This is a genomic window from Erwinia endophytica, from assembly GCF_009295515.1.
Lineage (GTDB): Bacteria > Pseudomonadota > Gammaproteobacteria > Enterobacterales > Enterobacteriaceae > Erwinia > Erwinia endophytica.
The window spans coordinates 1-41,065 of sequence record NZ_RQVV01000038.1 but is presented as its reverse complement, the minus strand read 5'-3'; the positions used below and the strand labels follow the sequence as shown (position 1 = coordinate 41,065).

At 54.1% G+C, this 41,065-nt stretch carries 32 protein-coding genes and 1 pseudogene; 17 read left to right on the top strand and 16 right to left on the bottom strand.

The window, feature by feature from the left end:
* Window positions 1–926: 926 nt before the first annotated feature.
* The 3 genes from EH228_RS12395 to EH228_RS12385 all read right to left on the bottom strand — a co-directional run bounded on the left by EH228_RS12395 (window position 927) and on the right by EH228_RS12385 (window position 3,584).
* The gene (locus EH228_RS12395; protein WP_152321965.1) at window positions 927–1,382 is read right to left on the bottom strand and encodes a winged helix-turn-helix domain-containing protein; all 456 of its coding nucleotides are present in this window, start codon (window positions 1,380–1,382) and stop codon (window positions 927–929) included.
* Window positions 1,383–1,771: 389 nt separating this feature from the next.
* Complete coding sequence (locus EH228_RS12390; protein WP_152321964.1) at window positions 1,772–2,794, bottom strand: LacI family DNA-binding transcriptional regulator; 1,023 nt, start codon at window positions 2,792–2,794, stop codon at window positions 1,772–1,774.
* 226 nt (window positions 2,795–3,020) lie between these two features.
* Entirely contained in the window at window positions 3,021–3,584 is a 564-nt protein-coding gene (locus EH228_RS12385) for a DNA-3-methyladenine glycosylase I (RefSeq protein ID WP_152321963.1), read from the bottom strand.
* A 487-nt stretch (window positions 3,585–4,071) separates the two neighbouring features.
* Here EH228_RS12385 and EH228_RS12380 point away from each other — a divergent pair, with 487 nt between their 5' ends.
* Window positions 4,072–5,298: an MFS transporter gene (locus EH228_RS12380; RefSeq protein ID WP_152321962.1), complete on the top strand. Its 1,227-nt coding sequence runs from the start codon at window positions 4,072–4,074 to the stop codon at window positions 5,296–5,298.
* 81 nt (window positions 5,299–5,379) lie between these two features.
* Here the strand turns inward: EH228_RS12380 and EH228_RS12375 are convergent, their stop codons facing one another.
* Genes EH228_RS12375 through EH228_RS12365 form a run of 3 tightly spaced genes read right to left on the bottom strand, consistent with a single transcriptional unit; the run spans window position 5,380 to window position 11,170 of the window.
* A complete protein-coding gene (locus EH228_RS12375; RefSeq protein ID WP_152321961.1) occupies window positions 5,380–6,864 on the bottom strand; it encodes an efflux transporter outer membrane subunit in 1,485 nt (494 codons plus the stop codon).
* Window positions 6,857–10,000 carry an efflux RND transporter permease subunit gene (locus EH228_RS12370; RefSeq protein ID WP_152321960.1) on the bottom strand — a complete coding sequence of 1,048 codons (3,144 nt, stop codon included), beginning with the start codon at window positions 9,998–10,000 and terminating at the stop codon, window positions 6,857–6,859. Before EH228_RS12370 ends, EH228_RS12375 begins: the two co-directional genes overlap by 8 nt.
* 9 nt (window positions 10,001–10,009) lie before the next feature.
* Window positions 10,010–11,170, bottom strand: coding sequence for an efflux RND transporter periplasmic adaptor subunit (locus EH228_RS12365; protein WP_152321959.1), 1,161 nt, complete (start codon window positions 11,168–11,170; stop codon window positions 10,010–10,012).
* A gap of 367 nt (window positions 11,171–11,537) precedes the next feature.
* Here EH228_RS12365 and EH228_RS12360 point away from each other — a divergent pair, with 367 nt between their 5' ends.
* Window positions 11,538–12,134, top strand: a complete 597-nt coding sequence (locus tag EH228_RS12360) for a TetR/AcrR family transcriptional regulator (protein ID WP_152321958.1) — start codon at window positions 11,538–11,540, stop codon at window positions 12,132–12,134.
* A gap of 175 nt (window positions 12,135–12,309) precedes the next feature.
* Here the strand turns inward: EH228_RS12360 and EH228_RS12355 are convergent, their stop codons facing one another.
* Window positions 12,310–12,921, bottom strand: a complete 612-nt coding sequence (locus EH228_RS12355) for a glutathione S-transferase (protein WP_152321957.1) — start codon at window positions 12,919–12,921, stop codon at window positions 12,310–12,312.
* A 49-nt stretch (window positions 12,922–12,970) separates the two neighbouring features.
* Entirely contained in the window at window positions 12,971–13,894 is a 924-nt protein-coding gene (gene fdhE, locus EH228_RS12350) for a formate dehydrogenase accessory protein FdhE (RefSeq protein WP_152321956.1), read from the bottom strand.
* Between the two features lie 427 nt (window positions 13,895–14,321).
* Between fdhE and fdhD the strand changes: the two genes are divergently transcribed.
* Window positions 14,322–15,137, top strand: coding sequence for a formate dehydrogenase accessory sulfurtransferase FdhD (gene fdhD, locus EH228_RS12345; RefSeq protein WP_420841462.1), 816 nt, complete (start codon window positions 14,322–14,324; stop codon window positions 15,135–15,137).
* A gap of 186 nt (window positions 15,138–15,323) precedes the next feature.
* Here the strand turns inward: fdhD and EH228_RS12340 are convergent, their stop codons facing one another.
* The gene (locus EH228_RS12340) at window positions 15,324–16,094 is read right to left on the bottom strand and encodes a DeoR/GlpR family DNA-binding transcription regulator (RefSeq protein WP_152321954.1); all 771 of its coding nucleotides are present in this window, start codon (window positions 16,092–16,094) and stop codon (window positions 15,324–15,326) included.
* 181 nt (window positions 16,095–16,275) lie between these two features.
* Between EH228_RS12340 and EH228_RS12335 the strand changes: the two genes are divergently transcribed.
* Entirely contained in the window at window positions 16,276–17,616 is a 1,341-nt protein-coding gene (locus EH228_RS12335; RefSeq protein ID WP_152321953.1) for an aspartate aminotransferase family protein, read from the top strand.
* Between the two features lie 70 nt (window positions 17,617–17,686).
* Here the strand turns inward: EH228_RS12335 and EH228_RS12330 are convergent, their stop codons facing one another.
* Complete coding sequence (locus EH228_RS12330) at window positions 17,687–18,118, bottom strand: hypothetical protein (RefSeq protein WP_152321952.1); 432 nt, start codon at window positions 18,116–18,118, stop codon at window positions 17,687–17,689.
* 374 nt (window positions 18,119–18,492) lie between these two features.
* On the opposite strand from EH228_RS12330, the gene sodA reads away from it, so the two are divergent.
* The 12 genes from sodA (at window position 18,493) to EH228_RS12270 (ending at window position 33,278) form a co-directional block, all read left to right on the top strand.
* Window positions 18,493–19,110, top strand: a complete 618-nt coding sequence (gene sodA / locus EH228_RS12325; protein WP_152321951.1) for a superoxide dismutase [Mn] — start codon at window positions 18,493–18,495, stop codon at window positions 19,108–19,110.
* A gap of 340 nt (window positions 19,111–19,450) precedes the next feature.
* On the top strand, window positions 19,451–20,956 hold the full coding sequence (locus EH228_RS12320) for a sugar ABC transporter ATP-binding protein (RefSeq protein ID WP_152321950.1): 1,506 nt from the start codon (window positions 19,451–19,453) through the stop codon (window positions 20,954–20,956).
* Entirely contained in the window at window positions 20,953–21,948 is a 996-nt protein-coding gene (locus EH228_RS12315; RefSeq protein ID WP_152321949.1) for an ABC transporter permease, read from the top strand. The genes EH228_RS12320 and EH228_RS12315 overlap by 4 nt, the downstream gene beginning before the upstream one ends.
* Window positions 21,949–21,982: 34 nt before the next feature.
* On the top strand, window positions 21,983–23,050 hold the full coding sequence (locus EH228_RS12310) for a sugar ABC transporter substrate-binding protein (RefSeq protein ID WP_152321948.1): 1,068 nt from the start codon (window positions 21,983–21,985) through the stop codon (window positions 23,048–23,050).
* Window positions 23,051–23,449: 399 nt separating this feature from the next.
* Complete coding sequence (locus EH228_RS12305; RefSeq protein ID WP_152321947.1) at window positions 23,450–24,394, top strand: ABC transporter permease; 945 nt, start codon at window positions 23,450–23,452, stop codon at window positions 24,392–24,394.
* A 2-nt stretch (window positions 24,395–24,396) separates the two neighbouring features.
* Complete coding sequence (locus EH228_RS12300) at window positions 24,397–25,314, top strand: ABC transporter permease (RefSeq protein WP_204902660.1); 918 nt, start codon at window positions 24,397–24,399, stop codon at window positions 25,312–25,314.
* 1 nt (window position 25,315) lies between these two features.
* Entirely contained in the window at window positions 25,316–26,284 is a 969-nt protein-coding gene (locus tag EH228_RS12295; RefSeq protein ID WP_152321946.1) for an ABC transporter ATP-binding protein, read from the top strand.
* Entirely contained in the window at window positions 26,277–27,227 is a 951-nt protein-coding gene (locus EH228_RS12290) for an ABC transporter ATP-binding protein (protein ID WP_152321945.1), read from the top strand. Before EH228_RS12295 ends, EH228_RS12290 begins: the two co-directional genes overlap by 8 nt.
* 42 nt (window positions 27,228–27,269) lie before the next feature.
* The gene (locus EH228_RS12285; RefSeq protein WP_204902659.1) at window positions 27,270–28,838 is read left to right on the top strand and encodes an ABC transporter substrate-binding protein; all 1,569 of its coding nucleotides are present in this window, start codon (window positions 27,270–27,272) and stop codon (window positions 28,836–28,838) included.
* Between the two features lie 86 nt (window positions 28,839–28,924).
* Complete coding sequence (locus tag EH228_RS12280) at window positions 28,925–30,178, top strand: MFS transporter (RefSeq protein WP_193323338.1); 1,254 nt, start codon at window positions 28,925–28,927, stop codon at window positions 30,176–30,178.
* A gap of 27 nt (window positions 30,179–30,205) precedes the next feature.
* The gene (locus EH228_RS12275) at window positions 30,206–32,197 is read left to right on the top strand and encodes a CocE/NonD family hydrolase (protein ID WP_152321942.1); all 1,992 of its coding nucleotides are present in this window, start codon (window positions 30,206–30,208) and stop codon (window positions 32,195–32,197) included.
* 112 nt (window positions 32,198–32,309) lie between these two features.
* Complete coding sequence (locus EH228_RS12270; protein WP_152321941.1) at window positions 32,310–33,278, top strand: GlxA family transcriptional regulator; 969 nt, start codon at window positions 32,310–32,312, stop codon at window positions 33,276–33,278.
* Here the strand turns inward: EH228_RS12270 and EH228_RS12265 are convergent.
* The 6 genes from EH228_RS12265 to EH228_RS12240 all read right to left on the bottom strand — a co-directional run bounded on the left by EH228_RS12265 (window position 33,272) and on the right by EH228_RS12240 (window position 40,430).
* The gene (locus tag EH228_RS12265) at window positions 33,272–34,057 is read right to left on the bottom strand and encodes a nitrilase-related carbon-nitrogen hydrolase (protein ID WP_152321940.1); all 786 of its coding nucleotides are present in this window, start codon (window positions 34,055–34,057) and stop codon (window positions 33,272–33,274) included. The two genes, EH228_RS12270 and EH228_RS12265, sit on opposite strands and share 7 nt — an antisense overlap.
* On the bottom strand, window positions 34,057–36,042 hold the full coding sequence (locus tag EH228_RS12260; RefSeq protein WP_152321939.1) for a CocE/NonD family hydrolase: 1,986 nt from the start codon (window positions 36,040–36,042) through the stop codon (window positions 34,057–34,059). The genes EH228_RS12265 and EH228_RS12260 overlap by 1 nt, the downstream gene beginning before the upstream one ends.
* A 141-nt stretch (window positions 36,043–36,183) precedes the next feature.
* Window positions 36,184–36,546, bottom strand: coding sequence for a YibL family ribosome-associated protein (locus EH228_RS12255; protein ID WP_152321938.1), 363 nt, complete (start codon window positions 36,544–36,546; stop codon window positions 36,184–36,186).
* 72 nt (window positions 36,547–36,618) lie between these two features.
* Window positions 36,619–37,155, bottom strand: coding sequence for a mannitol operon repressor MtlR (mtlR, locus tag EH228_RS12250; protein ID WP_152321937.1), 537 nt, complete (start codon window positions 37,153–37,155; stop codon window positions 36,619–36,621).
* Window positions 37,156–37,249: 94 nt separating this feature from the next.
* Window positions 37,250–38,398: a mannitol-1-phosphate 5-dehydrogenase gene (mtlD, locus tag EH228_RS12245; RefSeq protein WP_152321936.1), complete on the bottom strand. Its 1,149-nt coding sequence runs from the start codon at window positions 38,396–38,398 to the stop codon at window positions 37,250–37,252.
* Between the two features lie 100 nt (window positions 38,399–38,498).
* On the bottom strand, window positions 38,499–40,430 hold the full coding sequence (locus EH228_RS12240) for a PTS mannitol transporter subunit IICBA (RefSeq protein WP_152321935.1): 1,932 nt from the start codon (window positions 40,428–40,430) through the stop codon (window positions 38,499–38,501).
* Between the two features lie 438 nt (window positions 40,431–40,868).
* Here EH228_RS12240 and EH228_RS20540 point away from each other — a divergent pair.
* Window positions 40,869–41,012, top strand: a pseudogene (locus EH228_RS20540) (AraC family transcriptional regulator); the annotation flags it as partial.
* Between the last annotated feature and the right edge of the window lie 53 nt (window positions 41,013–41,065).

Here is a 41,065-nt window from a genome sequence, read left to right as displayed (position 1 = left end):
CTGGATGATGTTTGGTTTTGTTAAAGAAATTTAACAAAGTATGCTCCAGCCCTGATTGTTCCGGTGAGTATCCGATACTTATGATGCACTCTCCATAAGTCTTTTTATTGTAACTGTTTTTTTATACTGAATAATAACTAGCTCTTATGACAATAAAATATGGGCATGTTAGACATAGAGATTAATGCCCCGTCGCTATTATGCTTTATTGTTATCCCTATGCTATTATTGGGGACGATAAAAAAAGGTGGAAGCATTTTATTTATTTCTGTGTCGAGGTTATTCTGTTCCGGAAGTTTATTAATAATGTTGTATGATTTTAAGATGTAACTTTCCCCTATTTTATTATAGTGAAAGTAAACGAATTTTCTCACGTTTTCATTTTGGTTGATACTACCAGTGATATAAATTCTTCCAGTGCCATCTTTCATTTGCAATGTCGACGTTCCGGAAAAAATCCCTGCAAGACTATTAATCGTTATTTCTCCACTACAACTCTTCAACTCCGTGCTGTCTTTATCTGGGATTAATCTATAATGGATCATTGATAAGATTAAAAATAATGTTAAGGAAAAAATATTAGTTTTCATGATTTGTATAAATATATCCTTTGCATTGTGCATCAGAATTTATGCGGGCATCTTTATCACAAGAAAATATGGATATTTCCTGGCTGGACTTACGTGCGGTAAAGAATGGCGAACGGCCATCTTCACAGAGATGAGTATGTTCTGTAATGAGTCTTATACTATTATTTATCTTTTTTTGTTCTTTTGGTTGATAAATGCTGCACGCCAAATTCCTGGTTTCCGCTATTTTTTCATAATTTCCGAAGAGAATGTCTTCAGAGGAAAATTCGAATATCATTGCAATATTGGCTATAATTATTGCAAGACAACATGCTTTATATTTGCAAAAATGTTTTTTTATTTTTTAAAAAAAACGGATATTTTCCTTTTTATAACGATTTTAGTGTTGTTTTTCGTATCGGTTTCGCTGTCTGCCTGACTATCCGTTTTGATGTTTGTTTCTTGATATTGTTCAGCACTCTCTTTGGTTAAACCATCAGAGGTTGGAATGACTTTTTTTTCCTCTACCAAAAGACTGGATGCCAGCAGTAACCCTTTCCGGTTAATGGTTCTTATAATTTCACCTTCAAGTCCGACTTCAATTAGATTCTTTCTCAGAGTCAACACCATCTGGTACAACGCGTTGGCGGCAACCATTTTATGGCGCGCTTCCCAACAAATCTCGATGAGATCGTTCTGCGATATTACGTTACCGTGGTACTTGACCAGGGCGAGCAGGCAGCGATTGGCCGGGGTGCCCAATTGACATTTAACGCCCTTGTTATCATTAATCAATAAACCTTTTTCAGGCATGAATATGACCTGATTATCGAAAATGTAGGTATGATTAAAATTATTTCTATCTAACAAATTTTTAACCTTGAACGTTCTATTGGATTGAATAAATTTAATTTCTTATCAATTTTTTTATCAATGCACATTTTTAAATTATGGTTTTTTCTTGCCACGTATATTGGTGTTGAATTTATCTTTTTTCTGTCAGATCAGAAAGTTAATTTTTTATCTGATTATTTCGTTCAATTGAATCGTATTATGAACGGCAATGTTAAATAGATAATAGCAGTTTTATCTTAAACGGCAGGATAACAGCTTGTCTCGTTTAATTCGAGTAACGGGGCGTAAGAACTCGTCTGAAAGTTGTTTATCTCACGGGAGGCAGGGGGTTGTTCTCTTTTTCGGTTTTATTCCTTTCTTGTGGAACCTCGCACAATGAGTTCACCGGAATAGACTTGTTCTTTCGCCGGCGTGTTATCCCCATCAATACGACGAATAACCTGCTCCAGCGCGGAATAACCAATTTGCCAGGTCGGCTGTTTTAGCGTGGTGATACCGACACCGGCCAGTTCAGCCCATTCCAGTTCATCAAAACCCAGCAGACCCATCTGTTCGCCCCAGATCAGTCCCAGTCGCTTCATTGAGCGGGCAACCTGAAGGGTTAACGCCCCATTGACCACTAACAGGGCACAGCGTTCCGTCCGATGACGCTGATAAAAATCGGTCAGAATTTTATCGAGTGTGGCAGGATCGTTTAACGTTACTTCAGCCTGTTCAGCATGGTAAGCAGGGTGGCGTTTCATCACGGTATTGAATGCGTTCAGACGCTCATTCCTGGTATTGACCAACCCCAGCGGCTCGGTGACAAACAGTAGCGACCTGTAGCCCTGATCGAGCAGATGCCCGGTAGCCAACTGGGCGGCTTCGCTGTTGTTCAATCCAACAACATCGCAGTTAAAGTCCGGAATTTTACGGTCAATCAGCACCATTGGCAGCAAGGTTTGTTGCAGATGATTGAGCACTTCTTCGTGCATGCCGACGGCATTAACCACAATCCCTTCCACCTGGTAGCTACTTAGCAGATTCAGATAATACTGTTCCTGATCCACCTTGTTATTGGTGTTACAGATTAACAGAGTGAAGCCCCGTGCACGGCACGCCGCTTCAATGCCGCACATCACATCCACCGAGTAAGGATTCGTAATATCTGCAATGATCAACCCGATTAACTTTGTCCGTCCACGTTTCAGACTCCGCGCCATCTGGCTTGGGCGATAATTGAGCGCCTCAATGGCTGTTTTGATCCGCAGTCGGAGATCGGTGGAAAGGACGTGTTGTTCGCCATTGAGGTAGCGGGAGACGCTGGTTTTGCCGGTTTTGGCGGTTTTGGCAACGTCGCTAATAGTGGCGCGTGCGGCCTTGCGATTCATGGTATTCCTTGAACAAGTGATTTTTGCTGTGAGGCCGCAATAATTGCTGCCTTTAATATCCTAAGATAGCCTGAAATGTTGTGGGATGGATCGAGCCATCATGATGTACATCAGCGAGATCATAGCGGCATCGTTATATTTAACGGACTCAAAGAGGCCCGTTAATTACGATTATGCCAGCTGATTGGGGGGAAAGATGTTATCTGATTAATCATTATAAAAAACCTTATTTCAGATTATCTGGATGGCAAAAACAGTTGGTGGTGTGGTCGTTAATCAAGCCGCAGGCCTGCATAAACGAGTAGCAGGTGGTTGTGCCAACGAATTTGAAGCCGCGCTTTTTCAGTGCTTTTGCCAGTGCATCAGAAGCCGGGCTGAAGGTCGGGGCCGCCCGATAATCGGTATAGCGATGGATGAGCGGCTTATGTTCAACAAATTGCCAGATAAATGTCGCAAACGCTTCGTCTGCGGCTTCCATCGCCAGCAGGGCTCGGGCATTAGCGATGATGGCGGAAATTTTCCCCCGGTGGCGGATAATGCCGCGGTCTTGCATCAGCCGGTCGATATCTGCGTCATCCATCTGCGCCACAACGTTGGGATCGAAGTGATGAAAGGCCTGGCGATAATTCTCGCGTTTTTTCAATATGGTCAGCCATGACAAACCGGCCACTTGCCCTTCCAGACAGAGCATTTCAAACAGTTCGCGAGTGTCCGTCAACGGCACTCCCCATTCCTGGTCATGATAGGCGATATAAAGAGGATCCGGTGAAACCCAGGCACAACGTTGCACAGTAAAATTTCCTTAATTCATTCGGGTTAACAGGTTCTGTTGGGGACATGTTATCCCTGTGTTGCCCCTTACGTATTATGTCGACTGGCGCAATCTCGATACCGCATTCTCTGTGCACGATGCAACGGCTCACATTCCAGAATCAGGCGTATTCGTCGTTTGATATTTCGGTGGTTCTGCGCCACAAGGTTATGCAGGTCCACTCTACCTGATGGTGATGATTTAATCTTCTGGTTTGTCGGCGTGCCCACTCTGATATGTGTCACCGTGCCCATTAATTTGTTTGGGATTTCAGATTGGTATACCCTTTTTGCATAAATACAGGCTGGCGACCGCTTAATGTCTCAGATGCTCCAGATACATGATCCACTCAGGAAGAGTATCCCCTTGCTCAATGTTGGCTCCGGCAGTCGCTGGCGTTGGTCTTTGACCGACGATCGCCGGGGCCTGCGAGTTCACGGCTTAACACTGATCGGAATGCTATAACATGGACGGTGCTCAGGATCGTGAGTGGCTCCCCGACGCGGGTCCCTGGAAACGCAATCTGGCTGTCTGCGTCTTCGGTTCTTTCACGACGATCGTGGCAATGACACTATTGCTGCCTTTTCTGCCCCTCTATATCGGGCAACTTGGCGTGACGGAGCATGCGGCGATTGTTCAGTGGTCAGGTATCGCTTACGGGGCGACGTTCTTCACCGCCGCGTTGACGGCCCCTCTTTGGGGGCGGCTCGCGGATCGTTATGGCCGCAAGCTCATGCTGATCCGGGCCAGCCTTGGTATGGCCATCGCCATGTCGCTGATCGGCATGGCGCATAATGTCTGGCAACTGGTCGCGCTCAGGCTGCTGGCCGGTTTGCTTGGGGGTTATGCTTCCGGTTCCACCATACTGGTTGCGGCGCAAACGCCAAAGTCCCGCTCAGGCTGGGCGCTCGGCATTCTTTCCGCAGGCATCATGGCGGGTAATCTTGCCGGCCCGCTGATTGGCGGATTATTGCCGCCGCTGATCGGTATCCGTGCGACGTTTCTGCTGGCTGGAAGTACCATCTTCATCACCTTTTTAGGAACCCTTTTCCTGATCCGTGAGGAGGCGCGACCCCCGAAGGCGCGGACCCACAAGCAACGGGGCGGTTGGTCTCAGATCCCGGATAAGCGCCCGATCATTGCCATGCTGGCGACGGGATTACTGCTGATGGTGGCCAACATGTCAGTTGAGCCCATCATCACGGTTTATGTCGCTCAGTTCGTTGCGTTATCGCGGGTGACGTTCGTGTCGGGCCTGGTGATGGCGGCGGCGGCTTTGGGGAGCATCCTGTCATCTACTTATCTTGGGAGACTGGCTGATGGTGTTGGCCACTGGCGAATGATCATCGCCTGTCTCGCTGCGGCAGCATTGCTGCTGGCTCCACAGGCTTTTGTGGTGAGCGGTTGGCAGCTTATCATTCTACGTTTGCTGATGGGCCTTGCGCTTGGCGGTTTGTTGCCCTGTATCGCGAGTGTTATTCGCCACAATGTGCCGGATAAAATCGCCGGCGGCATTCTGGGCTACTCGGTGTCGGCACAATATGCCGGGCAGGTACTCGGTCCGCTCGGTGGCGGTTTCGTGGGGGGACATATTGGCATGCGTGCTGTCTTCCTCGCAACAGCCGTTCTGATGGCCGTAGGAGCGATCGGGAATTTTATCATCGAGAAACGACATCGTGATCGTAGACGTTAACCTGTTGTGCGACGGAAATATTATCAGATAACATGATATAAAACAGCATGTTATCTGATTTTTCGCTTAATGTGAAGAGGGTTAACTGACCGGTGATGTTACAGGTCGGGTGTCGCTATGTCTGGCGGTCGTGGCGTCGCGCCCATTAGTGCTCCAGTCTCCTCCCAGCGCTTTGTATAGCGTTATCAGGTTGTTTTGTCTGGCAAGTTGGGTCTCTATCAAGGTTTTCTGCGCACTGTACAGCGTACGCTGAGCATCCAGTACTTCCAGATATCCGGAGATACCATTGTCATAACGCGCTTTAGCCATGTCGTAAGAGGCCTGAGCGGCACTGACTCGTCGTTGCTGGGCGCTCAGGCGACCATCAAGAGATTCTCTCTGGTCCAGCGCGTCGGCGACCTCACGAAATGCCGACTGAATGGAATGTTCGTACTCAGCAACCGCGATATCTCGATCAACTTTAGCCACTTCCAGGGATGCGGTCAGGCGGCCGCCGCTAAAGATAGGCAGGTTGATCTGCGGAGCGAAACTCCAGGCACGATTGCCACCGTCAAACAAGCTGGATAATGAGTCACTGGCCCGGCCTATCCCTGCGGTGAGTGTAATGCTGGGAAAAAAGGCGGCGCGTGCGGCACCAATGTTGGCGTTGGCCGCCATCAGCGTGTGTTCTGCTGAAACGATGTCAGGCCGACGTTGCAGCAAATCTGATGGTAATCCCGCCGGGATGTCCTGCCGTGCGAGCATATGGTCCAGCGGTTTTACAAACTGTATATCGCCAGGCAGAGGTGCCCCGACCAGCAGTTCAAGTGCATTACGATCTATTGCTACCGCGTTTTCCATCGACAGCACCTGATCTCGTGCCGATTCCAGTTCCACCTCGGACTGTCGTAGTTCCAGCTCTGAGGTATCGCCTGTTTCGAACCGTTGGCGCTGCAAGTCATACGTTGACTGGCGGCTTGCAAATGTGTTTCGTGCTAACGCCAATTGCTCTTTATCGGCGTTCATATTCATATAAGTGGTTGCAACTTCAGTTATCAGGCTAATGCGAGCACTGCGTTGTGCCGCCTCTGTGGCCAAATATTGTTGCAGCGCCTGATCTTTAAGACTTCGCACTCGGCCAAACAAGTCAAGTTCGTAAGCACTGACTCCAACGTTCAATTGATAGGCATGACCCACGTAAGAGCGACCGGTTGTTGAGATTGACGCCGGCGTTCGTCCAGAACTGCCGTCCCCATTGATGCCTATGTCAGGCATCAACGCTGAACGCTGAATATTATATTGCGCTCTGGCTCTGGCGATGTTCAGGGTGGATGTACGCAGGTCGCGGTTATTATCCAGCGCGAGTTGAATAATCCTTTGCATCTGTGGGTCGGCAAACAATGTGCGCCAGGGGATTTCGGCACTGCTGTGCGAGGCCGTTCCTTGTTGGCCTGCGGGCCATTGTTTGGCAACAGGCGCTGTGGGTCGATGATAATCTGGCGCCAGGGTGCTTACGCACCCTGTCAGTAGAACAGGCCCGGTTAATATGGGGAAAAGCCATCTCCATACAGGATATAACTTACTCATGAGAATCAACCTCCTGCTGTGATTCAGACGGGTCCTGAGATTTTTTATTCCGCTTCTGGAAAAGTGACGACACCAGGACGTAGAACAGCGGGATGAAAAAGATAGCCAGAAATGTTGCGGTGACCATACCGCCAACCACACCCGTACCAATGGCGTGTTTACTCCCTGAGCTTGCCCCACTGGAAATGGCGAGCGGCAATACCCCCATGGTGAAGGCCAGTGAGGTCATGATTATCGGGCGCAGGCGCAGGCGTGCCGCCTCTATGGCTGCCTGTACCAGTGTACGACCGCCTTTCTCGTGCAAATCCTTGGCGAACTCGACGATCAGAATAGCGTTCTTGGCTGACAGGCCGACCGTGGTCAACAGGCCGATTTGGAAGAACACGTCGTTCTCCATCCCGCGCATCAGTGTGGCGATGACGGTACCGATAACGCCCAATGGGATGACCAGTAACACCGACAGGGGGATAGACCAGCTCTCATACAGTGCAGCCAGACACAGGAATACCGCGATGATTGACAGCGCATACAGCGCAGGCGCCTGTGAACCAGATAGCTGCTCCTCATAGGACAGGCCGGTCCAGGCCACACTGACGCCGGTAGGCAGTTTTGCGGCAATTTCCCCGACGGCTTTCATCGCGTCGCCAGAACTGTAGCCAGGCGCGGGCTCACCCAGGATTTCTACCGCCGGGACGCCATTATAGCGTTCCAGTTTCGGCGAGCCTTTGATCCACTTGCCGCTGGCAAAGGAGGCGAAAGACACCATTTCACCATTGCTATTGCGCACATACCATTTGTTGAAATCCTCTTCGGTGATACGGGCCTGGGGAATCCCCTGGACATACACGCGCTTGATACGGCTTCGATCAAGGAAGTTATTGACATAAGAGGAGCCCCAGACGGCCGACATTGTCGTGTTGACTTCGTCGAGACTGACGCTCAATGCTCGCGCTTTTTCATCATCAATCAGGACCTGATACTGTGGTTCGTCGTCTTTACCGTTCGGACGAACCATCGTCAGCGCCGGGTTTTTAGCTGCTTCTTCAAGGAACTGCGCACGAGCCTGCATCAGATGCTCATGGCCTAATCCGCTGTAATCTTGCAGGAACAGGTCAAACCCCGTGGCGTTACCCAGTTCCATAATTGCTGGCGGCGCGAAAGCCAGTACGGTGCCTTGCTTGATCTGACTGAAACGTTTCATTGCCCGCGCCTGTAGTTCGAACACGCTGCTCTTGCGCTCTTCCCAGGGTTTGAGCTGGACGAATGCCAACCCTGAGTTCTGGCCGCGACCCGCGAAGCTGAACCCGCTTACAGTAAACACCGACTCGACGGATTCCTGTTCTTCTTTTGCGAAATACTGCTGGACCTGAGTCAGCGCGGCATCAGTTTCATTCAAGGTGGCATTCGACGGCAATTCGACCTGCACAAACAGCGTGCCCTGATCTTCATCCGGCAGGAACGATGTAGGAATCTTCGGGAAAAGGTACGCCAGTGCGCCGACGATCAGTAAAAACATCAACATATAGCGTCCACGGCCCGCCACAAATCGTGATACGCCGTTTTCATAGCGCTGGGCATTGCGTTCAAAAGTGCGGTTGAACCAACCGAAGAAGCCCTTTTTCTCCTGGTGATCGTGAACCGGCTTAAGGATTGTCGCGCACAATGCGGGTGTGAAGATCAGCGCCACCAGTACCGATAATGTCATCGCGGTCACGATAGTCAGGGAAAACTGGCGGTAGATAACCCCGGTGGAACCGGCGAAAAACGCCATCGGTATGAAAACCGCTGACAGTACCAGGCCAATACCCACCAGCGCGCCGGAGATTTGGTCCATCGACTTGCGTGTGGCCTCCAGTGGCGACAGCTTCTCTTCGACAAGAAGACGTTCGACGTTTTCCACCACCACAATGGCGTCGTCCACCAGCAGACCGATGGCCAGCACCAGACCGAACATGGTCAGGATATTGATCGAAAATCCACATGCCGACATGACGCCAAAGGTACCCAACAGCACCACCGGCACCGCCAGCGTGGGAATGAGCGTAGCGCGCAGATTCTGTAGGAACAGGTACATGATGAGGAATACCAGGATGATGGCTTCGATCAGCGTGTGGGCGACGCCTTTAATCGATTCGCTGACGACAGGTGCCGTATCATACGGGTAGATAATTTTAACGCCAGGCGGCAGGGTTGGCGCTAACTGGGCCAGTACGTTACGCACCGCTCCGACCGCATCCAGAGTATTGCCACCACTGGCCAGACGCAGTGCGATACCAGAGCTGGGACGCCCGGCTGACAAGGTGTTGAAGGTATAACTCTCCGAGCCAAGGGCAACTTCGCCCACATCGCGTAGACGGACCTGGGAACCGTCAGGATTGACCTTGAGCAGGATATCTTCGAATTGCGCCGGGGTCGTCATTAACGTTTTACCGACCACGGTAGCGTTGAGACCCACCGTTGGGCCGGAGGGACGACCGCCGAGTTGACCCGATGACACCTGAACGTTCTGTGCTTCGATGGCCGCCATTACGTCACTGGGCATCAGCTTATAGTTATTGAGTTTGAGTGGATCGAGCCAGACGCGCATCGCGTTTTGCGCCCCCAGGACAAAGAAGTCACCCACCCCTTTGGTACGGCTAAGCGGATCCTGCAATTGTGAGACGATCAGGTCACCTAACGCATAGTTGTCTAGTCGGCCGTCCTCAGAGACCAGGGCTGCAATCAACATAAAGTTGACCTGGTACTTAATGACGCGCAGACCGAGCTGTTGAACCGCTTGCGGTAACATAGGGGTAGCCAGTTGCAGTTTGTTCTGTACCTGTACCTGGGCGATGTTCGGATCCACGTCTTGTTCGAACGTGACCACGATGGTTATGCTACCGTCTGAATTACTTTCGGATCGTATGTAGCGCAGCCCATCCAGGCCATTGAGCTGCTGCTCGATAACCTGAGTAACCGTATCCTGAACGGTTTGCGCGGATGCACCAGGATAACTGGCCGTGATGCCAATGGCGGGCGGAGCAACATTGGGGTATTGATTGACCGGTAACCGGGTGATTGATAACACGCCAGCCAGCATGATAACGATGGCGATGACCCAGGCAAATATGGGGCGATCGATAAAGAATCTGGACATAGGCTCCCCTTATTTACCGCTATCTGGCGTGGATGATTTAGCGGAATGGTCCACGATAGAAGCTGTTTCAGCGGCAGGAACGGGTTTTACTTGCATACCGGGCTGCACTTTCTGGATGCCATCGACAATCACCCGGTCGCCTACTTGCAGGCCATCACGGATCAGCCATTGACCATCCACGCTGCGATCAGTCGTCAGGGAGCGTTGTTTTACGGTATTTTTTTCATCCAGAACCAGCGCGACGGCATTTCCCTGGGTATCACGGGTGACACCGCGTTGTGGGATCAGCAGCGCCTGATCACGGACCCCTTCCTGCAATTCAGCACGCACGAACATCCCTGGGAGCAGGACCCCATCCGGATTAGGGACGATCGCCCGTAGAGTTACCGCTCCCGTACTTTCTTCGACGCTGACCTCCGAGAACTGCAGTGTGCCTGAGTGCGGGTAAGCTCTTCCGTTATCCAGTTTTACGCGGATTTCCGCCTGGTCTTTACCCACGTTCTTAAGCCGACCGCTGGCTAAATCTTCCCTGAGTTCAAGCAACTTTGTCGCTGGCTGAGTGATATCAACGTAGATCGGGTCAAGTTGCTGGATAGTTGCCAGCGCCTCGGTCTGGCTGGCGGTGACCAACGCCCCTTGCGTCACTGCTGAACGCCCGATGCGGCCAGATATCGGGGCGATTATGCGGGTGTAATTCAGGTTGATACGCGCACTTTCCGTCGCGGCTTTGGCCTGAAGGTACTGGGAACGTGCATCGTCATACTGTTGCTGACTGATGGCGTGTGTTTGTAACAAGCGCTGATAGCGTTCAAACAGCAGTCGGGCTGACTCCATACCAGGCTCGGCGCGCGAGAGCTCGGCTTGGAAGGGCGCCGGATCTATTTGATAGAGTACTTCGCCAGCCTTGACGTCCGATCCTTCCCTGAACTTGCGTTGCAGCAGAATGCCGCTGACTTGGGGACGCACCTCAGCTATTAGAAATGCATTCGTGCGACCGGGAAGTTCCGTAGAAAGGCGTACAGACTGCGGTTCAACCGTGACGATACCTACCTCAGGCAGCGGGGTGTCTGAGGTGGCAGAAGAGGTCTTATCGCACGCAGATAGGGCAAAGCAACTACCGATGATTAGCGCTGCACAGATCCCTGGGGGCAATTGTTTCCTTGCCATCATTTTATGACTCCTGTTCATTAAATGCTCTCTGAAGTAATTTTTTAGGTTGGTCAGCCGACCTGGTTTGCCGTGAAAAAAAATAGCCTCAGCCGTTTTACAAAATAGTAACCTTAAAATAGATTGAATGACCAGCCTATAATTATCTAAAAATTTTGTGATCTGGCGCACATGAGTATCCTGGCAGGGTTGCCTCTTTGATACAGTCGTATCAGCGTGTCACCGATCCTTGACAGGATTAGCTCACTGTTGAACGATTAAGGTGTTTAGAACACATTGCTCCTGTTGAGGTTTAATGTTTCCTGAATGGCCGTTTTCTGAGATGTTCAGTATGCCTGGATGTGTGTTCGGGACTTTTTGAGGATAAGATATGGCAGTGACTAAAAAACCAGGCGATACCGCAATCGGCCGGCGCCGTAAGGAGCAAGTGCTTGAAGCAGCGGCGGATTGTTTTCGCCGCGAAGGCTTTCATCGCAGCAGCATGGCGCAGATTTCTGCCGCAGCCAGTATGAGCTCCGGCCATATTTATCATTATTTCGGCAGCAAGGAAGGAATAATTGAGGCGATTGTCTCGCGTGAGCGTAGCGAGCTTGGACTGTTGCTTGAAAGGACCAGGGAATCCATGCAGCAAATGGATGCTGTCTCGGCAGTCGTTGATACCACCTCAGACATCATTCCTCATTACCTGGATAAGGGGAATGCGGCCCTGAAGATGGAAATTCTTGCGGAAATGGCGCGGAACCCGTCAATAGCCTCTCTGGTCGAGCGTTATGATCAGGAGGTTTTCCAGGAATTTTATGCGTTGCTTGGTAGCGACTCGCCAGAGGCGAAATCGCGTTGCGAAATTGCGTCGGCATTGTTGGAGGGACTTTCAGTGCGTGCGTTGCGTAATCCGCATTTGCACGACATTCTTGACTACGAAATGGTGCGCAATGTCATCCGCTATGTTCTCACATCGCCAAAGTGAGCCTGTTTGCGTTAAGATTCTCGCTGTGTGCTGATACACTCTTCACCGGTTAACTCATTAATAATGGCTTTAAGAATCACCGTTTATGCACATCTCGAACACGGTGATATTGTTTTTGCATGAAAATCAGCGCGGGCAATCGATCAACAGGTGCCCGCAACTCGCTGTATGACGGTCAGCTTGCTGGGGGTACCGTGCGGGCAAAACTGTCACGTTCAAACATCTTTTCTGTCAGTTTCACCAGCGCCGGGCGTTGCACATTCCAGTTCGGCAGAATGTGGCGAAAAGTGATAAAGCCGATCAGGCAGGCAGTGGCGATGTCTGCCACATTGATCCGCCCGCTGTTCAGCACCGTGCCTTGTGCGGCTTCTTTTTCCAACGCGTCCAGACCGCGCTGAATTTTCTCACGCTGACGCGACAACTGGCTTTCCATCTGTCGTTCCAGTGGGCGCATCTGCTCAAGCCGCAGGAGCACCGCCGCATCACCAATACCGTCTGCCAGCGCCTCCAGTTGCTGAACTTTCAGTGCCGCCAGTTTTTCACGCGGGATCAGTGTCGGAGCAATATCCAACTGCTCAAGATAAGCGGCGATGATATGAGAGTCATACCAGATCTCATCCGGCCCGGTCACTAGCGCAGGTCCTTTACCCAATGGATTGTACTGTGGGACATGGCTTTCATCTGCCCACGGTGATTCATTGATAAACTCAAAGGTAATGCTTTTTTCCAGCAGAATAACGGAAATTTTACGCACGAAAGGACTGGTATAACTGCCGATGAGTTTCATTGCGTGATTCTCCAGTGGTCGGCGTTAAGTGAACGGGGTCCGTAAATCATTACCCCGGAAAAAGAAAAGGATTCAAACTGCTGCGTGAAAATCCTTCCTGTTCCATGCGGGCGTCCAGCACCAGCGAGGCAAGGTCATCGGCCACGGGTTCTACTGCCGGGTCTTTTTCCTGATACAGCATTTTCATATAGGTACCGCAGTCGCCACAACTTTCCGCTTTGACGGGCATTCTCTCACTGTCCAGCGACCAGTAGTGCAGATCGTGGCGTTGTTCGCAATTGCTGCATTTGGCGTGCGCCACGTACCACTCGCTTTCGCACAGGTTGCAGTGCAGATAGCGCAACCCATCAGGTTGTGAGCCCATATGGATGATGCTGGAAACCGGCACACTCGCGCAGACTGGGCAAAACTGGCGTTGTTCACCGTATTCGGCATGCGCTTTACCCGGGATCAGTGCAGCCATCTGGGCCCAGTAAAGCGACAATGCAGCCCAAATAAAGGGGGATTTATCGCTGCTGACCTGAGCAAAATTATTAGAAAACAGGGCAGAGGCCATGGTTTCCAGCTCCTGAGTCGAGGCTTTTTCAAGATTTTCCAGTACCGCCAGTGCCTGGCCGGTCATCTCAGGCTTCAGTTCAGCGATCAGCGAATGTAACAGGCGTCGCCAGTGTCTGTCTCGGGGCAGAGTATGAATATCCAGCGGCGGTGTACCGCTGGCTGCTGTTTCCACCAATCGTGGATGCAAATCCATCATCAGGGGATGGTCATACAGCACAATCTCCTGGGCGGTGGCGATAACCGCCGCGAAGCGCAGATAATCACCCAGCGGATTTTTCTCCGCCAGTTGACGTAAGCGTGCAGCGCGGCGGGAATACAAATTTTTCAGTGTAGGGAAAAGTAACGGTGGAATCATATCCGCCGTTTGGGGGGCGTCTTTCTCCCACTGTTCTTGCAGGATTATGCGAATACTCATCAGGGATGCTTTTCCTGTTATTTCGGATACCGTTCGCGAATGGCTCAATACCGCGCCAGACGAATATCAGGATGTCGAGGGCTCCGGCGAAGTAAAGACCGCTGAGAATAACGTTGCTTTGCCAGCAGCGATAATCAACGGGGGACGCTGTCCAGAATACGCGTTTCTACCCGAAATTATAGTGCTCGCTGTGACTCACTTCCTCGTTTTGCGTCATTTTAATGCCTGTTTTTTGTTCAAAATAGCGCGTCCTTGTCGTCATATTGCAATTCCAGCCCGCTTGTTTGTGCTGCTCGTGGAGACATTTTTTGCGGTATCGCGTCGACAGGTTCAGAATCGCAGAAGAAATTTTGCATCCGTGTGGGCGAAACAGACCGCCGTGTTGATCGGCCATTGTTGTTGGATGAGGAGCTTACAGGTGGGGAAAATGAGTGACGGTGACCAAAATGTGAGTGAGATAGCCGGACTTAGCCGGGGGCAGGTCTGGCCGCGAGAGGCCTTACAGACGGCAACAGAAGACTGGCTGGCTGATGAGGTGCCGGTGGCCCTGGTGTATAACGGGATCTCTCATGTGGTTATGATGGCGACGCCGAAAGATCTGCAGGCGTTCGCGCTGGGTTTTTCACTGTCGGAGGGCATCATCTCTTCACCTGGTGATATCTACGGTATGGATATTCATGCCGCCTGCGGCGGTATTGAAGTCCAGGTGGAGCTGTCCAGCCGGCGTTTTATGGCGCTGAAAGCGCAGCGCCGTGCAATGGCTGGCCGTACCGGCTGTGGCGTATGCGGGGTGGAACAGTTGGCGGAAATTGGCAAACCCATTCAGCCGTTGCCGTTTAGCCAGACTTTTGAGCTGAACCTGCTGGATACAGCGTTAGCGCAGCTGAAAAACTATCAACCCGTCGGGCAGATGACGGGCTGTACTCATGCCGCCGCCTGGATAATGCCAGACGGCAATCTGGCCGGTGGCTGTGAGGATGTTGGTCGCCATGTGGCGCTGGATAAGCTGTTGGGTAAACGTAGCCAGCAGAATCACTGGCGGCAGGGCGCAGTGCTGGTTTCCAGCCGGGCCAGCTATGAGATGGTACAGAAATCGGCGATGTGTGGCGTGGAAATCCTGTTTGCCGTTTCCGCCGCAACAAAACTGGCCGTTGAAGTGGCTCAACGTAGCAACCTGACGTTGGTGGGCTTCAGTAAACCGGGCCGTGCCACCATTTATACCCATCCGCAGCGGTTACGCTGAATATTAACGTCATAACGTAAACTTCAACGGGTTGAATTAAAATCACAACGTGATCATGTGAATATTTATTGTGAAGATACCCCTTGAGCTTTCAGTGTCGGAAGAGAGAGCCTTTAGCTTTGCGCGCCACGATGGGACATCATCAAAGCCGCCTTCTGTGAAGACGGATGTTATGGGCTCGGGTATTTAAGCGAGCACCACTTTCGGCAGTGTTTTCTGTAAGGCGGCGAACGCAGGCAGTGAAACAGCCCCGTGGTCGGTCACTAACATCGCGACGTCATTGATAGCGGCATAATTCATCCGGCTGGTGAGCCCTAATTTGCTGTGGTCAGCCAGCAGGATCAGTTGATCGGCCTGGTGCGCCATGGCGCGGGCAATCGCCGCTTCGTGTGGCTGAAAACTGCTGGCCCCGTTCTTACTGTCGAGTCCCACCGGTGACATCATCGCCACATCGGCACGGTAGCGATATATTTCGCCGACGGTCAGTTCACCGCGGGTTTCCTGCGCACCCGCCAGCATATTGCCGCCCAGCAAAATAATCGTGTTATTCAGTGATTCATGTTCTTCTGTCGCGGAGAGTTTCAGCGCGGCTTGCAAACTGTTGGTGATGATCGTCAAACCGGACATGGTACGCAGTTCTTCGGCCAGCATGGTGGTAGTGCTACCCGCATCCAGGAACAACGTTTGTCCTGGTGTTAATCGCTGCGCCGCGGCGCGGGCAATCGCTCGTTTTTCCCGCGCCCGTACTGCACTGCGTACGGTCAGAGGGGGTTCGGCGTCCAGTGCGATCAGTCCACCGTGTACCCGCCGGGCGACACCTTGTGCTTCCAGTTCAATAATATCCCTTCTGGCTGTTTCCCTGGAAATCCCCAGTTCTTTGATAATTCGCTCGGTGCTGACGTGGTTGAGCGTGGTCAGCAGGGCACGGATACGATGGAGTCGCGTTTCCTGAAGCATGTTTTTATTTCCTTAACCAGACGGGATAAACATAGCCTAACTGACATTAGCGGTGTGTGCATGTGTATTTTATTGTATTTGTGTATTTTGTTGCATTTTCACAAAAATTTGCCATGATAAAGGCAGACCAGGCCACCCGGCCTTATGCTCACAGCCACCTTTTATCGTAACGGGAGTTATCATGGCTACACGTTCGACCATCATGGATACCAACAGCTTTCGCGCCGAGCACGCCGCCGGTCTGGACGCTGACATCCGTAAACTGACCGATAAACGCAGTAAAGTACTGGGTGAGTCTTACCGTCTGTTTTATCGCAAGCCAGTGCATCTGGTGCGGGGAGAAGGGCAATATCTGTGGGATGCGGCCGGGAATAAGTATCTGGACGTGTACAATAATGTGGCGAGTATTGGTCATTGCCATCCGGCGGTAATTGCGGCGGTTTATCAGCAGATGCAGCAGCTCAATACCCATACCCGCTATCTGCATGAACGTATTCTTGATTATTCGGAAGAGCTCCTGGCAACCATGCCTGCCGAAATTAACCGGGCGATGTATATGTGTACCGGTTCTGAAGCCAATGATCTGGCGATTCGCGTGGCGCGAGCCTTCAGCGGCGGTAGCGGGATTATCGTCAGTCAGGAAGCCTATCACGGCACCAGTGACCTGACTTCCGGTGTCTCCCCAGCGTTAGGCTCCGGTCAACCGTTGGCCGCGACCACTCGTCTGGTTTCTCCACCGGATCACTACCGTGTCAACGCGCCTGATCTGGGTGACTGGTTTGCCAATGAAATCCAGAAGCAAATCGACGATATGGCCGCGCATGGCATTAAATTCGCGGGTTTCCTCGCCGACTCGATTTTCTCTTCAGATGGGGTGTTGCCAGGGCCAAAAGGCTTCCTGAAAAAAGCAGTCGAGGTGGTGCATAAAAACGGCGGAATCTTTATTGCTGATGAAGTGCAGCCTGGTTTTGCCCGCACCGGTGAGGCGTTCTGGGGCTTCGCCCGTCATGGCGTGGTCCCGGATATTGTCACCACGGGTAAACCAATGGGCAATGGTATTCCGGTGTCCGCCCTGCTGGCGAAAAGCGATGTGCTGGCGGCTTTCAGTGATGATATTCCTTACTTCAACACCTTTGGCGGCAACCCGGTCGCTATGGCGGCGGCGCAAGCGGTGCTGAAGGTGATCAAAGAAGAAGGGCTGCAGGAACACAGCCGGGTGGTGGGTGAAAAGCTGCTGGCCGCGCTGTCCACGCTGAAAGAGAAGTATGAATGTGTCGGTGATGTGCGCGGTGCTGGTTTGTTTATCGGTTTTGAGTTGGTGACCGACAAGGCCAGCAAGACGCCGGATAAGCAACTGGCGCTGGATGTGACCGAAAAGCTGCGTGAAAACTACGTGCTGACCTCGGTTGCGGGTCCATACGGCAACGTATTGAAGCTGCGTCCACCGTTGGCATTCCAGGAAAGCGATATCGACTGGCTGGTGGGCGCGCTGGATAAATCGCTCGCCGCGTTAGGAAAATAATCGTCAGACCGGACGTATCAGCGGGCAGCACCGGCAGGGCTGAAATTCGTTTCAGCCCTTTTTCGTTAATTTACCCGGTCAGAGCACTCACCACACCAGTAATCAGTACAATCAGCAGGACGACGCCAAACGCCATGATGGCAAACTGTAGCGCAACAGTACCGATGCCCAGTAAAACCGCAGTGATGGCCGCATGTTTATTTTCTTTACGCAGCAGTCCGCCCAGCGCCCCCAGGAGGATGGAGCTGGCGGCAAATACGGCAACCACAGCAGAAATAATGCGGTCGATATCCCATGCGCGAGGAAGGGGGGTTGTGATGATTTCTTTCCCTTGCAATGCGCTAATCGCGGCGTGTTTTATCGCGACGGTTTTCTCCGCGACAAGGCTTTCCAGTGAAGGATGAGGGGTAAATGGGCCTGTCATGAAATGGGTTAACGCCAGTATTAAGGCAATTGCCCCAAGCACAATCCCTGTCCAGCTACACCAGTCCTTCTTAATCATCTTGCATCCTTCTTTCTCTGAATACCGTGGTGGAATGTGTACGAACCTTATTATGAGGGGGTGATTTTCCAGGAGTAAAGCCTCTCATCAGACCGCTGTCTAATGCAGTTGGTTGAAACTCAATATAAAAAAGTGCATTGTTGGCGGGGCTGCCGGGCAGAGCATGTCTGGCCAGACAGGGATTTAGATCATTTTGTCGCCCAGAAAATGAAAACGTTATAACGCAAGGATGATGCCCGCTGCTCGTCATGTCCTTACTAACATCGGGGCATTGATAACCCTTTTCCAGATCATTTATTTAACTATAATGATATTACTGTTTACGCGGGGCTAATCAGCCGCCGTCAACGATACAAATAATGGAGATGATGAACATGAGTTATTCACTGCCATCCCTGCCTTACGCTTACGACGCATTGGAACCCTATTTCGACAAGCAGACGATGGAAATCCATCACACCAAACACCACCAGACTTATGTTAACAACGCCAATGCTGCACTGGAAGGCACCGAGTTTGCCAGCCTGCCGGTGGAAGAACTGATCACTAAACTGGATCAGGTCCCTGCGGATAAGAAAACCGTGCTGCGTAACAACGCGGGTGGCCACGCAAACCACAGCTTTTTCTGGAAAGGCCTGAAAACCGGTACGACGCTGAGTGGCGACCTGAAAGCGGCGATTGAGAAAGACTTTGGCAGCGTTGACGCCTTCAAAGCAGAATTTGAAAAAGCGGCAGCGACGCGTTTCGGTTCTGGCTGGGCATGGCTGGTTAAAAAAGGCGACAAACTGGCGGTGGTTTCTACGGCTAACCAGGATAGTCCGCTGATGGGTGAAGCGATCGCGGGTGTTTCCGGGACGCCAATCATCGGCCTGGACGTATGGGAACATGCTTACTATCTGAAATATCAGAACAAACGTCCTGACTACATCAAAGCGTTCTGGGAAGTGGTCAACTGGGACGAAGCGGCGGTGCGTTTCTCTGCAGCAAAATAATTTACCGTCTTAAATTGTGACGATAAACCGACGGAGTTTGGCTTCGTCGGTTTTTTTGTGCCTGAAATTTTTGTTCTTTGCCGCTGGTGTTGCCAAATAGTGCCAATTTACCGAGGGGTTGCCTGGCATTTATGCCGAGTGGAATACTAAAAGATGAGCTGGTTTAACATCTTTGCTCTGCTTAATGGATTGATTATGGTTTTATATTCTTAAGTGTCTGGGCGTCTGGATGGCTAATATCATTTTGTGTTAGCTTATGCGCTTTCGTTAGTTGTCCGCGATGAAAAATCCATAAAAAATGCGGCAACACAGTTATTTATCACGTAAGAGAAATACGCTCATGACTGCGGTTAATCGTCTTGAAATGCGTCAAATATCCATCGCTTTTGGCGGTTTCTCAGCGCTAACCCGGGTGGACTTCTGCCTGGAAGGCCATTCCATCCATGCCCTGACCGGGGCCAACGGTGCAGGGAAATCGACACTGATGGCGGTATTGTCCGGCGCATATGATAGCTACAGTGGTGACATTCTGCTGGACGGGCAACCGGTGTCGATTCGTTCCCCTCGCGACGCCAAACAGTTGGGCATTCATCTGGTGCAACAGGAGGTGGATGTCGCGCTGGTGCCCACCCTGAGCGTGGCGGAAAACATCATGCTCGACCACCTGGCGGAAGGGGGCCAGCTTTATCACTGGGGCGACATTCGTCAACAAGCTAACGCGTTACTGGCGCAGTTGGATGTCTCGCTGGATGTACGCCGTCGTATCGATCAGTGCTCGTTGGCTGAAAAGCAGCAGATCTTGCTGGCCCGTGCTTTATCTCACCACTGCCGTTTTTTAATCCTTGATGAACCTACCGCGCCGCTGGATCAGCATGAAAGCGAGCGGCTGTTTGCTGTGGTTCGCCGCCTGCAACAGAACGGCATTGGTGTGGTTTTTATCTCCCACCGTATCCACGAGCTGCGCGCCATCTGTGATCAACTGACCGTACTGCGTGATGGCCGCCTGATTGAATCAGGTCCACTGGCTGAATTAAGCGGCGAGCAGATCGTCGAGAAGATGCTCGGTCATCAACTGGCGGATATTTATCCTGCGCGACGTCCGCCGTGCCGTGATGAAACATTGCTGAAAGTGGACGGTCTGCATGATGACACGCTGCTGCGCAACATTTCGCTGACGCTACGTAAAGGCGAAATTCTTGGCATCGCGGGTCTGGCTGGTGCCGGTAAAACCGAGTTGTGTAAGGCGTTGTTTGGTGCCAGTAACAGCCGGGTCACTAAAGGCGAGTTGCATGGCAGGCCGTGGAAGCCGACATCACCCCACGCGGCGGTAGCAAATCGCATGGCGTTGATCCCGGAAGAACGCCGGAAAGAGGGCATCTTTATCGATGAGTCGGTGGTGATGAACCTCAGTGTAACCGCGGATAACAGCTTTTCACGCTGGAGCCTGTTTGGGCATCGCCAGGCATGGCGCTGGGCCGAAGATGTTATCCAGAAATTGGGCGTGCGTACCACTGGCCCTCAGCAGATTTTACGCCGCCTCTCTGGGGGGAATCAGCAGAAAGTGGCGATAGGCAAATGGCTGCGTAACGACGCGGAGGTGCTGATTTTTGATGAGCCGACCAAAGGGGTTGATATCAAAGCCAAAACTGACCTGTTTGAACTGATTGACGGCCTGGCCCGCCAGGGAAAAGGGGTGATTTACGCCTCGGGTGAATTTGCTGAGCTGGTCGGCTTGTGTGATCGCATTTGTGTGCTCTGGGACGGGCGTATTGTGGCGGAAATGGATGCGCGAAACGTTGATGAAGAAACACTTTTACTTTATTCCACCGGAGGAACGCCTGCGTGAGCAGCAAAGAACTTTCCCTGAAGGCGACGCCACTGCGTCACCAATTGTTTGAATTTCTCTATAAATGGGGGATGTTGCTGACCGTGGTGGCGTTGATCGTCGCTTTTGGCCTGGCTTCTGACAGTTTTCTTGAACCCACCAACATCATCAACATTTTGCGGTCGATCGCCATCGTCACGGTGATCGCTATCGGTGTGTCGATTTCCCTGACGATTGGCGGATTTGATCTGTCGGTCGGCTCTACTGCTTCCCTGGCAAACTCACTGGTTATTTCGCTGTTTGTTTGGTACGGCTACGGATCAACATCAGCCATTGCCATCACTTTACTGCTTTGTACGCTGGTGGGTCTGTTTAACGCGTTTCTTATCGTTATTCTGCGTATTCCCGACATGTTAGCCACCCTGGCCAGCCTGTTTATCGTGCAGGGCGTGGCGATGACCTGGAGCTTTGGCGGTTCCATTACCGAAAACATGGTGATGCCGAGCGGAGACATGGCGGAAGGCACCATCCCGGCTAACTTCTCGCTGCTGGGGCAGGTACCGACCATCGTGATTATCATGTTGGTGGTCACAGTGGTGGCCCAACTGGGTCTGTCACTGACCAAATATGGTCGCCGGATGTACGCCATTGGCGGCAACCCGGAAGCGGCCCGTTTGTCCGGCATTCGCACTAACCGCTATCGGGTGCTGGCCTACGTACTGGCTTCGCTCCTGGCGGGGCTTGGCGGCATTTTGCTGGCCTCCCGCATCGGATCGTCGCAGGTCAATGCCGGCGGCGGTTATTTGATGGATGCAGTCGCGGCGGCCTGGATCGGTTTTTCTCTGGCGGGGTCGGGCAAGCCCAACGCGTTGGGAACGCTGGTGGGCGCCATTATTCTTGGCGTATTGCAGAACGGATTAGTGATGCTTTCCGTTCCCTACTATGCGATGGACATTATCAAAGGCCTGGTGCTGGCTGTGGCACTGGCTATCACTTACATCCAGCGCCGCTGAGCGCTTAACACCGTCTGACAGGGTAGTAATAACAATGAAAAAACTGACCACTTCGCTACTGGCTATCAGTCTGCTGACCGCCATACCTGCTTTCGCGGATACCGCTGCTATCCCGGCGGCGATGGCTAACCACTCTGGCCCGATACGTATCGCTATTATTCGTAACCTGGGGTCTGACGACAACACCACGCAGTTTGTGGCTGGCGCCATTCAGCAAGGCCGTAAACTCGGCTTCAAGGTCAGCGCCTTTTTGAGTAATGGTGACGACGCGCGCTTCCAGGATTTCGTTAATCAGGCGATCAGTCAGAAGTATGACGGCATCATCCTTTCGCATGGTAAAGACCCGTATTCCACGGCGCTGGTTAAGCGTATTGCTGATGCCGGCATCAAAGTATCGGTGTTTGATACCCCGGTAAACCAGCCGGTTGACGGGGTGACGGTGACCGCGCAGGACGACGCCTCGCTGGCTCAGCTTTCTCTCGATCAGTTGATCAAAGACAGCCATGGCAAGGCGAATATCGTCAAATTGTGGGTGGCGGGTTTCCCGGCGATGGATCGTCGTCAGGTCGTGTATGAAAAAGTGCTGAAAGCGAATCCTGGCATTCATCAACTGGAATCCATCGGCGCGGTCTCTTCTGATGTGCAGGGCGATACCGCAAACAAGGTTGGCGCTATCCTCGCCAAATATCCGAAAGGTCAGATTGATGCGATCTGGGCGTCCTGGGATGCGTTTGCTCAGGGTGCCTATAAAGCGTTGCAGGAAAATGGCCGCACGGAAATCAAACTGTACAGCATCGATGCCTCTAACCAGGATCTGCAACTGATGCAGCAGAAAAACAGCCCGTGGCAACAAACCGTCGCGGTGGACAGCAAACTGATTGGGGCAATCAATATGCGGCTGGTGGCCAATAAAATCGCGGGCGAAGCCACGCCAGCGACTTATCAGTTTAAAGCATCGGCCATTTCTCAGTCGCAATTGGCTGGGCAGCCAATGGCGGTCAATATCGCTAACCTCAATAAAATTATTCCTGGTTGGGGTGAATCAAACGACTTCATCGCTCCGTGGTTTGCCACGCTGGAAGCGAAATACGCCAAAAAATAATCACCACCGTCATGAAAAGGCCTGCCAATGCGCAGCGCCTTTACCGTGCGAAGTTGCTGAGGGTCGGGCCGGCCTGTTCAGCAACGTTATGCCTGCAGCGGGATTAATCTCCGCTGCGGTTCTCCGCATCGACACGGCCATTTCCCGGTACGCTTTTCCCTCCGCTTTACATACTGTCTTCTTATATGTCGTTTTCGTTATAAAGCCTGTCGCAAATCTGACCTTTATCCCGGCTAAAGCCTGACAAGATTTTTAGTACTACCTCTTACTGTTTCTGGTCGGCGGCATGTTTCGCCGGGGTGTGCAACTGTGCGCCCAATCATCTGTTGACGTCTTCGTACCGCGATGGTCGGTGTTATGCAGATGTTTGCGGCGCGGTAATGCTTAACCGGGGCGTCTATGGTGCTGTATTTTTTTCGGCGGTTGATGTTGGCCGCAGTGGTGATGTGGCTGGCCATTTCGGTACTGTTTTGTCTGGTATTCCTGGTGCCGGGCGATCCCGCCGCGGTGGCGCTGGGGCCACGGGCAACGGAGGCGCAAAAACAGGCATTGCGTGAACATATGGGGCTGGATAAGCCCGTGCCGGTACAGATAGGGCGTTTTATCGCCCATGTGGCGAGCGGCGATCTGGGTGAGGATGTATTAACCCATCGTCCGGTAAATCAACTGATTGCCAGAGCGCTGCCTGATACCTTGCTACTGGCGCTGGCGGCGATTGCCTGGGCAATGTTGCTGGGTATTCCGCTGGGATGTTATGCCGCGTTACGGCAAAACGGCTGGGTGGATCGATTGATCGGGATCCTTTCGATTAGCGTTATCTCATTACCCGCCTTCGTGGTGGCGATTTACGCCATGCTGATTTTTTCCGTCACCTTGCGCTGGTTCCCCGCTATTGGCGCCGGGCGCGCTGGCGATATTGCTTCACAATTTCATGCGCTGGTGTTGCCCGCGCTGACCGTCAGTCTGAGCTGGGTAGGATATCTGGCGCGTCTGGTGCGCGCGTCGATGCTGGAGGTATTGCAAGAGAACCATATCAGGACGTGTCGCGCCTTTGGCATTAGCGACGGCTGGATTGTACTGCGTTACGCGCTACCGATAGCGGTGGTGCCGGTGGTATCGGTACTGGGCGTCGGGATGGGATCGTTGTTATCCGGTGCAGTGCTGACGGAAATTGTCTTTGCCCGGCCGGGTCTGGGCAAACTGGCCTATGATTCGGTGATTTCGCGTAATTTTCCGGTCGTCATGGGGACCGTACTGGTCACCTCGGCACTTTACGTGCTGGCTAACCTGGTGGCTGATTTACTGAATACCCTGCTCGACCCGCGTACGCGTCAGGAGCTGTAATCATGGCTGTCACCACCACCTTAACACCGCAAACTGAACCTGTAGCGCCCGCGAGCAGCGTGGCTTCTCTTTGGCGTGTACCGCAGCGAGTCTGGGCCACGGGAATGGGGCGTTTTGCCCTGATTTGCGTCAGCGCCATGATCCTTTGCGCCATTTTCGCGCCCTGGCTGGCCCCACACGACCCGTTTGCCATTAAGGCCGCACTACGTCTGAAAGGGCCCAGCATCACCTACTGGCTGGGCAATGATCAACTGGGGCGTGATGTCCTTTCACGTCTGATTTATGGCACCCGCATCGCGATGACCGTCGCTTTTCTTGGCGCGGGGTGTGCGCTGGCGATGGGGGCTGTCCTCGGTCTGCTGGCGGGATATGGTCCGCGTACGCTCGACACTTTGCTGATGTTGCTATGTGATTCGGTCATGTCGATTCCGATGATCCTGTTTGCGTTGGCGGCAGTCACGGTGATGGGTTCCAGCGTTGTTACCATTATCGTGATTGTGATGACCTTCATGACGCCAGGCTATTTCCGGGTGGTTCGTGGTCAGACGCGGGTATTGCGCCAGCGGGAATATGTTATTGCCGCGCGGGCCATGGGGGCTTCGCCATTGAATGTGGTGGCCCGTCATCTCCTGCCTAATATGACAGGTACATTGCTGGTACTGGTGGCGATGGATATTCCGGCCGTGATCGCCATTGAGTCCGGATTGAGCTTTCTGGGCCAGGGCGTGCAGGCACCTGACGCCAGTTGGGGAACGGTGCTGAATGATGGTTATGTGTGGATCCGGCAGGCTCCGCACATCGTGATTGCCGCCGGTGCGCCAATTATTCTCTCCACCCTGGGGTTTACCTTCCTTGGTGAAGCATTGCGCGATGCGCTGGATCCCCGTTTCGCCCACGTTGCCACAAGGAAGGATAAGTAAGATGAACTTGCTTGAAATTGATGATTTATCCGTCACATATAACTCTCCCGATGGTCCGGTGAAAGCAGTGAGCAACATCTCTCTCAACCTGCAAAAAGGCGAAGTGCTCGGGCTGGTGGGAGAAAGTGGCTCAGGAAAATCGACGCTGGTCAGCGCGTTGTTAACGTTGTTGCCGGACAACGCACACGCCAGTGGGCGGTTGTGCTGGCATGGTGAGGATTTGCTGACCCTGTCGGCGACGGCGCGACGCCAGCTACGGGGTAACGGTATCGCCACCGTATCGCAAGATCCGTTTACCGCGCTGAATCCGGTACTGACCATCGGCAAACAACTGGTGGCATTCCAGCACCATAAAACCGGCTCCCGACGAGAGAAACGGACGCGTGCTATTGCGATGCTGGAGCGCGTTGGTATTTCCGACCCGCAGGGGCGTATGCGGCAATATCCACACGAATTGAGCGGCGGGATACGCCAGCGTATCGCGATCGCCGCCGCGTTGCTCACCGAACCAGAATTACTGATTGCCGATGAACCTACCACCGCGCTGGATGCCACCACTGAAATGCAGGTGGTGGAATTGCTTAATGCCAGTCGACGTCTGGTAGATGGGGCGATTATTTTCGTCACCCATGATCTGCATCTGGTCAGCTCGTTATGTGACCGGGTGGCGGTGATGTATGCCGGTGAGTTGATTGAAACCGGCCCGTGTGCGGAGATATTTACCACGCCGTCGCATCCTTATACCCGCGCGTTGTTGGCTTGTGATCCGGCGCGGATCACCACACCGACGCGCCAACTGCCGTTTATTGCCGGTTCGGTGCCGGTGCCGGGCATGGCGCGGCAGGGGTGTCCCTTCCAGCCGCGTTGCGCTGAGTCGTTCGCCCCCTGTGCGCAGGAGACCCCATCCGCGGTCTTGTCTGCTGATGGGACGCGGATGGTGTGCTGCCATAAGGTGACCCAACATGCTTGAGATCGACGATTTGGTGGTGCGTTACCGGACCGGTAGCCTGTTCAGCCGTCTGAAACCGGGTGCGTCGCGTCATATCGAGGTGCTGGCAGGCGTCAGTTTGCGGGTACCCGCAGGTAAAACCGTGGGGCTTATCGGCGAGAGCGGCAGCGGTAAAACGACGCTGGGGCGTGCGGTGGCAGGTCTGGCGCCGATCAGCCGGGGCACCATTCAGGTGAATGGCTGGGAACCGCGTGACGGGAGCGATTTTTCATGGCGTCCGCTGCGGCGTGAAATCGGTTTGATTTTTCAGGACCCGATGGCGGCGCTTGACCCACGGATGACGGTGACGCACCTGGTGACGGAACCCTTTGTCGTTAACAGTATGGTGGTCGATCGCCGCCAAACCGCCGCCCGACTGCTGGAGCAGGTGGGGCTGCCACCCCTGTTTCTTGATCGTTATCCCCATCAGCTATCCGGTGGCCAGGCGCGCCGGGTGGCGGTCGCGCGCGCACTGGCGTTACGGCCAAAACTGATTATTGCCGATGAACCGACGGCCGGACTGGATTTATCGGTACAGGGCGAATTGTTGAACTTGCTGACTGCGCTGCAACGGCAACTGGGGATGAGCTATCTGATGATTACTCACAATTTGCCGATCGCCCGGCATGTCACTGACAGCATCGCGATTATGTACCTTGGGCGTATTGTCGAAAGCGGCCCGACGGAGAGGCTGTTTCGGGCGCCAGCCCATCCCTATACCCGGGCGTTGCTCAGTGCGAAAGCGAAATCCGCCAGCGGTATCCTGCAAGGTGATGTCCCCACCTTGACCCAACGACCACCGGGTTGCGAGTTCCATACCCGCTGCCCGTTGGCGACAGAGCAGTGTCGCCGACAGGCGCCGCAATTGCGTGTTTTGCACGATGAACACGTGGTTTCTTGTCACACCCCTCTAATTAATGGTTAAGCGCCGTAGGCGGTGCAGGAGAGATCGATGAAGGGCCCTGTAATGAACAGACGTGATGCATTGAAAACGATAGCAATTCTGGCGGCGGGCGCGTCTGGATCCGTGCTGCTGCCAGGCGGGTGGCGTATGGCGTATGCCGCCGGTGATGAGGGCGATGCAAAAATCCTGCGGGTGCAAAACGATGAAGATATTACTAATCTCGACCCGGCCAACCGCAGTGGCTGGTATGACGAGATGGTGATGTTTGCTGTCTACTCTGGGTTATGCCAGTACAAATCAGGCACCCAGTGGGGTTGGCAGTTGGACGCCGCAGAAACGCTGGAGCAGGTTAGTCCCCTGACTATCCATTTTAAATTAAAGCCGGGGATCTTATGGAGCGGGAATTTCGGTGAGATGACCGCAGAAGATGTCAAATACTCTTACGAACGTTTCCTCGATCCGAAACTGTCAGCGATTTACGCCAGCGACTGGGAGGCGCTCGACCATGTGGAGGTCACCGGGACCTACGAGGGGATAATCCACCTGAAACACCCGTTCTCGCCGCTGTTCACCAGTACCCTGCCGCATGCATCCGGGCTGATCATCTGTAAAAAGGCAGTGGAAGCCGCGAAGGACAAAAAAATCGGCACCGATCCGCTGGCCTGTTCTGGTCCGTACCGGATTGGTAACTGGGCGCCACGGGAAAAACTGACCCTGGTACGTAATGATAAGTGGCATGGTCCGGCGACATATTATGACCAGATTCAGTTGCTGCCTATCGGTGATTTAAATACCGCGGAAATAGCGTTCGAGGCTGGGGATCTGGACATGACCAAAATAAACCTCAGCGCGGTTGCTAAATACCAGGGTGGCGGCAATGCGACACTGACCCTGCGTCCGGCGCTGGCCTACACCTGGTTGGGGATGAATGTTGATCATCCCAAACTGAAAGATATCCGCGTGCGCCGGGCTATTCAGCAAGCGATTAATGTGCCAGAGGTGCTCGACGCTGCTTTCGGCGGCACGGTGAAGCCCGCTTACGGCCTGGTGCCGCCGCCGCTGGCGGGCGCACGCAGTAAAAATATTTATCCCTACGCAGTCGATACCGCCAAAGATCTGCTTAAACAAGCGGGCGTCACCGGGTTACAACTGCGTCTGGACTTCAGTACTTCCAGCGATATCAACACGATTGCCCAGGTGATACAGGCGCAACTGGCGGAAATTGGCATCACCTTGCACATCAATCAAATGGACGGCGCGGCGTTTGTCGCCGCCGGGCAACAGGCGGCAGGCGATGCCTGGAAAGACTCTCAACTGCGTATCACCACCTTCACTACCGCACCTGATCCGAGCTGGGTAACTGCCTGGTTCACCTGCTCACAGGTAGGGATCTGGAACACGCAACGTACCTGTGACAAAAGCTGGGATCAACTGAACAGCGCAGCGGCCGTTGAGGAGGACGCGGCGAAACGCGCGGCGATGTATGTACAGTTACAGGACAAGCTGGAAGAGACAGGGGCGTATGTCTTTCTTTATCACGGCAGCAATGCCTGGGTGACGCCGACATCAATTAAGGGAGCCTGGACGCCGGACGGGCAGTGGGCGTTGTTCCGCGAAGTCAAACCCGCCTGACCGGGGCGGCCAGGGCGTCGTTAACCCTCGCCAGGGGGCAATCTGGCGTTTTATCTTCTTTAACTGGACTTGATGCGGGAGCTATTTTGACGACTGCACGTATTCCCCTTACGCCTAAAAAGGGATTTCGTAACCTGGGCAGGGCATTACAGCACGCTAATTACCGGCGCTTTTTTAGCGGTCAGTTTTTAGCGGTAATTGGTAACTGGGTGCAGACCATTGCCCTGGGCTGGCTGGTTTGGCGACTGGGTTTGTCCTCGCCCTTTTTACTGGGGCTGCTGGCATTTTGTAGCCAGGGGCCGATTCTGTTCTTTGGGTTATTTACCGGGGTGATTGTCGATCGCTGTGATCGGCGACGTCTGCTGATCGCCACCCAGTGCGGTCTGACGTTATTAATGGCGTTGCTGGCGCTACTGACCTTTACTCACAGCATTACTGGCAATATGGCGATTGTGGTGGCGCTGGGCCTGGGTCTGATCAACGCTTTCGATCTGCCTGGTCGGCAGTCGTTGGTGGTTGATCTGGTGGTGTATGAGGATTTGGGTAATGCGCTGGCGCTCAACTCCGTGATCTTTAATGGTGCGCGGCTGATTGGCCCTGCACTGGGTGGCTTTCTGGTGGATCAACTGGGGGAAGGGTGGTGTTTCGCCCTGATCGCGCTCTCTTATATTCCGCTGATTATGTTTTTACTGACCCTGCGCGTGCCGCCGCGTCCACTGCCGCCACGAGAGGGGAGCATTTGGCAGGAAATGCGCGAAGGATTACGTTTCTTGCGTCAGGATCGTGAAGCATTACGCATTCTGCTCCTGGTGGGGCTGTGCAGCCTGACCAGCGTACCGTACTTCTCATTTTTGCCGATGCTGGCGGACAAGGTATTGCGTCACGGTGCGGCTGGTGCGGGTATGCTGATGAGTAGCACTGGCGTTGGCGCGCTGATTGCTGCTCTGCGGCTGGCGTGGAAAAGCCATGTCGCGGCAATGCAGCCCTGGCCGCTGTGGGCGTCGCTGATGCTGGCGCTGGCGCAAATCGCTATCGGCTTGTCGCACCATTTTTGGCTGAGCGGCATTATCGCCGCGCTGATTGGCTATGCCATCCTGACGCAAAACCTGTCTTCTAACTCCTTGTTGCAGCACCGGGTTCCGGATGCCCTGCGTGGGCGGCTGATGTCGTTTTATTCCATGATGCTGATCGGCACGGTGCCCGTGGGCGCCATCGTGTGCGGTGTGGTTGCCAATGCGATGGGTCTGCCGCTGACGCTGATTATTGGCGGTCTGCTGAGCCTGTCTGGTAGCGCGGCGATTGCCTGTTGGTCGGCGTTGAGTCAACGCAATCAAAGATAAGTTAACCTTTTTATCCAGGAGAGTGATATGCCTCAGTCGTTTGACACCACACTGACGGTTCCCGATTATCAGCAAGTCACCATTCCCTTGCAAGACGGTACCTTGCTGGCCGCCCGTTTGTGGCTACCCGCAGAAGCGCCGCGTGTGCCGCTGGTGATGGAATGGATCCCGTATCGTCAGTCGGATAACACCGCGGTCGGCGACTCAATGGTGCATGGTTATTTCGCGGCGCAGGGTATTGCCGCGTTGCGGGTGGATCTGCGTGGCAGCGGTAACTCAACCGGATTACTGCGTGATGAATATCTGGCGCAGGAGCAGGATGATGCGCTGGAAGTGATCGACTGGGTGACCCGCCAGCCGTGGAGTAATGGCCGGGTCGGGATCATCGGTATTTCGTGGGGCGGTTTTGCCGCTTTACAGGTGGCGGCACGACGTCCTCCGGCGCTGAAAGCGATTATCACCTGCTGTTCCACCGATGATCGTTACCGTGATGATGTGCATTATATGGGGGGTGCATTACTGACAGATGGCCTGCAATGGGGCAGTGGACTTTTTACCCAACTGGGGCGGCCGCTGGACCCGCACTATCTGGGAGAGGCCTGGCGGCAGCACTGGCTGTCACGGTTGGAAGGGATGGAACCGCCATTACACCACTGGCTGGCCCATCCTCAACGCGATGATTACTGGCGGCATGGTTCGGTCTGTGAAGATTATGCCGCCATTCAGTGCGCGGTCTATGCGGTGGGCGGCTGGACTGATGGTTACCCGGATGCCATCCTGCGCATGATGGAACATTTATCGGTGCCGCGTAAGGCGCTGATCGGTCCGTGGACGCATATCTATCCACATTGGGGCACGCCTGGTCCGGCAATAGATTTCCTGGCGGAATGTGTGCGCTGGTGGCGGCGCTGGCTACTGGACGAGGAAAACGGCGTGATGGTGGAACCGGCGTTGCATCTTTGGCAGGGCGAAGCATTGCGGCCAGATGCGGCGCATTTCGCTCTTGGCGGGCACTGGATTTGCGCGCCAGGCTGGCCGCCGACACCGCGGGAACGGTGCTTCTGGCTGGCCGCGGGACAGTTACGCGATCAAGCCTGCGCGTCACAACCTGAGTTGATTATTGATAGTCCGACGCATTGTGGCCTGATGGCGGGGGAATGGTGTCCGCGCGATGGCGGAGGCAGCGCGCCGGAGTTCCAGCACGATCAACGTCTGGATGATGCGCTCTCTTGCTGTTTTGATACCCTGCCGCTGACCGGGGAACTGCTGGTGCTGGGTAAAGTGATACTGACATTGGAGGTGGCGTTCGAGACGCCTTCGGCATTGTTGGTGCTACGCCTGAATGAGGTGGCGGCCGATGGTTTGTCCGGACGCGTGACTTTTGGCGTACACCGACTGGTACGCCCAAAAGAGGTGGCGCCTGGCGCCGCTTTCCGCGTCGAACTGGCGTTAAAAGGCGTCAGTTATCGTTTCAGTCCGGGTAAACGTCTGCGGCTGGCGATATCCACCACCTACTGGCCGATGGTCTGGGCCGAACCGGAACAGGGGGCGGTACGTATCTTCCCGTCCAGCGCCTGCCTGCATGTACCGCTGCGCCCATCTGAGGTGACGGATAAGCCGGACGCGTTTCCTCCCGCCTGCGCCGCGCCGCCCATTGCGCATGAGGTACTGGCGGAAGAGCTCAGCACCCGACAAATTCACTGGGATGCCGGGCAGGATCGCTGGCAACTGATGATGGATGCCCAGCGTCAAAAAACCCGTATTGGCGACCTGACATTCGACGGCGAAAGCCATGATGTTTATGACATTGGGCAACAGCGCGACAGCGCCAGCATGAGCTCGCGGCGAATTCAGCGTTATCATCGCCCAGGCTGGCAAATTGAATTGCGCTCAGAAATGCATCTGTGCTGGGTGGCAGGAGAATTGCAGCTAACGTCGCGCTACGAAGCATGGGAAAATCAGCAGCCGGTATTTGACCGCCAGTGGCAGCGGCGCTTTGCGCCGGGGCGGGGCGGATAATTTCCTGACATAGCACGGTCAACCACCGGGATTTTATGGCGCAGCCGTCCACGACTCAGGCATAGTAAGGATATGCCTGAGGGGGGAGGATTGGCGTAACGTGACGGCCAGAATGCAGAGTACGAAACCTTGTGTGTTTACCTTTTTATTGGGCCATGATTTTTCCATGATGAGCCTGTCTTCAGCGATTGAGCCGCTGCGTTCCTGCAACCGTTTGCAGGAGAGGCAAACATTTCGCTGGCATCTGGCCAGCCTGAACGGCGAGACGATAACCGCAGCCAGTGGCATCCCTTTTGCCACCCTGCCTGTCGATAAGGTGCTGGAGGAAACCGATTATCTGCTGATTTGCGGAGGAGAACGGGTGGTGGCGCCGCGTTTTGAACGTGGTTATCTGACCGTATTGCGCCAGGCGGCACGCAAGAGGGTGGCCATCGGCGCGTTGTCGACCGGGACCTTTCTGTTGGCGAAAAGTGGTTTATTAAAAGGCTATCGCTGCACTATTCATTGGGAAAGCCTGGCGGCGTTCAGTAAAAGCTGGCCCGATATTCATTGTACCCGCTCTTTGTTTGAAATCGATCGTAACCGTCTGACCTGTGCGGGTGGCACTGCGGCGATGGATATGATGTTGCATCTGATTGCCAGCCAGTTCGGGCAACAGCAGGCTCACGCCGTCGCCAGCCAGTTTCATTATGATCGGATACGCACGATGGAGGAACAGCAACGGGGCGGCGCGGCATTACCGAACGCCGCGCCGCCAGCGGTGCAGAGCGCCATCGCGCTGATGCAGGCGCATCTGGAGGAACCGCTGACGCTCGACGAAGTGGCCCGTCATAGCGGTGTCGGCAGACGTCAACTGGAGCGACTGTTTGCGCAATATGCGGCGAAAACACCCCAGCGCTATTATCTGGAGCTGCGTCTTAACCAGGCGCGGGAAATGTTGATCTACTCTGATCAGTCGGTCATCGATATCGCCCTGTCGGTGGGGTTTAATTCTACCTCTCATTTCGCCACCTGGTTTCGCCGCCTGTTTGGTCTCCTGCCGTCAGGGATACGACGTGGACGGCGCGCGAAATATCAGTGATCGGTCAACCGGTATAACCGGTGGCGACTTTCTGCCAGAGCGGGATGCCGTTTGCGCCATTGGCGCAGTACCGCCCTCTCCACTGTGGCGGAGAGGGTGCCTGTGCCAGCGCCCGGCAGGGCAGCCAGCGGCTGACCATCAGGCCCGACCACTCGACTCATGCCCACACAGGGGATATTACCCTGCAGTTCTCCCCGGTTAGCGAACGCGACAAAACAGCCGTTTTCATAAGCGCGAGCCGGCACCAGTTGTTGCGGGATTAACGCGTAATCGCGCGTGGTGGCGCTGATACACAACAGACAGGTCATGCCATGCTGTGCATACAGACGGCTGATTTCCGGAAAGTCCAGATCGTAGCAAATCGCCATCCCAAAGCGCATCCCTTGCAGTGTGAAGATTTGCAGGCATTCGCCGGGAGTGAAAAGGGCGCTTTCATAACCAGACCACAAGTGGGTCTTGCGGTAATTGGCGAGGATCTCCCCCTGGGCGCTGATGGCGCACATCGCATTATACAGACGTTCTCCAGCCCGTTCGGCATAGCCAAACACCAGCGCCTGACCGCGCTCACGCGCCAGCATCGCAATATGGCGCATGGTCTTGCTATCGACGGAGATCGCCATTTGGTTAATTTTTTGTGGGCAGTCATAGCCGCACAGCGCCAGTTCCGGGAGCAATATTAACTGGGCGTTTGGCAATGGATTGAGTGCTGCCGCCAGCCAGGGCACCATGTCCTGTGGGGTGGCGGGGGCATCTGCGACCTGCACAAGGCCGATACGCATTATCCCTGCTCCCTGCCAGCGGCAGCGAACGGAAAATGGTGCCGCCACTGCCGTGAAAAGCAAAGGGTTTCACCGTCGCGGGCTTCCAGGGTTGAGTCCAGCCACCAGCCATTGTCGTCACAGGTTAATACGCTGCGGGTATCCACGCTGGCATGCCAGTCTCCACGGAGGAAACTGGCGTGGCGCACCGCTTCGGCGTGGGCGTTGGCTGGATGCAGAGGATTAATCCGGTAATGTTCATGGCCCAGCGCCTCCAGACGCAGATCGGTCTCATTGAGGTGCAGCGCGCCGAGGTTGCGCACCACTTCCAGAGTGGTATCGCCATTTGCCATATCCCGCGTCAGGCGCAGGCGTCCCCGCTGTGCTGGCGTCAGTACCTCGGCGTCCAGCGGCGGTGGCGCCCATCCTTCTCCCAGATCCGGGGCGGCGCAGGCATACTGGCGCAGTGGCAGCATAATCCGCCCCGCGTGCAGGGTCAGGCGGGTCAGCCAGGGGTATGGCGCGGCGAGCGGCCAGTAGGACGATGACACCGCCAGGCGCAGACGATAACCGGCTGGAATCTCAAAAGCAGCCGCTTTTAGCGCCAGTGAAACGACAACTTCTTCGCCAGGCGGCAGAGGCTGGATCGGGTGATGGCCGTGGCGATGCGCCAGGTTCAGCAGGCCATAACTGATACGAATACTGCTGCCGTCCGCGGCCACCGCGTTCAGGCGCACCGCGACCAACGCCTGCGGGGTATCTGCCGTCAGGCGTAGCTCAACCTGCACCTGACCAACAATTTGCCGGGGCGCGTCAAGCGGCGGGCTGTCAAAACAACAGGAACCCGCATCGTCTTCATACTGATCGCCCGGCATATCCGGCCCGGAGCCATAGGGGCACCATTCGCCGGAGGCCAGGCCCGTGGTGGCCGGTGAGCGCACGCTGACCGCGAAAGCCCCGACAGGAGACGTGTGTAAACGTTGAGCGGCTAAATACCAGATTTGCGGCACAAGGGCCGGGCTGGGCCAGGCGGCTTCCGCGGTCCAGTGCCCCAGACGGTTCTCGTAATGCGTACGGGGTGTTTCCGCTTGCTGCATCCAGTAGGTGAGCATTGGCTCGTCCATCAGGCCGCTGTCTTGGCCTTTCAGCCAGTGATCAAACCAGCGCTGCAGGTAACGGATAAAATCGATACGGGGGCCCGGTGTCGCGACATGGGGGAAGGCGTGTCCCCATGGACCAATCAACCCTTTGCGCGGCCCCGACAACTCTTCCAGCAGGCGCAGTATGGTATTGCTATAACCATCAGCCCAACCACCGACCGCCAGGACCGGCACTTCAATGGCATGGTAATCTTCGCATACTGAACCGCTTTGCCAGTAGGCATCACGCGTCGGGTGACTCATCCAGCGCGCTGCTGGCGGGATGTCCATCGCGGCCAGGCGCGCCAGCCACAGTGTTTTCCAGCGGTCACCGACGATCAGTGGATCGGGTGGGGTGGGCGTCCAGGTGAACAGCGTGGCGCCGTATTGCAGGTTATCATTGAGCAATGCGCCGCCCATATAATGCATATCATCGGCGAAACGGTCATCGGTGGAACAGGTGGTGACGATGGCCTTCAGCGCGGGCGGTCGCAGCGCGGCGATTTGCAGTGCGTTAAAGCCGCTCCAGGAAATACCCACCATCCCAACCGCCCCGGAGCACCAGGGCTGGGCCGCGATCCAGGCGATGGTTTCGCAGGCATCTGCCCATTCCTGCGGCGTGTATTCATCGTTCATGGTGCCATCGGAGTCTCCCGCACCGCGCATATCGACCCGAACAGCGGCATAGCCGCATGCCGCCAGTGCCGGATGCAGAATCGCATCGTCGCCACGGTGGCGATCACGACGGCGGTATGGCAGGTATTCCAGCACCGCGGGAACCGGATCATCGCTTTCTGGCAACCAGATGCGCGCCGCCAGTCGGCAGCCATCGCTGAGCGTTATCCATGCGGTTTCGATGATGCGCATGCGTTTTCCCCGTAAAATACCTCATGAATGGTGGTTATCCTGACATAGCCACCAAGAGAAAAGGTTATTTTTACGACATGTTTTAACAAGAAAACGACATTGTGCGGGAGACGCGTAGAATGCTTGTGGCGGCGAAACGGCTTAAAATGCGGTTTTGGCGAAGCCGGTCATCTCTTTCAGACCCATTTCGCGGCCCAGCGCGGTCATGGGGTGAACCACCACAATGCCACGAACGCTTTTCTTTAGCGCGCCCATATTGGCTTGCTCTTTTTTAGTGATAGTACGACTGAACGGCATCTGCTGGAGCTTTTGCGCTTCTTTGCTCAGCGTTTTTTCACGGACGTTGCGCAGTCGTTCCAACTCTGCCAGCACGGCTTCTTTTTCTTTCAGCAGGGCCCCCAGTTTTTCCGCATCGCCGGATTCCAGCAACTGCGGTTCCCTGCGTGTCAGGGCATCCAGCTTATCGCTGAGATTTTTAATTTCTGCCTGAACCTGTTCTTTCATTGTCATTAACCATGGTGTGATTTATTGCCGCAAGGATACACGAAAGTAGCGGTAAGAGGGAAAAGGCATGGGCTACTTTTTGAAAGCCTGTTTGAGGCTGATCCGGGAAATCAGTTCGGTTAGCGACAGGACCATGGTGGAACGAACCACCTGCTGGTAGCGTTGCTGAAGCATGGCGCGCAGATCACTATCATCACTGGGCAGGTCAGGACAGGGCGGGAGGGCGGTCACACAATGCAGCTCGCTGAAGGGGCCAAGCAGTTCGTCGTCGGTAAAGTGATATTCGCTGCCGTCATCGTTCAGTGCTTCGCGCAGCGCCATCAGCAGCTCGGCATCTTCGTACTCGTTGCGGCTAATCACTCCCAGGCCGTAAATCAGTTTCAGCCTGACCGACAACTCGCCCAATGGACCATCTCCCAGCAACAACGGCTCAACCGCATACTTTACGGCATAATCATCCTTGCGAAAGACCTGAATGACCAGCAGGTTGACCGCCTCGCTCAACAGCTCTATCGCCGTTATCAAAAAACTCCTGACGGTTCGTCCAGCGTTCAGGCGTTCAAGCACCCGATTCTCAAAAGACTGTGGTTGTTCCATAAGCGCCTGCATATCGTACTCAAACTTTGCGGTTCCACCGCTGTGGAGGGCACGACGGTGTCGCCATGCCCTGTCCCTTTCTTTGCTGCAGCCGGAAGCGGCGCTATTATGCCATCGCGAGGTAAGCCTTCACGACGGATGCCACCACCTCGCTGTCTTCCTCAAGGCCCGATATCTGCGCCAGCGCTGCCTGTACCCCCAGTTGGGACAGCAGATCAACCAGTTCCAGCGCCTGCGGATCTTGCTCACTACGGTAATGCAACGCCGCGGCAATGCCGGTCACCAGGTTGGTGTGTGGCAAACCATATTCCAGCGTGCCCAGCGTGGGCTTGATCAGTCGATCGCCCGGGCTCAGTTTGCGTAGCGGCTGGCGGCCCACGCGTTCCACATCATCTTTCAGGTATGGATTTTCGAAGCGGCCAAGGATTTTCTCAATGTAAGCGGCGTGTTGGTCAGCGGCAAAGCCGTAACGTTTAATCAACACTGCACCGCTCTCTTCCATTGCGCCTTTCACCACGTTACGCACGTGTTGATCAAGGATCGCCTCACGAATAGTTTTGTGCCCTGCCAACTGACCCAGATAAGCGGTGATGGCGTGGCCGGTGTTCAGCGTGAATAATTTGCGCTCAACGAAGGCCATCAGATTGTCGGTCAGTTCCATACCGGCAATGACCGGTAAATCGCCTTTGAACTGGGTCTTATCGACGATCCATTCGCTGAAGGTTTCCACGGTCACCTCCAACGGATCGGTGGTACCGGCTTCCGCAGGCGGCACGATACGGTCCACCGCGGAATCGACAAAGCCAACGTTGGTTTCAGCCCAGGCGTGATATTGCTCAGGCAACGTTTTCATCACGTGGCCTTTCAACTGCGAGGTACCGCGTACCATGTTTTCACAGGCGATAATATTCAGGGGACGACGGTTACCGCTGTCGCTGCGTTTGACCAGACCCCTGGCGATACCCCCGGCGATACGTTCAAGGATCTGTGGCCCTACCGCGGTGGTAATGAGATCAACCTCAGCGATCAGCGGGATAATGTCATCACTGGCACTGTTAACCGCATTCACTCCCTTGACGAGCTCGACCTGAGACTGCTCGCCAACCACATGCACCGGGTATTCGTGGCGGGCATTCAACGCATCCAGTACCACCTGGTTAACGTCGGCAAATGTTAACTGAATACCGGCGTCAGCCAGTAATTTACCAATAAAACCGCGGCCAATATTACCCGCGCCAAAATGAAGAGCTTGCATAATTTTTTCCCGTATTAACGATAAGGCCGGACAAGCCGGGCTCGAAGAAAGAGCCGGGCATGCCCGGCCCTGGGAGGTCATACTTATGGTTCTTTTCCGCTTAAGCCGGTTGTTTACCCGACAGCAGATCCAGTACTTCCTGAATATCAGTGGTACTGGTCAGTTTGGCGATCACGCTTTCATCATCCAGCGCGTTGGTCAGGCTGGTAATCACCTGGATATGCTCGTTGTTACGGGCGGCGATGCCGATAACCAGACGGGCAATATCATCCTCTTCTTCACCGAAACGCACGCCATCCGGATACTGACAAAATACCACGCCGGTTTTCAGCACCCGATCTTTCGCGTCAATCGTACCATGCGGCACGGCGATAGACTCGCCCAGGTAAGTCGAGGTCAACTTTTCGCGGTCAAGCATCGCTTCAACATATTCTGGTTCAACATAACCGCCTTTCACCAATTGCTCGCCAGCGAAGCGGATCGCCTGTTCTTTATTGGTGGCGTGGTTGCCGAGGAACACGTTGGCGGCGCTCAACTGAAACAGGTGTTGCTGGCTGTTATCGTAGCTGTCGTTCAGCACTGTGGCGACTTTTTCACGGTTATCCGCGCTGCGATTAGCTTCGACCAGACGTGCCGTCAGGTCAGTATACAGGCCGCTGTCGAGGAAGTTCGTCAGCGATATATGTTGCGCATGCGGCGCCTGGCGCATTGCCCGCTCGGTCAAATCACGGTGAGTAATCACCAGATCCACATCACCTGGCAGGTTGTTGATGGCGGTGTTGCTGACGGAGATGTTTGTCAGGCCTGCATCTTTGACCTTTTTGCGTAACACGCCCGCGCCCATGGCACTGGACCCCATACCGGCATCACAGGCGACGATGATTTTGCGCACATGGCTGAGATCGCCGTTCAGGCCATCCGCTGCGGTGGTTGTCGAGCTGTTCTGGCCTTTCGACTGGGCCTTCATTTCATTGACGCGACGAGCGGCTGCTTCGATATCATCACCTTCTTTCGCTTTGCTGGTTTTTAACAGCACGGCAGAAACCACAAAAGAGACCGCAAAAGCGGCAATGATGGCGATAATGTTAGCGAAATAAGCGCCTTTGGGCGTCATGGCCAGTACGGCCAGAATCGAGCCCGGCGAGGCGGGAGAAACCAGGCCACCATGCAGCAAGGTCAGGGTGAACACCCCGGTCATTCCCCCCAGGATAACGGCGATTATCAGCCGTGGGTTCATCAGCACGTAAGGGAAGTAAATCTCATGGATACCGCCCAGGAAGTGGATGATAGCCGCGCCGCCCGCAGACTGCCTGGCATTGCCACGACCAAAGAACATATACGCCATCAGTACGCCCATGCCCGGGCCTGGGTTCGCTTCGATCAGGAAGAAGATCGACTTACCGGCTTCGCTGGCCTGCTGGATACCCAGCGGCGAGAAGATACCGTGATTGATGGCATTGTTGAGGAACAGGATTTTTGCCGGTTCCACGAAGATTGAGGTCAGTGGCAATAAGTTGTTCTGCACCATCACATTCACACCCGAGGCGAGGATGTGTGACAGCCCTTCAACCAGCGGGCCGATGGCGAGGAATGCGAGAAGCGCCAACAACATACCAATAATACCGGCAGAGAAGTTGTTGACCAGCATTTCGAAGCCGCTTTTGATTTTGCCATCGACTATCTGATCGAATTTCTTGATAGCCCATCCGCCCAGAGGACCGGCAATCATTGAGCCAAGGAACATGGGCATATCGGCGCCGACGATCACACCCATGGTGGTTATCGCCCCGACGACGGCCCCGCGATCACCACCGACCAGACGACCGCCGGTATAACCGATCAACAATGGCAGCAGGTAGGTAATCATCGGGTCAACCAGTTTGGCCATGGTAGCGTTTGGTAGCCAGCCGGTCGGAATAAACAACGCGGTGATGATACCCCAGGCGATAAACGCCCCGATGTTTGGCATCACCATATTGCTCAGAAAGCGACCAAAATTCTGCACCTTGATCTTGATATCTGATGAGGACATAAAAATACACCTCTTATTAGTACGCGCTGACAAAAATAAGAGCGCGCGTTGATTTTTGTTTAGAACAGGTTGGCGGGGAGCCGTCAGTATCACTGTATGCAGGTGGACTCTATCACGCGAATATGACGCTGCGTAGTCACTGACTAAATTGTGATGAATATCACCATTGTGACTGGGGGAAAGGGTTGTTTTTAGTGATTGGTATCACATTTATGTCTGGTGAGAAAAGTGAAATGGTTAATTAATGAGCAATATGGTTGGTGTTATGTGACTGGGGTCACGTTTTTATGGGGTAACTTTCTGCTGAATGCGTGACTTGCATCACGAATTATTTGTGGCTGGGTCAGTGACGACTGACCCGCCATTCCTCCTTGCCTGTCGGGGACATCCCGTCCCCGGCAGGGTGCTGATATTGCCCCTTACGTATCATGTGAATCAGTTCCGTTTATTCCCGGCGGGCTTTCATCAGATCCGCGACTTTTTGACGCGACCGGGCCGCTGCTAAAAGCGCCGGAAGATGCAATTGATATGCTTGAAGAAGAAGATGCCCTTTATGATCTGGCACAGACCTTGGCTGTAGTGATCTTGACCCACCATCTCCAGACCGCTTTTGTATCTTAAGTTAACGATGCCCG

Coding starts and splice junctions, on each gene's coding strand:
- EH228_RS12395 (WP_152321965.1), bottom strand. CDS start 1,382: ATGCCTGAAAAAGGTTTATTGATTAATGATAACAAGGGCGTTAAATGT.
- EH228_RS12390 (WP_152321964.1), bottom strand. CDS start 2,794: ATGAATCGCAAGGCCGCACGCGCCACTATTAGCGACGTTGCCAAAACC.
- EH228_RS12380 (WP_152321962.1), top strand. CDS start 4,072: ATGGACGGTGCTCAGGATCGTGAGTGGCTCCCCGACGCGGGTCCCTGG.
- EH228_RS12375 (WP_152321961.1), bottom strand. CDS start 6,864: ATGAGTAAGTTATATCCTGTATGGAGATGGCTTTTCCCCATATTAACC.
- EH228_RS12370 (WP_152321960.1), bottom strand. CDS start 10,000: ATGTCCAGATTCTTTATCGATCGCCCCATATTTGCCTGGGTCATCGCC.
- EH228_RS12365 (WP_152321959.1), bottom strand. CDS start 11,170: ATGATGGCAAGGAAACAATTGCCCCCAGGGATCTGTGCAGCGCTAATC.
- EH228_RS12360 (WP_152321958.1), top strand. CDS start 11,538: ATGGCAGTGACTAAAAAACCAGGCGATACCGCAATCGGCCGGCGCCGT.
- EH228_RS12355 (WP_152321957.1), bottom strand. CDS start 12,921: ATGAAACTCATCGGCAGTTATACCAGTCCTTTCGTGCGTAAAATTTCC.
- fdhE (WP_152321956.1), bottom strand. CDS start 13,894: ATGAGTATTCGCATAATCCTGCAAGAACAGTGGGAGAAAGACGCCCCC.
- fdhD (WP_420841462.1), top strand. CDS start 14,322: ATGAGTGACGGTGACCAAAATGTGAGTGAGATAGCCGGACTTAGCCGG.
- EH228_RS12340 (WP_152321954.1), bottom strand. CDS start 16,094: ATGCTTCAGGAAACGCGACTCCATCGTATCCGTGCCCTGCTGACCACG.
- EH228_RS12335 (WP_152321953.1), top strand. CDS start 16,276: ATGGCTACACGTTCGACCATCATGGATACCAACAGCTTTCGCGCCGAG.
- EH228_RS12330 (WP_152321952.1), bottom strand. CDS start 18,118: ATGATTAAGAAGGACTGGTGTAGCTGGACAGGGATTGTGCTTGGGGCA.
- sodA (WP_152321951.1), top strand. CDS start 18,493: ATGAGTTATTCACTGCCATCCCTGCCTTACGCTTACGACGCATTGGAA.
- EH228_RS12320 (WP_152321950.1), top strand. CDS start 19,451: ATGACTGCGGTTAATCGTCTTGAAATGCGTCAAATATCCATCGCTTTT.
- EH228_RS12310 (WP_152321948.1), top strand. CDS start 21,983: ATGAAAAAACTGACCACTTCGCTACTGGCTATCAGTCTGCTGACCGCC.
- EH228_RS12305 (WP_152321947.1), top strand. CDS start 23,450: ATGGTGCTGTATTTTTTTCGGCGGTTGATGTTGGCCGCAGTGGTGATG.
- EH228_RS12300 (WP_204902660.1), top strand. CDS start 24,397: ATGGCTGTCACCACCACCTTAACACCGCAAACTGAACCTGTAGCGCCC.
- EH228_RS12295 (WP_152321946.1), top strand. CDS start 25,316: ATGAACTTGCTTGAAATTGATGATTTATCCGTCACATATAACTCTCCC.
- EH228_RS12290 (WP_152321945.1), top strand. CDS start 26,277: ATGCTTGAGATCGACGATTTGGTGGTGCGTTACCGGACCGGTAGCCTG.
- EH228_RS12285 (WP_204902659.1), top strand. CDS start 27,270: ATGAACAGACGTGATGCATTGAAAACGATAGCAATTCTGGCGGCGGGC.
- EH228_RS12275 (WP_152321942.1), top strand. CDS start 30,206: ATGCCTCAGTCGTTTGACACCACACTGACGGTTCCCGATTATCAGCAA.
- EH228_RS12270 (WP_152321941.1), top strand. CDS start 32,310: ATGCAGAGTACGAAACCTTGTGTGTTTACCTTTTTATTGGGCCATGAT.
- EH228_RS12265 (WP_152321940.1), bottom strand. CDS start 34,057: ATGCGTATCGGCCTTGTGCAGGTCGCAGATGCCCCCGCCACCCCACAG.
- EH228_RS12260 (WP_152321939.1), bottom strand. CDS start 36,042: ATGCGCATCATCGAAACCGCATGGATAACGCTCAGCGATGGCTGCCGA.
- EH228_RS12255 (WP_152321938.1), bottom strand. CDS start 36,546: ATGAAAGAACAGGTTCAGGCAGAAATTAAAAATCTCAGCGATAAGCTG.
- mtlR (WP_152321937.1), bottom strand. CDS start 37,155: ATGCAGGCGCTTATGGAACAACCACAGTCTTTTGAGAATCGGGTGCTT.
- mtlD (WP_152321936.1), bottom strand. CDS start 38,398: ATGCAAGCTCTTCATTTTGGCGCGGGTAATATTGGCCGCGGTTTTATT.
- EH228_RS12240 (WP_152321935.1), bottom strand. CDS start 40,430: ATGTCCTCATCAGATATCAAGATCAAGGTGCAGAATTTTGGTCGCTTT.